Genomic DNA, 57,671 nt, shown 5'->3' with positions numbered 1-57,671 from the left:
GGAAGACATGGCAACATTCGACGGACATATCGTTGAAGCGTTGATGAAAATGCCAGAAGTTAACGCCATGTATCCGGAGCTTAAGCTGCATGCCATCGGGTGGGTTAAGCATAAATGTAAGCCTGGTGCCAAATGGCCCGAAATTCAGGCAGAGATGCGCATCTGGAAAAAACGTCGCGAAGGTGAACGCAAGGAAACCGGAAAATACACGTCTGTTGTTGATCTCGCCCGCGCCAGAACCAATCAACAGCACACTGAAAATTCAACAGGAAAAATCAGCCCGGTCATTGCTGCCATTCATCGCGAATACAAGCAGACATGGAAAACACTGGATGACGAACTGGCCTACGCTCTCTGGCCTGGTGATGTGGATGCCGGAAACATTGACGGCAGCATCCATCGCTGGGCAAAAAATGAAGTTATCGACAACGACCGCGAAGACTGGAAGCGTATCTCGGCATCAATGCGCAAACAGCCTGATGCCCTTCGCTACGACCGCCAGACTATTTTTGGCCTTGTCCGTGAACGTCCGATCGACATTCACAAAGACCCTGTGGCACTGAACAAATACATTACTGAATACCTGACTACAAAGGGCGTGTTTGAAGATGAAGGAACAAATCAGAGCGCAACTGATACTCTCTCGTCGCCAGTACCAGAAACTGATGCAGTGGAAACGGCAATTCCGGACAACGAAAAAACCGAATGCAAAGTGGAAGTCGAACCATCTGTAGAGCGTGAGGGGCCGTTCTACTTCCTCTTCACCGACAAGGATGGCGAAAAATACGGTCGCGCAAACAAACTTTCTGGTCTGGATAAGGCACTGGCTGCCGGGGCTACTGAAATCACGAAAGAAGAATATTTCGCCCGCAAAAACAGTACATACTCAGGTTCACAACAAAATACTGGTGCATCTGACACGACCGCACAACCAGAGCCGGTAAAAGTTACCGCTGACGAAGTAAACAAAATTATGCAGGCAGCCAATATCAGCCAGCCTGACGCCGATAAGTTGCTTGCTGCCTCTCGCGGAGAATTTGTTGCAGGGATTAGCGACCCGAATGATCCGAAATGGGTTAAGGGGATCCAGACCCGCGATTCTGTAAACCAGAACCAGCATGAATCGGAACGGAACTACCAAAAAGCGGAACAAAACAGCCCAAATGCGTTACAAAACGAGCCAGAAACGAAACAGCCTGAACCAGTGGCGCAACAGGAAGTGGAAAAAGTCTGCACCGCCTGCGGTCAGACCGGCGGCGGCAACTGCCCTGATTGTGGCGCAGTGATGGGCGACGCAACATACCAGGAAACATTCGATGAAGAGTATCAGGTTGAAGTTCAGGAAGATGATCCGGAGAAAATGGAAGGCGCTGAACATCCACACAAGGAGAACACTGGCGGCAATCAGCATCACGATAGCGATAATGAAACTGGCGAGACGGCAGATCACTCAATTAAGGTGAACGGTCATCAAGAAATCACATCCACCAGCAGGACGTGTGACCATCTAATGATCGACCTTGAAACCATGGGAAAAAATCCTGATGCCCCGATCATCTCAATAGGTGCAATATTTTTCGATCCGCAAACCGGAGATATGGGACCGGAATTTAGTAAGACTATCGATCTGGAAACTGCTGGCGGAGTCATTGATCGGGACACCATTAAATGGTGGCTTAAGCAATCACGCGAAGCGCAATCTGCCATTATGACCGATGAAATCCCGTTAGATGATGCACTGTTACAATTGCGGGAATTTATCGACGAAAACTCCGGTGAATTTTTTGTTCAGGTCTGGGGAAATGGAGCCAACTTCGACAACACGATTTTGCGCCGTTCATACGAACGGCAGGGGATCCCCTGCCCGTGGCGTTACTACAACGATCGCGATGTACGCACAATCGTTGAGCTGGGGAAAGCCATAGACTTCGATGCCAGAACGGCTATTCCATTCGAAGGTGAGCGCCATAATGCACTTGATGACGCCCGTTACCAGGCAAAATACGTTTCAGTTATCTGGCAAAAACTGATCCCGAGTCAGGCTGATTTTTAATGTTCAACCGTCGCCAGTTGTCGTTGATATTCTGCAACTGGCGCGTTCCGGAGTGATAGCCATGAGCGAACAGTACCTGATAACGCTCGACGAGTGGAAACCAAAACGGTTCAGTCTCCCAATAACAAACACTACCCTGGTGAAATACGGAAAACTAGGATACATCGTTCCAAGACCACAAAAAATTCGTGGGCGTTGGCTGATAGATCGCCGAGCAGTATTTGTTGGGCCTGGTGAAACGGGAATTGCGCCGGAAATTCATACTGGCGATGATGATGCACTGAAGGAGATTTTAACTCATGTCACCGAGGCCACGAAAAAACAGCACTGACGTAGCCGGTCTTTACGAAAAGTTTGATCGCAGAACTGGCAGAGTTTACTACCAGTATAAAAATCCTGTGACTGGAAAATTTCACGGACTCGGAACAGACAAAGGTAAGGCAGAAAAAATCGCTTCCACAGCCAATCAGCGGATAGCTGCAGCAGAAGCTGAATATTTCATGCGCAAAATTGATGAAAGTCCATCAGCAACAAAACGTCGGGGTATCAGATTAAAGGCATGGGTTGATCGATATCTGAAAATACAGGACACGCGACTGAAAAATGGAGATATTGCAGCTACAACCCACAAAGAAAAAGTGCGAATGGCTGCATACCTGGTTTCCCGCCTGGGAAACCACCCATTGAAAGAACTGGAGGTAAGAGACTTTGCATTAATACTGGACGAGTGGATGGATAAAGACATGGTCAGCACAGCAAGAGTAAATCGCGGATTATGGGTTGATATTTATAAAGAAGCACAGCATGCAGGGGAAGTTCCTCCTGGATGGAATCCTCCGGAGGCTACCCGTAAACCGATCCCTAAAGTGACCAGATCCAGACTCACCCTGGAAGACTGGCAAAAAATTTACAACGCAACGCCTGAAAAACACTTTATCCGTAACGCAATGCTTCTTGCGATTGTTACTGGTCAGCGCCGTGATGACATTTGCCACATGCGTTTTTCAGATGTGTGGAACGAACACTTGCATATCACCCAGGGAAAAACCAGAATGCGTCTGGCGTTACCGCTTACACTACGCTGTGATGCCATTGGGATAACGTTAAAAGAAGTTATTGATGGGTGCCGAGACAGAATATTAAGTCCATATCTAATCCATAGTCGGCACCAGAAACAACCAAAGCCGATGAGTAAAGACAACCTGAGCGACTACTTTGCCAAAGCACGGGATCTGGCTGGGATAACTCCACCAGCAGGAAAAACTCCGCCAACATTTCATGAACAACGCTCCCTGTCAGAACGACTGTACCGCGCGCAGGGTATTGATACAAAAACATTACTGGGACATAAAGTCCAAGCAACCACCGATCGTTATAACGATACTCGTGGTCAGGAATGGGTTAAATTGGTTGTTTGACGAAATAAATGCAGCTGAAAAATGTTGATATTGCTTTGCTAGTGTAAAAACCCCGGCATCAACCGGGGTTCGGAGACTAATCTTGATCAGGTTCCTGCTTAGAATAATGTTTTCCAACAATAAATGCCGTAACCAATGCAACAAGATCTATTGAAACGAGAGTTCCGGCAAGAACTGTCTCCCCCATGACGCCAAAGACAGTGGCAGCTAAGATGATCAATATTGCCAACCAAAAAGCCTTTGTTTGACCATCTCTGGCAATATCAATGCTATCAGCCACTGTTTTATGGCGATGAGCCTGCTCTTTTTCGGTCAACTCAACAAGTCGATTTGCAAGCCCAGGCACCAGTTGATCATACTTTTTAAGCATTGAAGGTGGCGGAACAGGCCCCTGAAAATGCTGGCAAACAATAGCCCGCACCTGCGGACTATCCAAAACCCTGTTTAAGACCTCTGGATTTTCGATTACTCGAGAAACCAGTTCATTATCCTTTTGTTCTTCACAAGTGAGTTTGGTGTTCTCACTTTCTTTTTGATCTGGCATTGTTCAGCTTTTCAACGTTAACGGATACCATTGCTTTTTGGAAATCGCCTCTGATAGCCGCAGCATCCTGACGCAAAGCGGAAACTGGATTCGCTGGCATGCCATTTGCTGAAACGACCGTCGGGCTCAGGGCTATAACCGAGCCAATGGCTTGTAACAAAGCCACACTTTTACGCTTCATAGTCACTCCTGAGTTCAATGGGATTCAAAACGGATTCAAAGTGAATCTTGATAGCTAATTCTAATACCACATTATGTGGTTTTTCAACACGAAGAAATCACATCAAAAATCTCATTCGGAAAGCGATATGGGTAAACAAACTGGAATACTTTTCTGTCCTAGTAAGCTCACCCATGTATAAAAATGCTGTAAAATGCGTGGTCCTGTTTTGGGGAAAAGTTTTGGAGAGATTTTGGAGAAAGGAAAAAATTGAATAAATTCAAAATCCTGAAAGTGTCCCGCCTTATGAATAAGAAGGTGGAACTCGAATGATCGGTCGACTGCTTCGCGGCGGTTTTATGACCGCTATCTACGCGTACCTGTATATCCCAATCATTATTTTGATTGTGAACTCTTTCAACAGCTCGCGCTTTGGCATCAACTGGCAGGGTTTTACCACCAAATGGTATAGCCTGCTGATGAACAACGACAGTCTGTTGCAGGCAGCTCAGCATTCACTGACGATGGCGGTGTTTTCGGCGACGTTTGCTACGCTTATCGGTTCACTGACGGCAGTTGCGTTGTACCGTTATCGCTTTCGTGGTAAGCCGTTCGTTAGCGGAATGCTGTTTGTGGTGATGATGTCGCCAGATATTGTGATGGCGATTTCTCTGCTGGTGCTGTTTATGCTGCTGGGTATTCAGCTTGGCTTCTGGTCGCTGCTGTTCTCGCATATCACCTTCTGCCTGCCGTTTGTGGTGGTGACGGTGTATTCGCGCCTGAAAGGTTTTGACGTGCGAATGCTGGAAGCGGCGAAAGATCTCGGTGCCAGCGAATTTACCATTCTGCGAAAAATCATTCTGCCACTGGCAATGCCAGCGGTAGCGGCGGGCTGGGTGTTAAGCTTTACCCTGTCGATGGACGACGTGGTGGTTTCTTCGTTTGTCACCGGGCCGAGTTATGAAATTCTGCCGTTAAAAATTTATTCGATGGTCAAAGTCGGCGTATCGCCGGAAGTTAACGCGCTGGCAACCATATTACTGGTGCTGTCGCTGGTGATGGTAATTGCCAGCCAGCTTATTGCTCGTGATAAAACGAAAGGTAACACAGGGGACGTTAAATGAAAAAATGGTCACGCCACCTGCTCGCGGCGGGTGCTCTGGCACTGGGCATGAGCGCCGCTCACGCCGATGACAACAACACGCTGTATTTCTACAACTGGACCGAGTACGTGCCGCCAGGACTGCTTGAACAGTTCACCAAAGAAACCGGTATTAAGGTTATCTATTCGACTTACGAGTCGAACGAAACCATGTACGCGAAGCTGAAAACGTACAAAGACGGTGCCTATGACCTGGTGGTTCCTTCAACCTATTACGTCGATAAAATGCGTAAAGAAGGGATGATCCAGAAGATCGACAAGTCGAAGTTAAGCAATTTCAGCAACCTCGATCCAGACATGCTCAACAAGCCGTTTGACCCGAATAACGACTATTCCATTCCGTATATCTGGGGTGCGACGGCGATTGGCGTTAACGGTGATGCGGTGGATCCGAAATCTGTCACCAGCTGGGCCGATCTGTGGAAACCTGAGTACAAAGGCAGCCTGCTGCTGACCGACGATGCCCGTGAAGTGTTCCAGATGGCGCTGCGCAAACTGGGCTACTCCGGTAACACCACCGATCCGAAAGAGATTGAAGCTGCGTATAACGAGCTGAAAAAACTGATGCCAAACGTAGCGGCGTTTAACTCCGATAACCCAGCTAACCCGTACATGGAAGGCGAAGTTAACCTCGGCATGATCTGGAACGGTTCCGCTTTCGTTGCACGCCAGGCGGGTACGCCAATTGACGTGGTATGGCCGAAAGAAGGCGGCATTTTCTGGATGGACAGCCTGGCGATCCCGGCAAATGCCAAAAACAAAGAGGGCGCGCTGAAATTGATCAACTTCCTGCTGCGCCCGGATGTGGCAAAACAGGTTGCTGAAACTATCGGTTATCCAACGCCAAACCTCGCCGCGCGTAAGCTGTTAAGCCCGGAAATAGCGGACGACAAGACGCTCTACCCGGATGCTGAAACCATTAAAAATGGCGAATGGCAGAATGACGTTGGCGCAGCCAGCAGCATTTATGAAGAGTATTATCAGAAGCTGAAAGCAGGACGTTAATTCAGCAAGCGGGCGGTGGTATTACCGCCCGTTTTTTCATTTAGCAAGGATGTGGCTAATGTTGCTGTTATGGACGAGTAAACGCTAAAAGAGGCAGTAAATATGCCAGATGCGGCGTCAACGACTTCTCTGGTCTACGACACCCGCAAATTCAATTCATTGCGCCCCATCGCAGGCCTGATAAGCGTAGCGCATCAGGCAATGCTTCCTGCTTTATAAGCCCTTCAGCAACTTTTCAACAAACTCTGGCACCACCTGGCTTGCCGGGCCGTAATATTTCTCGGCAAATTCATTACCGACCTGACTCGGTTCAAGATTGAGTTCCACAGTGTGCGCACCATGCAGTTTCGCTTCGTGAACAAATCCAGCCGCCGGATAAACATGCCCGGAAGTACCAATGGCAATGAAAATATCGGCCATCGACAACGCCATATAAATTTCATCCATGCCGAGTGGCATTTCGCCAAACCAAACGACGTGCGGGCGCAAGGGTGCCGGGAACTGGCAACAATGGCATTTATCTTCTGGCGTAACGTCTCCGGTCCAGTCGAGAATCTGACCACTTTGCGAACAGCGAACTTTCAGCAATTCCCCATGCATATGAATCACATTGGTATTACCTGCGCGTTCGTGCAGATTGTCGATATTCTGCGTCACCAGCAAAAAGCGATCGCCGAGAGCATCTTGCAGTTTAGCCAGCGCAAGATGCGCGGCGTTAGGCTGAATTTCTGGCTGCTGCAGCTGTCGACGGCGGGCGTTATAAAACGCTTGTACCAGTTCAGGATCGCGATCGAAACCTTCCGGCGTTGCCACATCTTCAACCCGATGTTCTTCCCACAGGCCATCTGCGGCGCGAAAGGTACGAATACCTGATTCCGCAGAAATACCTGCCCCAGTCAGTACGAGTACTCTTGGTTTTTCCATTGCTTCCGGCACCACTTTATCTCTGAAAAAAATACGCTGACGCAAACGCTCGCGCAGGCGGCGTTTATTTTTACGAAAACGACTTAACCGATGACCCCGACGCGACAGCATAGCAACCTCTGTTGTTTAATCGGTTAGATGTAGGAAAGCCGCACCACGCATTCCTCCCGCATCACCGTGGCGCGCGCGTTCAATGCGCGGAACACGAGCTACAGGTAAGAGATGACGAGGCAGCCTGTCCGCCAGTTGCGTTGTGATTGCCGGGAAATTCGATAAGCCACCACCAATGACGACCAGGTCAGGGTCAACAATGGTCAGGATATTTCCCAGACAAACCGCTAATAAATCCAGATAACGCTCAACGTGCGCCCTTGCCTGCTCATCGCCTTGATCATAAAGCGCAATAATTTCGGGAGCCTGCAACGGTTGATGATAATAGTGTTGATACAGCCACGCAAAACCGCGACCAGACAGATAATTTTCAATGCAGCCATGCTGACCACAGCCGCAGCGGCGTAATGGGAAATCCAGCCCCATCATGGTTAACGCATCAACCGGCAGACGCATATGGCCAAACTCGCCGGTAATATAGCTTTTACCGGTAATTGGTTTACCGTTGAAAATCAGCCCGCCGCCAACGCCGGTGCCGAGAATCAACCCCATCACCAGTGGATATTGAGTAAATTCATCATCCCAGGCTTCTGAAAGGGCAAAACAGTTGGCATCGTTATCAAGGCGGACATCGCGATCAAGACGTACGCTCAGGTCGGCACGCAGCGATTTACCGCTGGCAGCGGGGACATTGGCGGCATACAGCGTACCATCTTCTGTTTCCGGCATTCCCGGAATACCGATGCCTACAGAACCTTTACAGCCAAAACGCTTATCGGCTTCAGCCACCAGCTCGCACACTGCATCTAAAAATGCGTCATAGCTGTCACGCGGTGTCGGCACCCGCTTTTCCCACTGCAACTGCCGACCGCTATCAAACACGCCAAGCGCAATTTTTGTTCCACCAATATCAAACCCGTAATACATTGCCGCTCCTTGTTTTAATGTACTGCCTTTACTGGCCGCTAAGGACTCGCGCAGGGTCAATATTACTGGCGCGCCGCGCCGGATACCAACTTGCCAAAAGACTCAGCAACAATGCTGTGACCAGTACGTAGAAGACGTCCAGCCAGTGCAATTCCGATGGCAGGAAGTCAATAAAATAGATATCGCTGGAGAGGAACTGATGACCGATCAACTTTTCAATCCACTCAATAATCGGGGTAAGTTGCAGTGAAACAACTACGCCGATAATCACCCCACACAGGCTGCCGAACAGCCCTGCCAGCAATCCATACCAGACAAAGATGGCGCGAATTAAGCCATCTTTCGCCCCCAGCGTTCTTAATACTGCGATATCGCCACTCTTGTCTTTCACCGCCATCACTAAGGTGGAGACGATGTTGAAACAGGCCACGCCAATCACCAGTACCATCGCCAGATACATAATGGCGCGGATCATCTGGATATCGCGATACATATAGCCGTAAGTACCAATCCAGCTTTTAATATAAACATAGCTGTTGGTCACTTCACCCGCATCGCGTACCAGCTTATTGGCGTTGAAAACATCCGTCATTTTAAGGGCAATACCTGACACGCTGGAACCCATATCAAGATATTGCTGGGCATCCGCCAGCGGGATCATGGCAAAACTGTGATCGAGTTGGCCACTCAACTGCAAAATACCGGCAACGTGCAAACGCACACGTTTTGGCTGCATCAGTTTATGCTCGGGATTCGAATTTGGGATCATAATCGACACCCAATCGCCCTGCTTCACTTTCAGCGCATCCGCCACGCCTTTGCCGATGATAATTTGCTGTTCGCCTGCTTTAAAATTGCTCCACGCATCGTCCTGGACAAACGAGGGTAATGCGCTCAAACGCTGTTCCTGTTGCGGGTTAACGCCCTTGACCTGAATTGCGCGCAGATTGGCACCACTTTCCACCAGCCCGGTGAAATTGATATACGGCGCGGCAGCGGCAATACCCGGCACTTTTTGCACGTTATCCAGGGCTTCTTGCCAGTTAGTCCACGGCTGATCCACCGCCTCAATTTCGCCATGCGGCACCACCGCCAGAATGCGGTTGTTCAGTTCGCGTTCAAAGCCGTTCATCGCGCTTAAGCCGACGATCAATACCGCCACGCCGAGGGCAATGCCAATGGTAGAAATGACGGAGATCAGCGACACCATACCGCCGCGTCGCCGTCCGCGACTAAAACGCAGGCCAATCAATAACGATAAAGGCATCGCCATTACTCCGCCCCCATCAGGCTCAGTTCCGCCGTCAAACGACCATCACGCATTTCTAACTGGCGGCTCATGCGTTTCGCCAGTTGCAGGTCGTGAGTAACCACCAGGAAGGCAGTGCCCTGCAAGCGATTCAATTCCCCAAGCAACTGGAAGATGCTGTCGGCGTTACGTGCGTCAAGGTTACCGGTAGGTTCATCCGCCAGTACCAGACGCGGGTTATTGACCAGCGCACGGGCAATCGCCACACGCTGGCGCTCACCGCCAGAAAGTTCAGATGGGCGGTGATTCGCACGATGCTCCAGCCCCACCGCTTTTAACATCTCCAGCGCACGGCTGTTGATTTCAGCGGGCTTTTTCTTGCCAATCAGCAGTGGCATAGCCACGTTTTCCAGGGCGGTAAAATCCGGCAGCAGGTGGTGAAACTGATAAATAAAGCCCAGCTTCTGGTTGCGCAGCTCTGCTTTCGCCGCCGAAGACAGTTTGCTCATCGGTTGACCGTTAAAGATCACATCGCCGGAGGTTGGCGTATCCAGCCCGCCCAGCAGGTGCAGCAAGGTACTTTTACCAGAACCAGAGCTACCGACGATCGCCATCATTTCACCTTCGCCGACGCTGAAACTGACATTGTGCAGTACATCGGTTTGCACACTGCCTTCCTGATAGCGTTTGCACAGGTTGTCGCATTGCAACAGGATCTTATTCATAACGTAAAGCCTCAGCGGGTTGAGTGGCGGCAGCGCGCCATGAAGGGTAAAGCGTAGACAGCAGCGCGATAGCCATCGCCACCAGCGCAATAACAATGACCTGTAAAGGTTCGATAGCGACTGGCAGTGCCGCGCCATCAAGCAGGACGCCGATTATCGGCATCAGATTATTCAACTGGCTGGCAAGCAGTGCACCAAGCGCCGCTCCGAGGATCGCACCGATAATCCCGGCGCTGGCCCCTTGCACCATAAAGACCATCATGATTTGTCGCGGAGTTAAGCCTTGCGTTTGCAGGATCGCTACTTCGCCCTGCTTCTCCATCACCATCAGCCCTAGCGAGGTAATAATGTTAAACGCCGCTACGGCAACAATCAGGCTCAGCAGCAAGCCCATCATATTTTTTTCCATGCGTACGGCCTGGAACAGCTCGCCTTTACGATCACGCCAGTCCTGCCATTTGCTGCCTTCAGGCAGTTTTTGCTGGCTTAAAGAATCAACTTTCAGCGGCTCATCCAGCCACAAACGCCAGCCGGTAATATTGCCTGCCGGATAACGCATCAGACGCGAGGCATCCTCAATATTCACCAGCATTTCATAGCCATCGACTTCACTGTTGGCGGCGAAAGTGCCAATCACATTGAACAGGCGCTGGCTTGGAATACGCCCCATCGGCGTGAACTGGCTGGCAGACGGCACCATCACGCGGATTTGATCACCGCGATTGACACCTAACTGTGAGGCAAGTTGTTCGCCGAGAATGACATTATATTTCCCCGGTTCGAGATCAGCTTGTTTCACATTGACCAGATACGGCGTTAGTGGATCTTTTTGCGCCGGATCGATACCCAGCATCACCCCGACCGCCACGCTGCGTGCACTTTGCAGTACCACATCACCGGTAGTAATAGGTGCGACGCGATTAACACCGTCCAGTTTGACTGCCGTTTCCGGGAGTTGCTGCGGGTTAAGAGAGCCATGCTCAGAAGAGAGAATTGCCTGTGGCATCAGGCCAAGGATGTTGTTTTGCAGCTCGCGCTCAAAGCCGTTCATCACTGACAATACTGTGACCAGCGCCATCACCCCGAGGGTAATGCCGATGGTAGAAAGCCAGGAGACGAAGCGACCGAAGCGATCCGCTGCACGCCCACGCATGTAACGCAGGCCAATAAATAGAGCGACAGGTTGGTACATGAAATCCGTCTGGTTGCTGTTAGCAAAGACACGAGTATATAAGCGAAAGCAAGATGGGTAAACGTCTGAACTGTAAGTGATCGTCAGGGCTAATCTGAAAAGTCCCCGTAAATCAATCGGCTAAATTGCCATGTTTTATCATCAATCTTGCCGCCTGATCTTAATCTGAAAAATCATCCAATACAGACAGATACCCATTACACCTCGGGTCATAACCCGCAGGATCAACCGCATGTAAATTAAAAAAGAGCGTGTTGTCCTGATGAAACAAAAAGAGCTATGGATTAACCAGATCAAAGGGTTATGTATTTGTCTGGTGGTGATTTATCACTCGGTCATTACCTTTTATCCGCATCTGACCACTTTTCAGCATCCGTTATCGGAAGTCCTGAGCAAATGCTGGATCTATTTCAATCTTTACCTTGCCCCCTTTCGTATGCCGGTTTTTTTCTTTATTTCCGGCTATTTGATTCGCCGCTATATCGACAGCGTACCCTGGGGAAATTGTCTCGATAAACGGATCTGGAACATCTTCTGGGTGCTGGCGCTTTGGGGCGTAGTGCAGTGGCTGGCGATAAGTGCACTAAATCAGTGGCTGGCACCTGAGCGCAATTTAAGTAATGCCTCCAATGCCGCTTATGCCGATTCTACCGGTGAGTTCCTGCACGGGATGATCACCGCCAGCACCAGCTTGTGGTATCTGTATGCTTTAATTGTCTATTTCGTGATATGTAAAATTTTTAACCGCCTGGCCCTGCCGTTATTTGTTCTGTTTGTACTGATGAGTGTGGCGGTTAATTTCGTACCCACACCGTGGTGGGGAATGAACAGTGTGATCCGCAATTTGCCTTATTACAGCCTTGGCGCATGGTTTGGCGCAACATTAATGACCTGTGTTAAAGCGGTGCCGTTGCGCCGCCATCTGCTGATGGCTTCTTTGCTGGCTGTTCTGGCGGTCGGTGCCTGGTTGTTTACTATCTCGCTGCTGTTGTCGCTGGTATCGATTGTGGTGATCATGAAACTGTTTTATCAGTACGAGCAACGTTTCGGTATGCGCCCCACCAGCCTGCTGAATGTGATTGGCTCCAACACCATTGCTATCTACACCACCCATCGCATTCTGGTTGAAATATTCAGCTTAAGCCTGATTCCACAAATGAACGCGGCACGCTGGTCGCCGCAAGTCGAACTGACGCTCCTGCTGGTTTACCCCTTTGTCAGTTTGTTGATTTGTACTGTTGCGGGCTTGCTGGTAAGAAAACTTTCACAGCGCGCATTCAGCGATCTGTTGTTCTCCCCGCCTTCTCTGCCCGCTGCCGTCAGTTACTCCCGCTAAGCCATCGCCCCAGCCGGGGCGATTCAATTTGCTAAACCATGTCGATTACGGATAATGAACAGCATTGCTTATCAGAGATATGCCCCCATATGTTGAGGCATATCCTAACGAGAATCTGACAACCGTTATGCCTGAACAATATCGTTATACGCTGCCCGTCAAAGCGGGTGAGCAGCGTCTGCTGGGCGAGTTAACTGGCGCTGCCTGCGCGACGCTGGTAGCGGAAATTGCCGAACGTCACGCCGGTCCGGTGGTACTTATTGCACCAGATATGCAAAATGCTCTGCGTTTGCATGATGAAATCAGCCAGTTTACCGATCAGATGGTGATGAATCTGGCGGACTGGGAAACCCTTCCCTACGACAGTTTTTCACCTCATCAGGACATTATCTCCTCACGCCTTTCCACTCTTTACCAGCTACCGACGATGCAGCGTGGCGTACTGATTGTTCCGGTGAATACGCTTATGCAGCGCGTTTGCCCGCACAGTTTCCTCCACGGCCACGCGCTGATGATGAAAAAAGGTCAGCGGTTATCTCGTGATGCCTTGCGTACGCAACTGGACAGTGCCGGTTATCGCCATGTTGACCAGGTTATGGAGCACGGCGAATACGCCACGCGCGGCGCGTTGCTGGATCTTTTCCCGATGGGCAGCGACTTGCCTTATCGTCTTGATTTTTTTGATGATGAAATTGACAGTCTGCGGGTGTTTGACGTCGATAGCCAGCGCACGCTGGAGGAAGTAGAAGCGATCAATCTGTTGCCCGCGCACGAATTTCCGACCGATAAAGCGGCGATTGAACTGTTCCGCAGCCAGTGGCGCGATACCTTCGAAGTGAAGCGCGACCCGGAACATATTTATCAGCAAGTGAGTAAAGGCACATTACCTGCCGGGATCGAGTACTGGCAGCCGCTATTCTTCAGCGAACCGCTGCCGCCACTGTTCAGTTATTTCCCTGCCAATACGCTGTTGGTGAATACTGGCGATCTGGAAAACAGTGCCGAACGTTTCCAGGCTGACACGCTGGCGCGTTTTGAAAATCGCGGCGTCGATCCGATGCGTCCACTGTTGCCACCACAATCGCTCTGGCTGCGGGTAGACGAGCTCTTTTCAGAGCTAAAAAACTGGCCGCGTGTGCAGCTAAAAACTGAACATTTACCGACAAAAGCAGCGAATGCCAATTTAGGTTTCCAGAAGCTGCCAGACCTGGCCGTTCAGGCACAACAAAAAGCGCCGCTGGATGCGCTGCGTAAGTTCCTCGAGTCTTTCGACGGTCCGGTGGTGTTCTCGGTAGAAAGTGAAGGTCGCCGTGAAGCGCTGGGTGAACTGCTCGCGCGAATTAAAATTGCTCCTCAACGCATTATGCGTCTTGATGAAGCCAACGACCGTGGGCGTTATCTGATGATTGGCGCTGCCGAACATGGTTTTGTCGATACGGTACGTAATCTGGCGCTGATTTGCGAAAGCGATCTGCTCGGTGAACGCGTTGCCCGTCGTCGTCAGGATTCTCGCCGCGCCATCAACCCCGATACACTGATCCGTAACCTTGCGGAGCTGCATATTGGTCAGCCGGTGGTCCATCTGGAGCACGGCGTCGGGCGCTATGCAGGAATGACCACGCTGGAAGCCGGCGGCATTACCGGCGAGTATTTGATGCTCACCTATGCCAACGACGCCAAACTGTATGTTCCGGTGTCGTCACTGCATCTGATTAGCCGGTACGCAGGTGGCGCGGAAGAAAATGCCCCGCTGCATAAACTTGGCGGCGATGCGTGGTCACGCGCGCGGCAGAAAGCGGCGGAAAAAGTGCGTGATGTGGCGGCAGAATTGCTGGATATCTACGCGCAACGCGCCGCCAAAGAGGGCTTCGCGTTTAAACACGATCGTGAACAATATCAATTGTTCTGCGACAGCTTCCCGTTTGAAACCACGCCGGATCAGGCGCAAGCCATTAATGCAGTGCTTAGCGATATGTGTCAGCCGCTGGCGATGGATCGTCTGGTGTGCGGCGATGTTGGCTTTGGTAAAACAGAAGTTGCGATGCGCGCCGCTTTCCTGGCGGTAGATAACCACAAGCAGGTGGCGGTGCTGGTGCCTACCACCCTTCTCGCGCAGCAGCATTACGACAACTTCCGCGACCGTTTCGCCAACTGGCCGGTACGCATCGAAATGATCTCCCGTTTCCGCAGCGCCAAAGAGCAGACGCAAATCCTTGCGGAAGTGGCGGAAGGGAAAATCGATATTCTGATCGGTACGCACAAACTGCTGCAAAATGACGTCAAGTTTAAAGATTTAGGTCTGCTGATTGTCGATGAAGAACACCGCTTCGGGGTGCGTCATAAAGAGCGCATTAAAGCGATGCGGGCGAACGTGGATATTCTGACACTTACCGCAACGCCGATCCCACGTACGCTGAATATGGCGATGAGCGGAATGCGCGATCTGTCGATTATTGCCACGCCGCCAGCCCGTCGTCTGGCAGTTAAAACCTTTGTTCGTGAGTACGATAGTCTGGTGGTACGGGAGGCGATCCTGCGCGAAATTCTGCGCGGGGGGCAGGTTTATTATCTCTACAATGATGTGGAAAACATTCAGAAAGCCGCCGAACGAATGGCAGAACTGGTACCAGAAGCGCGGATCGCCATCGGTCACGGGCAGATGCGCGAGCGCGAACTGGAACGGGTGATGAATGATTTCCATCATCAACGTTTCAACGTGCTGGTTTGTACCACCATTATCGAAACCGGGATCGATATCCCGACTGCCAACACCATTATCATCGAGCGAGCGGATCACTTCGGTCTGGCGCAGCTGCATCAGTTGCGCGGTCGAGTCGGACGTTCGCATCATCAGGCATATGCATGGCTGCTGACGCCGCATCCAAAAGCGATGACCACCGATGCGCAAAAACGTCTTGAAGCGATTGCCTCGCTGGAAGATCTCGGTGCAGGTTTTGCGCTGGCAACGCACGATCTGGAGATCCGCGGCGCAGGTGAACTGCTTGGCGAAGAACAAAGCGGCTCAATGGAAACCATCGGTTTCTCGCTGTATATGGAGTTGCTGGAAAACGCCGTCGATGCGCTGAAAGCCGGACGCGAGCCATCGCTGGAAGATCTCACCAGTCAGCAAACAGAAGTCGAGCTGCGGATGCCGTCGCTATTGCCAGATGATTTCATTCCTGACGTGAATACGCGTTTGTCGTTCTATAAACGTATTGCCAGCGCCAAAACGGAAAACGAACTGGAAGAGATCAAAGTTGAGCTTATCGATCGCTTCGGCCTGCTGCCGGATCCGGCGCGTACCCTGCTGGATATTGCCCGTCTGCGCCAGCAAGCGCAGAAACTGGGGATCAGGAAGCTGGAAGGTAATGAGAAAGGTGGGGTGATCGAATTTGCCGAGAAGAATCACGTTAATCCGGCCTGGTTGATTGGTTTGCTGCAAAAACAGCCACAGCATTACCGCCTTGATGGTCCGACGCGCCTGAAGTTTATTCAGGATTTGAGCGAGCGGAAAACGCGTATCGAATGGATTCGCCAGTTTATGCGTGAACTGGAAGAGAACGCGATCGCTTAATGGTAAATCGGGGGCGTTTCTGCGCCCCCATATCCAACATTTACAAATTATTTGCACTTCCCTGCACTATCCGACACTGTCACCATCCATAATTCATACTTATCTTTTTATTATAATAACCTTATATTTATTATGGATTTTTGGTGATGATCAAAACGCGTTTTTCTCGCTGGCTAACGTTTTTTACGTTCGCCGCTGCCGTGGCGCTGGCGCTACCGGTAAAAGCCAACACCTGGCCGCTGCCGCCAGCGGGCAGTCGTCTGGTTGGCGAAAACAAATTTCATGTGGTGGAAAATGACGGTGGTTCTCTGGAAGCCATCGCCAAAAAATATAATGTCGGCTTTCTCGCTCTGTTACAGGCTAACCCCGGCGTTGATCCTTACGTGCCGCGCGCGGGTAGCGTGTTAACGATCCCGTTGCAAACCCTACTTCCAGATGCGCCGCGCGAAGGCATTGTGATCAATATTGCGGAACTGCGTCTCTATTACTACCCGCCGGGTAAAAATTCGGTAACCGTGTATCCCATCGGCATTGGTCAGTTGGGTGGTGACACGCTGACACCGACAATGGTGACCACCGTTTCTGACAAGCGTGCAAACCCAACCTGGACGCCAACGGCAAACATTCGCGCGCGGTATAAGGCACAGGGAATTGAGTTGCCTGCGGTAGTTCCGGCTGGACCGGATAACCCAATGGGCCATCATGCGATTCGTCTGGCGGCCTATGGCGGTGTTTATTTGCTTCACGGTACGAACGCCGATTTCGGCATTGGCATGCGGGTAAGTTCTGGCTGTATTCGTCTGCGGGATGACGATATCAAAACACTCTTTAGCCAGGTCACCCCAGGTACCAAAGTGAATATCATCAACACCCCGATTAAAGTCTCTGCCGAACCAAACGGTGCGCGTCTGGTTGAAGTACATCAGCCACTGTCAGAGAAGATTGATGACGATCCGCAACTGTTGCCAATTACACTGAATAGCGCAATGCAATCATTTAAAGATGCAGCGCAAACTGACGCTGAAGTGATGCAGCATGTGATGGATGTCCGTTCCGGGATGCCGGTGGATGTCCGCCGTCATCAAGTGAGCCCACAAACTTTGTAAATCCTGGATAAAAAAATCCCCGCGACACGGCATGTCGCGGGGAAAAAAATCAGCAGTAGCAGGCATTAATGAGGGTTAATGCTTATTTATAAATTACTGCTGTTCCATGGAGGGTATTCGGACCGGTTACAGAAGTAATACGGAAAGATTTTGCGCCCATCTCATCCGCTTTTTGCGCCAGCTGCTCTTCCAGCGATCCCAGATTTGTCCCCGCGTTAGCACTGATAGTACCGACTTTTTGTTGGCCTTCTGGCGTTGACTGAACTTCGACAGCCGCAAAGCTGGCAAATGACATTGAGCTTAAAATCGCCGCAGCGATGAGGGTTTTTACGTTTTTCATAATAGTGGCCTTATGCAGATGAATGACGTCGCAAGCAATTACTTAACGATCGATAACTAAATGATAGATGTGATCTGGATCACATACAAGATATTTTTTATAACAATCATTAATTAATTTAAAAATCTTTAAATTTCAGTTAAATAGAAAGCAATTATTTTTATGGTTTGTGGACTGGTGAACGGAGGTGATTATTTTTATAATAACCTTTCATTCACAGTCACCAGGTACAACGGCATCATGGCAACTGACTCAACACAATGTGTAAAAAAAAGCCGTGGCCGCCCAAAAGTGTTCGACAGGGATGCCGCGCTTGATAAGGCCATGAAATTGTTCTGGCAGCACGGTTATGAAGCGACTTCTCTTGCGGACCTCGTCGAAGCGACCGGAGCCAAAGCGCCCACGCTATACGCGGAATTTACCAACAAAGAGGGGTTATTCCGCGCCGTACTCGACCGCTATATCGATCGTTTTGCCGCTAAGCATGAAGCACAGCTGTTTTGTGAAGAGAAAAGCGTGGAGTCTGCGCTGGCTGACTATTTTGCTGCCATCGCCAACTGCTTTACCAGCAAAGACACCCCGGCTGGCTGCTTTATGATCAACAACTGCACCACCCTCTCCCCGGATTCCGGAGATATCGCCAATACGCTGAAATCACGCCATGCGATGCAAGAGCGCACTTTGCAGCAGTTTTTATGTCAACGACAAGCGCGCGGGGAAATCCCGACCCACTGTGATGTGACGCATCTGGCTGAATTCCTCAATTGTATTATTCAGGGGATGTCGATCAGCGCACGCGAAGGTGCATCGCTGGAAAAACTGATGCAGATTGCCCGAACGACTTTGCGTTTATGGCCCGAACTGGTGAAATAAGGCGCAAAAAAAAGCCCCTCAGCCTGAGCGAATGGGGGGCTAAATTGCAGAATACAGCCTTGTTATACTTTGTTATTCAAAATCAGTTGCCCGTTGCCATCTAACGGGATCTGCGTACCCGGATCGCGGTCCATGCGGATTTTGCCCTGCTGATCGCCAATCTTATAGGTCACATCATAACCGAGCATTTTTTCTGACTTGTCATACACCGTTTTACAACGCTGTTGCGTAGTCGTGTAAGTATCGCTTTCCTGGAGAGAGCCCTGGATCTGGTTACCGGCATAGCCACCTCCCAGCGCCCCCACAACAGTGGCGACATCTTTACCGCGACCACCGCCAAACTGATGCCCTATCACGCCGCCAGCAACAGCGCCGAGCACCGACCCGGTAATGCGATTTTCATCCTGCACCGGTCGACGATGGGTCACTGTGACGTTGCGACACTCCTGACGCGGTGTTTTAACCGTTTCCTTGATTGGGGTTGCAGAAACAACCTGAGCGTATTGCGGGCCACGTTCAAACACGTTCAGACTGGCCACTGCCGCTACGCCCAACGCAGCTGCGACACCAATCCCCATACCCGCCAACATTGATTTATTCACGGGAACACCTCCTTCTTTGCTGTTATGCCAATCATGCAAGTGAAGGAGAAAAGCAGCTATCAGACAGAAGATGAAAAGCGCGGGAATGGCTGGAAATACTTAGGGATTCGGAGGAGTCTGAAGGAATGCCTGATGCGACGCTTAACGCGTCTTATCAGGCCTACCGCTCGTACCATTTGTCCAGGGCGGATAAGGCGTTTACGCCGCATCCGCCAGTACAAGCCGATTAATGCAACTTCAAACGTGGACGGATAACGCGGTTAATACTCCCCACCAGCATCATTAATCCGGTTTTAAAGTAACCATGCAGCGCAATCTGATGCATTCTGTATAGCGAGATGTATACAAAGCGCGCAATTCGTCCTTCAATCATCATTGAGCCGCGCGTCAGGTTACCCATCAGGCTACCAACGGTGGAGAAATTCGACAACGATACCAGCGAACCGTGATCTTTATACTGATAATTTTTCAGCGGCTTACCGTTCATCTGCGCCAGAATGTTGTTCATTGCGCAGGTTGCCATCTGGTGTGCGGCCTGCGCACGCGGCGGAACAAAGCCCCCTTCCGGACGCGGGCATGACGCGCAGTCGCCAATAGCGTATATGTCTGGATCGCGAGTGGTTTGCAGCGTCGGTTCCACCACCAGCTGGTTGATACGGTTGGTTTCAAGACCACCGATATCTTTCAGGAAGTCTGGCGCTTTGATCCCGGCTGCCCACACCATCAGATCAGCCTCAATATATTCACCATCTTTAGTGTGCAGGCCGCCTTCATCAGCACTGGTGACCATGGTTTGCGTCAGCACGCGAACGCCAAGTTTCGTTAACTCATTATGGGCCGCAGCAGAAATACGTGGCGGCAACGCAGGCAAAATACGTTCGCCCGCTTCTACCAGCGTTACGTTCAGGGCTTCGTTGGTCAGACCTTTATAACCGTAGCTGTGCAGTTGCTTGACCGCGTTGTGCAATTCTGCGGAGAGTTCTACACCCGTCGCGCCGCCGCCGACAATCGCAATGTTCACTTTACCATTCGCGCCCAGGTTGGCGGAGTATTTCAGGAACAGATTCAGCATCTCCTGGTGGAAACGACGCGCCTGATGCGGGTTATCGAGGAAAATGCAGTTCTCTTTGACTCCTGGCGTATTGAAATCGTTAGAGGTGCTGCCCAACGCCATTACCAGGGTGTCATAGGCGATTTTACGTTCCGGAACCAGCAGTTCACCTTTCTCGTCGCGCAGTTCTGCAATAGTGATTGTTTTCGCTTCACGATCAATATCAATGACGGAACCCAGCTGGAACTGGAAACCATGATTGCGCGCATGGGCCAGATAGCTCAACGCATCGACGCCTTCATCAAGCGAGCCAGTCGCCACTTCGTGCAGCAGCGGTTTCCACAAGTGGCTGTGGTTACGATCGACCAGCGTAATTTTGGCTTTTTTCTTGCGTCCCAGCTTATGTCCCAGCTGTGTCGCCATTTCCAGCCCACCAGCACCGCCGCCGACAATCACAATTTTTTTCAATGGCGTAGTCAACGTGACCCCCTTAAATTTATTAACCAATTGTTAACTAATGGTTATTAGCATAGCTCTTAATTAACAACAGGTTACAGCAATGAAAATGTTCTTCGTTATTGAGAATAACATGAATGGTGCATTGGTCATACCAAAATTGATGTTAATCAAGTTTTGTTGCTGAAAAGATAGGCTGATTTACCGGATGAGATCAAAAAATACAGCTTATTGTTTATTATTTAAACGAATTCAGGAGGGTGAGACGTATATGGAGGGCGTTTGGTAGGCCTGATAAGACGCGAGCGGCGTCGCATCAGGCACATTGCCAGTGTCGGATGCGGCGTGAACGCCTTATCCGACCTACAGAATTTACAGAATCTGGAACGCATCAGGTATCAGCAAGGTTACCTGATGCGACGAGGGCATTTAACCGAGGGTTTTGAACGCTTTAATGCGCTGCAAATGCGGGGAGATATTCTTGAATTTGTGCGTCTGCTCTTCGTCCCAGACAATCTCGTAATAATGATGCAACTCTTCAGATGTCCGCTGGCTGTTAAGCGCTTCATCGTTACGCGACAAAATCACCAGACAACGATCGCGATTCTTCTCGCGGAAGTTGGTCACACACTTAGTGGCAATATCGGCATACTCTTCCGGGCGATCAATCTTGCCTTCCATGTTCTCATAAGGGAACAAATTAGGATTGAAGATCACCTGGCGGATATCGCAAAGAAAACCAATTCGCTCCGCCCAGTATCCGCCCAGACCAACGCCGCATATCAGCGGACGCTCATCGACGTTTAGTTGCAGCATTTTGTCCACTTCTTTGAGCAGATGCTGCATATCATGTTTCGGATGCCGCGTACTGTAGCTTATCAAGCGTACATCCGGGTCAATAAACTGCAATTGTAAGACTTTCTCGTGGTTACCCGGACTGTTAGAGTCAAAACCGTGTAAATAGATAATCATCGCTTCCTCACATAAGCCAGGGTTAGTAACCTGCTTTCTCTTCCTGCCAGCGTTCATGTAACTGATTCAGACGGGCGCTGATCTCTTTCCAGCGAGCCGAGTCCATCAGTTCCTGTCGCGAAAATGAACCTTTATGATACAAACGTGTAACACGTTCTGCCTTGATCGGTGACAGATTATCTAACACGCTGACGGCCCCTTTACGATTATTGCAGACCAGGATCATATCGCAACCCGCATCCAGTGATGCCTGACCGCGTTCGGCATAACTGCCCATAATCGCGGCACCTTCCATCGATAAATCGTCGGAGAAAATCACGCCGTCAAAACCCAGTTCCTGGCGTAAAACGGTTTTCAGCCAGTGGGGAGAACCACTCGCCGGACGCGGATCGACATCACTGTAGATCACATGCGCAGGCATAATGGCGTCGAGTTTATTTTCACGGATTAATGCGCTGAATACCGACATATCCTTGGCACGAATTTCCGCTTGTGGACGAGGGTCACACGGTGTTTCTTTGTGTGAGTCTGCCGTTACTGCACCGTGTCCTGGGAAGTGTTTCCCGGTAGTTTTCATTCCGGCTTCATGCATACCATCAATAAACCGGCTGGCAATTGCCAGGGCTTTTTCGGGATCGGCATGATAAGAACGCTCACCAATCGCTGCGCTGATATGCCCGACGTCCAGCACTGGCGCAAAGCTGATATCAATATCCATAGCAATCATTTCGCTGGCCATCAACCAACCTGCCTCTTGCGCCAGTTTTCCGCCTTCTTCCATTCCCAACAGCGCAGCAAATGATTGTGCCGCTGGCAAGCGGGTAAAACCTTCACGAAAACGCTGCACGCGTCCACCTTCCTGATCAACCGCCACCACCAGATGATTGCGCGAAGCTGCGCGGATCTGGCGCACCAGTTCACGTAACTGGGCAGGATCATGATAGTTACGCGTAAAGAGAATCAGCCCTCCCACCAGCGGATGCGCCAGTATTTCACGCTCTTCCGCGTCCAGCTCGTAACCTTCGACATCCAACATTACTGGACCCACACTGCTCTCCTTATTGTTTTATTAATAGCTGCCGCCAGGTGTCATCGGCCAGCCTGATAAATTGTTGATCGCCGGTTTGTCGCCAGCGGTACTCAAACCACCCTGCTTTGAGCATCAGCAACCAGGGAAACCATCGTCTGACCTGACGCCATAATTGCACCGGATAAATCTTCGCGCGAGTGGCATAGTCATTGACCAATTGCCGGTGCTGGTCAGTATTTTCCACCCACACCGCCGCCAGTTCCAGCGCGATATCACCATCTCCGGCATACTCCCAGTCGATGAGTTTTAACCCTGACGCGCTATGCACTAAATTTCCGGCGTGGACATCCATATGCAATGGACTTAAGCGTAAAGGCCGTGGTTCCCGCGCTTTGCGCAGACGTTTTAACCTTCGCAGCCAACCCACTGTCCGCCGCGCCGGATCGCTTTGCTGCCAGTACAGTTCCAGTAACGGCAACAGCGTTATTCGCCAGCCAAAACGCGGTTGTTGATGTAGATAATACAGCAAGCCTGCCAGTTCGTTGGTATCCGGCAAATACGTTTTTACCTCGCCGGGCAGATAGTCGACCACCATCCAGTCACGGAGATATAAATGCAGCTTCGGTGCAATGCATGCGGGTAGTTGTGATAAAGCCCGATACTGGCGCAAGAACGCGAACCGCGGCGCATCAGGATCGTGCGGCTGACGCACAACAAAACGCTGGCCCTGATGTTCAATGAGAAAACTCCCGCCACTAAGCCCACTATTAAACGTCGTGACGGGATGAAATTGCGGGAAAAAGCGCGACAGCAATTCGTCGCGCGTGATGGGATTATTGCTGCGAAACGGCACCTTTACCTGACCAGATAATTTCACCCGTCTGCACCAGCATCAGCTGCATTTGTAGGGTCGGAGCGTTAACGTTGCCAGAGGCGCTGGAGTACAGCACGTAATGAGCGCCGACATTGCGGGCAATGCCTATGGCTTTACTACGGGTACCTAAACTGTCCTGCGGCGACAAACCTAACTGTTGCTTCGCCATCGACAGCTGCTGGGCGGAAACCAGGGTAAATTTACCGTTATTAGCCAGTGCATTGCGCAGCGTTTCGGTCGCTTCTGCGGCATTCAGCGAACCGTTAGTACGGTTGTTAACACTATCAACCAGCAGGACGCTACCCGCAGTCACACCGTCAGCCCCAAGCATTTTACTGACCATCGGCTGCATTGCGCCATTCCAGTCATAATGGCGAATATGCGGTGCAGGCGGTGCGGTTTGATCTTCATGCTCAATTGGCCCTGGCTGCTGCGGGATCGTCGGCACCGAGGGCACTGTGGGGACAGGCTGTTGTGGCTCGGCTGGTTGTTCCGGCGCTGGTTTCACTTCTTCTACCGGTGCAGGTTCACGTTGCCCCACACACCCGGCGAGAAACATCGCCAGCGCGGTAATCAAGGCGTAGCGACTCATTTTTGTCATCAAGATTCACCCCTTACAAATATAGATAAAGTCTGACTTTGTGCGCCCCCAGAAAATTGGCGCTGCCGTACAGCGTTACCGCCGAATGTGCGGGAATGGTAACGCTGCGTGGCCTTTCCAGAGGATGCATCTCCAGCCCTCTGGCGTCATACCAGTAAAAACGATAATGAACGGTAACGGGTTCTTGCCTTTCGTTATAAAGCGTTGAGGATGCTGAAGGTTGAATATCAGACGTCGAAAGGACGGGCTTTTCTGCACTGATGCCCGCAGCCAATAAAGATGACTCCATCACCAGCGATTGCTCATCATTCACCGGAATTTCCGGATGTGAACGACAGCCCACCAGCACTAACAACGCCAGAGACACCAGCCCAAAGCATCCTTTTCTCATCGTTACAGACCTTTATGCGCCAGCATTGGTCCCAGCGGACGGCCACCCAACAAGTGCATATGGATGTGATACACCTCTTGTCCGCCATGGCGATTGGTGTTCATGATCAGACGATAGCCATCTTCGGCAATACCTTCTTGCTCAGCAATTTTTGCCGCTACGGTGATCATGCGTCCCAGCGCCTGCTCGTGCTCAGCAGACACGTCGTTCACAGTTGGAATAAGGATATTTGGAATGATCAGAATATGCGTTGGCGCTTGCGGCGAAATATCGCGAAACGCCGTTACCAGATCATCCTGGTAGACGATATCGGAGGGGATCTCACGACGAATAATTTTGCTGAATATAGTTTCTTCTGCCACGACATTTTCCTTTTTCAAATAGCCATGCGTTGCGCCATGCTACGCCGCGCCACACTGCGAGTATAGAGTATGGTCGAGTTAAACCTGCTCTTTCAACCTTAACTCACGATTTCTTAAGCAAAAAATCGTTTTGCTGCCGTATATATCGTCATTATTCCCATTTCTGCCTGCGAATTCGCTGAAAAGACATTCTCTGTTTGGTTTACACGCCAAATATGAATGCGTATATTTCTCATTTGCATTTACATGCAAAATTATTCGCACACTATATATAACCGCTCATCATCCTCCTCCTGCATGAGCCTGACGACAACATAAACCAAGAGATTTCAAATGCTTTCAACACAATTTAACAGGGATAATCAACATCAAACCACCTCCAAACCGTCACTACTTGCCGCCTGCATAGCACTGGCACTCTTACCTTCCGCCGCTTTTGCTGCACCAGCCACTGAAGAAACGGTGATTGTTGAGGGTTCCGCCACTACTCCAGTTGATGACGAAAATGATTACAGCGTAACGTCTACCTCTGCGGGTACCAAAATGCAGATGACTCAACGTGATATTCCTCAGTCGGTCACTATTGTTAGTCAGCAGCGGATGGAAGATCAGCAGTTACAAACGCTGGGCGAAGTGATGGAAAACACGCTGGGGATCAGCAAAAGTCAGGCGGATTCCGATCGTGCTCTTTATTATTCCCGCGGATTCCAGATCGATAACTATATGGTTGATGGTATCCCCACCTATTTTGAATCGCGCTGGAATCTGGGCGACGCACTTTCTGATATGGCACTGTTTGAACGCGTAGAAGTAGTGCGTGGCGCGACAGGACTCATGACCGGTACGGGTAATCCATCTGCGGCAATTAATATGGTTCGAAAACACGCGACCAGTCGTGAATTTAAAGGCGATGTCTCGGCAGAATACGGTAGCTGGAACAAAGAACGGTATGTGGCGGATTTACAAAGTCCACTCACCGAAGATGGTAAAATCCGCGCGCGAATTGTCGGCGGCTACCAGAATAACGACTCATGGCTGGACCGCTACAACAGTGAAAAGACCTTCTTCTCCGGCATTGTTGATGCTGATTTAGGCGATCTTACGACGCTTTCAGCCGGTTACGAATATCAGCGCATTGATGTTAATAGCCCAACGTGGGGCGGTTTACCGCGCTGGAATACTGATGGCAGCAGCAACAGTTACGATCGCGCACGCAGTACCGCACCTGACTGGGCGTACAACGATAAAGAGATCAACAAGGTCTTTATGACCCTGAAGCAGCGGTTTGCTGATACCTGGCAAGCGACACTGAATGCCACCCACTCCGAAGTCGAATTTGACAGCAAAATGATGTATGTCGATGCCTATGTAAACAAAGCGGATGGTATGCTGGTTGGGCCATACAATAATTATGGACCTGGCTTTGATTATGTCGGCGGCACCGGTTGGAACAGCGGCAAACGTAAAGTTGATGCGCTGGATTTGTTCGCTGACGGTAGTTATGAATTGTTTGGTCGTCAGCACAATCTCATGTTTGGTGGCAGTTACAGCAAACAAAACAATCGTTACTTCAGTTCATGGGCCAACATCTTCCCGGATGAAATTGGCAGTTTCTACAACTTTAATGGCAATTTCCCACAAACCGACTGGTCACCACAGAATCTGGCGCAGGACGATACCACACATATGAAATCGTTATATGCTGCCACTCGTGTCACCCTTGCCGATCCGCTGCATCTGATCCTCGGCGCACGTTATACCAACTGGCGGGTTGATACGCTGACTTATAGCATGGAGAAAAACCACACCACGCCTTATGCTGGACTGGTGTTTGACATCAATGATAACTGGTCGACCTACGCCAGCTATACCTCTATTTTCCAGCCGCAAAATGACCGTGACAGTTCAGGCAAATATCTGGCTCCAATCACCGGTAACAACTACGAGCTGGGTCTGAAATCGGACTGGATGAATAGCCGTCTGACCACCACGTTAGCCATCTTCCGTATTGAGCAGGATAATGTCGCTCAGTCCACCGGTACACCTATCCCCGGCAGCAACGGCGAAACCGCCTATAAAGCGGTGGATGGGACAGTCAGTAAAGGTGTGGAATTTGAACTCAACGGCGCAATTACCGACAACTGGCAGCTGACGTTTGGCGCAACGCGCTATATTGCAGAAGATAACGAAGGAAACGCCGTTAATCCTAATCTGCCACGCACCACGGTTAAAATGTTCACCAGCTATCGGTTGCCTGTCATGCCAGAGTTGACGGTCGGCGGTGGTGTTAACTGGCAAAATCGCGTGTATACCGACACCGTGACACCGTATGGCACCTTCCGCGCCGAGCAAGGTAGCTACGCGCTGGTGGATCTCTTCACCCGCTACCAGGTGACGAAAAACTTCTCGTTACAGGGGAACGTCAATAACCTGTTCGACAAAACCTACGATACCAACGTGGAAGGTTCTATCGTCTACGGCGCACCGCGTAATTTCAGCATTACCGGCACGTATCAATTCTGAATAACACCTGTAAAAAAGGCAGCCATCTGGCTGCCTTAGTCTCCCCAACGTCTTACGGATTAGTGGTTACGGATGTACTCATCCATCTCGGTTTTCAGGTTATCGGATTTAGTACCGAAAATCGCCTGAACACCAGAACCAGCTACCACTACGCCCGCTGCGCCCAGTTTCTTCAGGCCAGCCTGATCCACTTTAGACACATCAGCAACGCTGACGCGCAGACGGGTAATACATGCGTCGAGGTTAGTGATGTTTTCTTTACCACCAAACGCAGCAACCAGAGCCGGTGCCATTTCGCTGGTACCTGTCGCTTTTGCATCTTCAGTCGCATCTTCACGACCCGGCGTTTTCAGATCCAGTGCTTTAATCAGCACGCGGAAGATGGTGTAGTAAACAATTGCATAACCGATACCGACGATCGGGAACAGCCACAGTTTGCTGCTGTTACCAGACAGAACGATGAAGTCGATCAGACCGTGCGAGAACGACGTACCGTCACGCATCCCCAGAAGAATACAGATTGGGAATGCCAGGCCTGCCAGAATCGCGTGGATAATGTACAGGATCGGCGCAACGAACATGAAGGAGAACTCGATCGGCTCGGTGATACCGGTCAGGAACGAGGTCAGCGCCGCGGAGATCATGATACCGCCCACTTTCGCGCGGTTTTCCGGTTTAGCAGAGTGCCAGATAGCAATTGCGGCAGCTGGCAGACCGTACATTTTGAACAGGAAGCCGCCAGACAGTTTACCCGCAGTCGGGTCACCCGCCATATAACGCGGAATGTCGCCGTGGAAAACCTGACCTGCAGCGTTGGTGTATTCACCAATCTGCATCTGGAAAGGTACGTTCCAGATGTGGTGCAGACCAAACGGTACCAGGCAACGTTCGATGAAACCGTAAATGCCAAACGCAACTACCGGGTTCTGGTAAGCAGCCCACTGAGAGAAGGTCTGGATTGCAGAACCAATAGGCGGCCAAATGAAGGACAGCACAACGCCAGTAAAGATGGCAGCCAGGCCTGAAATGATCGGCACAAAGCGTTTACCGGCAAAGAAGCCAAGATACTCAGGCAGCTTAATACGGTAGAAACGGTTAAACATGTACGCTGCGATCGCACCGGAGATGATCCCCCCGAGTACGCCAGTATCCGCCAGGTGTTTAGAGGCGATTTCTTCAGCAGGTAAATGCAGTACCAGTGGCGCAACCACGGCCATGGTTTTAACCATGATGCCATAGGCAACAACTGCGGCCAGCGCGGATACGCCATCGTTATTGGTAAAGCCGAGGGCGACACCGATCGCAAAAATCAGTGGCATGTTTGCAAAGACGGAACCGCCTGCTTCTGCCATAACATGCGATACAACGGCGGGCAGCCAGCTGAAATTCGCGGAACCGACGCCCAGCAGAATACCTGCGATAGGCAGTACGGATACCGGCAGCATCAGCGATTTACCGACCTTTTGCAGGTTAGCAAATGCATTCTTAAACATAATTGAGAGTGCTCCTGAGTATGGGTGCTTTTTTACGTTCTCACGCGTGGCAAGGGGGGAGAGCCTCGCCGTGTACAGGGCATCTAAGCGCCCTTTATTTATTACACAGAGTAAAATAATTCAGTGCCGATTTGTTTGACGGCTATCACGTTTCAACTTCAGATCATTGGAGAAGTTGCACATTTTGACAAAACATATGTCACAATATTTCAAACGTGGTTATTCACCGCCCAATTTTCGGCGGTGAACTTTACTCGTTTTAGCCATTAATTACGAGCTTTAAAAAAACTCATTCAACGGATGGATTGAAGGCGGGAAGCGTCGATGTGAAACAGACGGGCGAAGTTATCGGTGGTTACCTGCGCCAGTTCTTCAACGGCAACACCTTTCAACACAGCCATGTATTCTGCAACGTCACGAACCATCGCAGGTTGATTCTCTTTTCCTCGATGCGGAACCGGTGCAAGGTAAGGTGAGTCAGTTTCTACCAGTAACCGATCAAGGGGGACATAACGCGCGGCATCGCGCAGTTGCTCCGCATTACGGAAGGTCACAATGCCGGAAAAGGAGATGTAAAATCCGAGATCCAGTAATTTACCCGCCGTTTCTCTGTCCTCTGTAAAACAGTGTAGTACGCCACCGCAATCCGTCACTTTTTCTTCGCGCAGAATTGCCAGCGTATCGGCGCGGGCGTCACGGGTGTGGACGATAACCGGCTTGTTCAGTTCACGACCAATCTGGATATGATGGATGAAGGACTCTTGCTGCCGTACTTTAGTTTCCGGCGTGTAATAATAATCCAACCCGGTTTCACCCAGCGCAACAACGCCCTCTTCTGCCGCCAGACGGCGTAAATCTTCTACATCGTAGGGATCATTCTGGTTGAGTGGATGCACGCCACAAGAAAATACGACGTTGTCACGTTCGCCTACCAGATCCCGCATGTGTAAATAACCCGGTAATGTTGTGGCGACTGCCAGACAAAATTTCACATCGCGTGCGGCGGCTTTCGCCAGAACGTCATCCACGTCCTTATGCAAAGATTCATAATCCAGACCATCGAGATGGCAGTGTGAGTCGACTAAAAACATGATGTCTCTCTTAAAGATGAGGAACCGGTAGCACAACGCCCGGTTGCAGGTAATGCTCAATACGCAGTAAAAGATCGGTGATGAGAAGCTCGCGGTTAATACCTGTGACAGACATTAACTGTTCACGAATGTGGCAAACATCCCCCAGTATAGCCTGCAGACGCGAGGGAGAAAGATGGTTTGCCAGTTCGACGACCAGGCCCGGCACATCAACATTGGTAACCTGCGCAGCGCCATGATGGCGTTTTAGCGCATCCATCAGCAACGTTGCCAACCAGTGTAAACGCGCCGGAGCTTGTTCATGATTAAGGGCCGCTAGCAGCGAATACCAGTCGCCCGATTGCACGCTATATGCCAGCGCCTGACACAATGTTTCACGAGCCTGCCAGATATCTCCCTGAAACAACGCCAGTGCCGCACCAGGCGAACCAGCGCTTAAGCGCAATGCGGCAAGTAATGCATCCTGTGACATTGTCACTTCGCGTGAAAGCCAGGTCACGGCGTACTGTTCCGGCGGCGGCGCAAGGTAATGTAACCGACAACGACTACGTAATGTTGCCAGTAAACGTTCAGGCTCGCGGGTAGCAAGGAAAAACCAGGTTTCTGCTGGCGGCTCTTCAAGCGTTTTCAGCAATGCGTTAGCCGCGGCGTCAGTCAGTAAGGCAGCATCGGTTACCCAGACAACTTTCGCACCACCTAAGCGTGCGTGCTCATTTAACTTTTCGGTGACTTCACGTACCGCATCAATGCCCAGCGCATTTTTCCCTTTTTCGGGAGCCAGGGTGTAATAATCGGGATGCGTGCCAGCCTGCATCAACTGACATCCACGACAGTGACCGCAACTTTTGTGGCCCTGCGGTTGTTGGCAGAGTAAATAACGGCTCAGGGCGTAGATTAAAGCATCCTCGCCCATACCCGGTAACGCCTGAATGAGTAGTGCATGGTGACCTCTTCCGGCCTGATAGCTGGCTACCAGTTTTTCGAAATCAGGTCGTAACCATGGATACCATCTCATGCGTCCAACTCCTTCACCCAATTGGTCACGGTAGTGCGGATTGCATCCATCACGGACTCCAGCGGCTGGGTGGCATCAATGGTATGAATGCTTTTATCTTGTGCTGCCAGTTCCTGATAGCGGGCGCGGGTGCGATTAAAGAAATCGAAAGACTCTTGCTCAATACGATCCAGCTCGCCGCGCGCACGCGCGCGTTTTAAGCCAACTTCCGGAGTAACATCGAGATAGAGCGTTAAGTCGGGGCGAAAATCCCCGAGAACAGCATCACGCAGTGTTGCCAGCATATGTTGGTCAATACCACGTCCGCCGCCCTGATACGCCTGAGTGGAGAGATCGTGGCGGTCGCCAATCACCCAGGTGCCGTTAGCCAGCGCAGGTTTGATGACCGTTTCTACCAGTTGAACACGCGCGGCATAAAACATCAGAACTTCGGCTTTATCGGTAATGACTTCATCGCCTACCGATTTGATATCCAGCACCAGGCTTCTTAACTTTTCGGCAAGTTGCGTACCGCCAGGTTCCCGAGTGAAAACCATGTCGCGGATACCCAGTTGCTCGAGCGTCTCAACCACCACGTTACGCGCGGTAGTTTTGCCTGCGCCTTCCAGCCCCTCAATGACGATATACTTACTGCGCATTTTTTTCCTTAAGCACTTTCAGATAATCCTGCACAGACTTGTTATGACTGGCAAGATTGGTATTAAACGTGTGACCACCTTTACCATCGGCCACAAAATAGAGATACGGCGTTTTTGCCGGATGCGCAGCAGCCTTCAGCGAATCCGCCCCCGGCGTCGCTATCGCACCTGGCGGCAAACCGGTAATGGTATAGGTGTTATACGCTGTTGGCGTTTCCAGGTCTGCACGAGAAAGTTTGCCATTATAACGCTCTCCCATCCCGTAAATCACGGTCGGGTCGGTCTGCAGGCGCATACCAATGCGTAAACGGTTGATAAATACCGAGGCAACCTGATCGCGTTCGCTGGAAACGGCGGTTTCTTTTTCGATAATTGATGCCATCGTCACCAACTGGTTTTTATCTTTATAAGGCAGACCGTCCGCACGCCCTTCCCAGGCGCTATCGACCGCTTTCACCATTTTCTTGTGCGCTCGCTTGAGTAACGCGACATCGGTGGTATTGGCGGTATACATCCAGGTGTCTGGCCAGAACCAACCTTCAATCCACTCCGGGTTTTCCAGTTCAAGTGCCTGCGCTACGGTGGCGTACTTATCGTCGCTCAGCGTGTGTTTGATATACGGGGCCTCACGCAATTGCTTGAGGTAATCGCTCAAACGCATCCCTTCTACCAGTCGCAGAGGGAACTGTGCTTCTTTACCGCTTTCCAGCAATTTCAGCATCTCACGTACGGTCATCTGCGGTGTAAAGCGGTAAGTCCCGGCTTTAAAGTGAGAAAGATCCGGTTCGATACGCAGCAGCCATTGAAAAACCCGTGGGCGATTGATGATCTTATCGGCGTAAAGCTGTTCACCGAGCGCCAGACGTCCGGTCCCTGGCTTCAGGGTAAATATCGTCTCTTCTTTGATAAGCAATTTGCTGTCGGCAAGATGGCGAACCTTCCAGACGCCCACACCAGCGGCGATACCCAGTACCACCAGCAATAACAAGATAATCAATAACACTTTTTTCATGACTAATTCGGGCGCTCACAAAGTGGGGCTAAATATTCATATAACGTTGCTGACGAAAAGGAGACATCGCCACAGGCACGTACGGGCATCACTGGCATTAACGCATTACAAATAACCATCTCATCTGCCTGCAACGCCTCTTCCAGAGTGGCTTGCACTTCGACAAGCTGATAAGAGGATTGTGCCAGTAAACGGATACAGAATTGTCGCATAATGCCGTTAACACCTGCCTGCTCCAGTCGCGGCGTATAAACTACATTGCCCTTCCGCCAGAACAAATTAGCCGCACAGCATTCCGTAACCCACCCTTCGCTGTCAAGGACCAACGCCTCATCGGCATTTGTCTGCTCAAGATGAGAGCGAATCAATACTTGTTCAAGCCGATTAAGATGTTTAATACCTGCAAGATGAGGATTGCGCCCCAGCCGCACCGGGCTTAGCGCCAACATCATCCCCTCGTTACGCAAACGATCGTAATGTGCAGGATAAGCCGTAACGGAGAGAATCCGCGTTGCCGGTCCGCTGTTCAATGTGCTGTACCCTCGCCCGCCACTACCGCGACTGATCACGACCTTCAGCACACCATTCTGCTGTTCTGCTGCCAGCGTTTTCATCTCTTGTTCAAGCTGAGGCCAGAAGTCACAGGAAATCATCAACCGCTGGCAAGCATCCTGTAGTCGCTGGATATGTGCCGATAACAAACTGACTTTACCGTCGATAACTCTGGCGGTGGTGAAACAACCATCGCCAAACTGCGTAGCCCGATCGCTTGCTGCCAGCGATTCCTGTTTATGACCGTTAATTAAGAACATACCAACTCCTTACCAGAGAATTGTTAGTGTGGCAGCATGTTCACTACGGTACAAGTCGGAATAAAAGCTAAGAAAAAAGGCCCGCAAGCGGACCTTTTATAAGGGTGGGAAATGACAACTTAGATCTTTTTAAAGATCAAAGAACCATTAGTACCACCGAAGCCGAAGGAGTTACACAGCGTGTATTCCATTCCGCTAACCTGACGCGCTTCGTGCGGTACGAAATCCAGATCGCAACCTTCATCCGGGTTATCCAGGTTGATGGTTGGCGGAACAGCCTGATCGCGCAGTGCCAGGATGGAGTAGATAGACTCTACTGCACCCGCCGCACCTAACAGGTGACCGGTCATAGATTTCGTGGAGCTCACCAACACACGGCTGGCAGCTTCACCGAAGATGCTTTTAACAGCCTGCGCTTCAGCTTTATCGCCAGCCGGTGTAGAAGTACCGTGCGCGTTAACGTAGCCAATCTGACTCGCTTCAATGCCTGCATCACGCAGAGCATTTGCCATTGCCAGAGCTGCGCCTGCGCCGTTTTCTGGCGGTGACGTCATATGGTAAGCATCGCTGCTCATACCAAAGCCAACGAGTTCAGCGTAAATTTTCGCCCCGCGTTTTTTCGCGTGTTCGTACTCTTCCAGTACCAGCATACCGGCACCATCGCCCAGTACGAAACCATCGCGCTCTTTATCCCACGGGCGGCTCGCCGCTTGCGGGTTATCATTGCGGGTAGATAATGCACGTGCCGCGCCAAAACCACCAACGCCCAGCGGCGTACTGGCTTTCTCTGCGCCACCTGCAACCATCACGTCAGCATCGCCATACGCGATAATACGCGCAGCATGACCGATGTTGTGCACGCCAGAAGTACAGGCGGTCGCGATAGAGATGCTTGGGCCACGCAGGCCATACATGATAGTCAGATGACCTGCCACCATGTTCACAATCGTTGACGGAACGAAGAATGGGCTGATCTTACGTGGGCCACCATTCATCAGAGATGTGTGGTTTTCTTCAATCAGTCCGAGGCCGCCAATCCCGGAGCCAATTGCGGCACCAATACGGGTTGCGTTCTCTTCCGTTATTTCAAGGCCAGAATCCTGCATGGCCTGAACGCCAGCGACAATTCCATATTGAATGAAGGCATCCATCTTGCGCTGTTCTTTGCGCGAGATAATGTCCTCACAGTTAAAATCCTTTACTAAGCCAGCAAATTTCGTTGCATAGGCGCTAGTATCGAAATGGTCGATTAGGCTGATGCCACTCTGACCGGCAAGCAGAGCTTTCCAGGTAGACTCTACGGTATTGCCGACAGGAGACAACATGCCCAGTCCGGTCACAACTACACGACGCTTAGACACGTTTGTCCTCCAGGGAGGGAAAAAATGATTCTAGTGGGACAAAAAGATAAAACTCAGGCGGTCGAACGACCGCCTGGAGATGTTCACTTACGCCTGGTGGCCGTTGATGTAATCAATGGCAGCCTGAACGGTGGTGATTTTCTCAGCTTCTTCGTCCGGAATCTCAGTATCAAACTCTTCTTCCAGAGCCATTACCAGCTCAACGGTGTCAAGAGAATCCGCGCCCAGGTCTTCAACGAAAGAAGCATTGTTGGTAACTTCTTCCTGCTTAACGCCCAGCTGTTCGCCGATAATTTTCTTAACGCGTTCTTCGATAGTGCTCATACTCTTAAATTTCCTATCAAAACTCGCTTTCGCGATGGTTTTCGTAGTGTATAAAATGTTGAAAAATTTGCAACTAAATCCCGGCAGGTCTTACCACGATTTTACGTTATTTTGAGGCCTTACCCCCCAATAACGCAAATCATTTTGCACTAATTATTACTCATAACCACGCAGACTGCGCGCAACATGAGCATTTTGTGCAAATCGCGGTCAGACCATGTACATCCCGCCGTTCACATGCAAAGTTTCACCCGTGATGTAAGCTGCTTCGTCGGATGCCAGGAATGCAACCGCGTTGGCGATTTCCTGTGCACCGCCGAGGCGACCCGCAGGAACCTGCGCCAGGATACCCGCACGCTGGTCATCGCTCAGCGCACGTGTCATGTCCGTTTCAATAAAGCCCGGAGCAACAACGTTTACAGTAATACCGCGTGACGCAACTTCGCGCGCCAGTGATTTACTGAAGCCGATCAAGCCCGCTTTCGCCGCAGCGTAGTTGGCCTGACCGCCATTTCCCATGGTACCAACCACAGAACCGATAGTGATAATACGACCATGACGCTTTTTCATCATAGCGCGCATTACCGCTTTTGACAGACGGAAAACAGATGAAAGGTTGGTTTCGATAATATCGTTCCACTCTTCATCTTTCATTCGCATTAACAGGTTATCACGAGTGATACCGGCATTATTGACCAGGATATCCACTTCACCAAATTCTGCGCGAATTTTTTCCAGAACAGATTCGATAGATGCTAGATCGGTCACATTCAACATCAGACCTTTACCATTAGCACCTAAATAATCGCTGATCGCCTGAGCGCCGTTTTCACTGGTCGCAGTGCCAATAACTTTCGCGCCACGGGCAGCGAGCGTTTCAGCAATTGCGCGGCCAATTCCGCGGCTTGCACCGGTTACCAGTGCGATTTTTCCTTCAAAATTCATGATTTTCCTCTTTTATAGCTCGAGCGCCGCTGCCATCGCTGAAGGTTCGTTCAGCGCCGAGGCGGTCAGGGTGTCGACAATGCGTTTCGTCAGGCCAGTAAGCACTTTGCCCGGGCCGACTTCATAAAGATGTTCTACGCCTTGCGCTGCCATGTATTCAACAGACTTCGTCCACTGAACCGGGTTGTACAACTGACGTACCAGTGCGTCGCGGATGGCATCACCATTGGTTTCGCATTTCACATCAACGTTATTCACAACAGGTACTGTTGGTGCGTTAAAGGTGATTTTTGCTAATTCTACTGCCAGTTTGTCGGCTGCCGGTTTCATCAGCGCACAGTGAGACGGTACGCTCACTGGCAACGGCAGCGCGCGTTTTGCGCCTGCAGCTTTACAGGCAGCGCCAGCACGCTCAACGGCTTCTTTATGTCCCGCAATTACCACCTGGCCTGGAGAGTTGAAGTTTACCGGAGAAACCACCTGACCTTCTGCAGCTTCTTCACACGCTTTCGCAATAGAGGCATCATCCAGACCGATGATTGCCGCCATAGCGCCCGTTCCTTCCGGTACGGCTTCTTGCATGAACTTGCCGCGCATCTCAACCAGACGCACCGCATCAGCGAAATCAATCACACCAGCGCAAACCAGCGCAGAGTATTCCCCGAGGCTGTGACCGGCCATCATCGCTGGTGCTTTACCGCCCTGCTGCTGCCATACGCGGTACAGCGCAACTGATGCAGTCAACAGCGCTGGCTGAGTTTGCCAGGTTTTATTAAGTTCTTCGGCTGGCCCCTGCTGAGTCAGCGCCCACAGGTCATAACCCAGTGCCGCAGAAGCTTCAGCAAACGTTTCTTCGACAATGGGATAGCTCGCCGCCATATCAGCCAGCATTCCAACGGTTTGAGAACCCTGTCCAGGGAACACAAATGCAAATTGCGTCATCTTTTAATCCTTATCCTAGAAACGAACCAGCGCGGAACCCCAGGTGAATCCACCGCCAAAGGCTTCAAGCAGAACCAACTGCCCCGGCTTAATGCGCCCATCACGTACAGCTTCATCCAGCGCGCACGGGACAGAGGCCGCAGAGGTATTACCGTGGCGATCCAGCGTCACCACGACATTGTCCATCGACATGCCGAGTTTTTTCGCCGTTGCACTGATAATACGCAGGTTAGCCTGATGCGGCACCAGCCAGTCCAGTTGAGAACGGTCAAGATTATTCGCCGCCAGCGTCTCATCAACGATGTGCGCCAGTTCCGTTACCGCAACCTTGAAGACTTCGTTGCCCGCCATCGTCAGATGAATTGAATTCTCTGGATTCACACGGTCAGCATTAGGCAGCGTCAGCAATTCACCATAGCTACCATCGGCGTGCAGATGGGTAGAGATGATTCCCGGCTCTTCAGAGGCAGCCAACACCGCAGCGCCCGCGCCATCGCCAAAAATAATAATAGTCCCGCGATCTGTTGGATCACAGGTGCGCGCCAGTACATCGGAACCGACGACCAGAGCATACTTCACCGCCCCAGATTTCACGTATTGATCGGCTACGCTTAACGCGTAGGTGAAACCTGCGCAGGCTGCTGCAACGTCAAATGCCGGGCAACCTTTAATACCCAACATGCTTTGAATCTGACATGCTGCGCTCGGGAAAGCGTGCGTAGCAGAAGTCGTTGCCACAACGATCAGGCCAATCTGGTCTTTATCAATGCCCGCCATCTCAATTGCGCGTGTCGCCGCTTCAAAGCCCATGGTTGAAACGGTTTCGTTTGGCGCGGCAATGTGGCGTTCGCGGATACCGGTACGAGTGACAATCCACTCGTCAGAGGTGTCCACCATTTTTTCCAAATCGGCGTTTGTCCGCACTTGTTCGGGCAGATAGCTGCCAGTACCAATAATCTTCGTATACATGTACGCTCAGTCACTTTTCGGTTATATACCGTCACTTGCAAACTGCGAGTTCGCTGGCAGCGTCCTGCTACCGCAGAGTTCCGCTTTTGCCACCGTCCAGCAGCTCAAAACCAGCTGGGTATACAGATTCCAGGCGAGCGGCAATTCGCTGAGGAACTTGTCGCTGCACCGCCTGCACTGCCTGTTCAATCGCGACCGCAAAAGCTCGCTGATTGGCTGCACCATGACTTTTTATCACCGTGCCGCGCAATCCTAACAGACAGGCGCCGTTATACTGGTCGGGGTTGAGGTGACTGAATCGCCTCGTCAGGCTCTTTTGTAGCCAACGCTTTAATAACAGTAGCCACCACGACCGTTTTTTCCCTTCACCCTGAGATTTCAGCAGAGAAAGGAACATCCTGACAACACCTTCCATCGTCTTTAATGTGACATTTCCTGTAAAGCCGTCACAAACCAGCACATCTGTCTTGCCAGTTAACAACTCATTGGCTTCAAGATAGCCGATATAATTGATAGAAGGGATTGTTTTAAGCACTGCTGAGGCATCCCGAATACTGTCGAGACCCTTTACTTCTTCTTCACCAATATTGAGCAACGCCACGCGAGGATTGGGAATTTCCACCACCTCTTCAGCCAGAACTGAGCCCATAATGGCAAATTGCACCAACATTGTACTGTCACAATCGACGTTGGCCCCTAAATCGAGGACCACCGTTTTGCCCTTTTGCTGATGCGGTAATACCGTCACCAGCGCCGGACGCTCAATCCCCTCCAGGGGCTTGAGTAATAATTTTGCCAGCCCCATCAGCGCCCCGGTATTACCGGCACTGACACAGGCTTGTGCTCGACCTTCTTTCACCAGCTCCAGGGCCACGCGCATTGAACTCCCACGACTGGCGCGGATAGCTTGCGAAGGCCGGGCATCACTGGCGATAACTGACTGCGCAGGAATAATCTGCAGACGCGAACGTTGTTCAAAGTCAGCTTTAGCAAGTAATGGCGTGATGGCGTCGGGATTGCCGACTAAAAGAAGAGTGAGTTGCGAATTAGAATTCAGTGCCTGCAATGCTGCAGGCACTGTCACGGAAGGGCCAAAATCCCCTCCCATGACATCTAACGCCAGGGTTAGACGTGTCAAGGTATCGTCGCCGCCCGGTTTGGTCTTTCCCCAGTTGCCTGGGGAAAATCCTCACTAAGCTTCATCACGCAGACGCGTGATTACTTAGCGATGACCTTGCGGCCGCGGTAGTAACCGTCGGCAGTGATGTGGTGACGCAGGTGTTTTTCACCAGAAGTTTTGTCTACAGACAGGCTGGTGACTGCGGTCAGCGCGTCATGGGAACGACGCATGCCACGTTTGGAACGGGTTGGTTTATTCTGTTGTACGGCCATGGACCTTACTCCTCAATTACGGTTTATCCCCGATCCAACGGGGAGCACCAATTACTTACGCTTTAAGCTGGCTAATACGGCAAATGGGTTTGGCTTTTGCGCTTCTTCAGGCAGTTCACCAAAGACCATGTCCGCTTCGGACACTTCACAGTGTTCAGAATCATGCACCGGAACTACCGGCAAGGCGAGGATGATTTCATCTTCAACCATTGCAAGCAGATCGATTTCACCGAATTCGTTAACCTCAATCGGTTCATACGCTTCCGGCAGTGCTTCAGCCTGTTCGTCTGAACGCACAGGACTAAAACAATACGTTGTGTAGACCTGATGAGTAAACGGCTTCCCGCAACGCTGACACTCGAGCGTTACCGTCACCTTCGCATCGCCGTTTAACACTGCGAGACGTTGGTTATCGATAGCGAACGACATGGAGCATTCCACATCACTGTCCACACTGACTACGGATTCGGCGACGCGCTCAACCTGATCAGGGGTATAGATACCCTGGTAATCAAGGCGTTTTTGAGCCGTACGAACCGGATCGAGAGTCAGGGGTAATTTTACCTTTTGCATAGGGCGCGCATATTAACTTTGTAACGTCATAGAGTCAAAGAAAAAGGCAGCCTGTGGTTGCCTTTTGCCAATAATTCGCACACATTGCGGGTTACTGCTTTATTTTCGTTCAGTGCTGATAACGAACATCAACCTGCAAAACGAAGCGCATAGTTTAAAATGGCTATCATCAATACGCTATATCTGATGGAAAAAAATATGCCTAAACTTATTTTAGCCTCCACCTCGCCCTGGCGCCGCGCGCTACTGGAAAAACTGCAAATCTCTTTTGAATGTGCAGCACCAGAGGTCGACGAAACCCCACGCAGTGACGAATCACCGCGACAGTTGGTGCTTCGACTGGCGCAGGAAAAAGCGCAATCTCTGGCGTCACGTTATCCGGATCATTTAATTATTGGTTCAGACCAGGTATGTGTTCTTGATGGCGAAATCACCGGTAAACCGTTAACGGAAGAAAATGCCCGTCTGCAATTACGCAAAGCCAGCGGCAATATCGTCACCTTCTATACTGGACTGGCGTTGTTTAATTCGGCGAATGGGCATCTGCAAACAGAAGTGGAGCCTTTTGACGTCCATTTCCGTCACCTGAGCGAGGCGGAGATTGATAATTACGTGCGTAAGGAGCATCCCCTGCACTGCGCGGGTAGCTTTAAGAGTGAAGGATTTGGCATTACGCTGTTTGAGCGTTTAGAAGGGCGTGACCCTAACACGCTGGTTGGTTTACCGCTAATCGCGCTGTGTCAGATGTTACGTCGGGAAGGGAAAAATCCGCTAATGGGATAGTTTTTTGCGCCGGATGCGGTTATGTCGCATCCGGCAATCGGTGCTGGCTGCCTGATGCGGCGTAAACGCCTTATCAGGCCTACCGCCCATTATCAGGCTTATATGCACGTATTAGCGCGCGTTACGCAGTTTCTGCAAACAACGCTTCAACCCCTCATCCATCGGTGCTTCGATACGCATCACCTCCCCGGTCCCCGGATGGGTAAATTTCAACGCGGCGGCGTGCAGGAACAGACGATTTAATCCCGTGCCAGCTTCAGTGAGCTGTCTGTCAAATTCACGGTCACCGTAGCGATCGTCAAAGGCAATCGGATGACCCGCATACTGTGTATGCACACGGATCTGATGAGTACGCCCTGTTACCGGGCTACAACGCACCAGGGTGGCAAAAGCATAGCGTTCTTCCACTTTAAAGCGTGTTTCCGACGGTTTGCCTTCCTGACTCACACGCACGATACGTTCGCCGCTTTGCAGAATATTTTTCAGCAACGGCGCTTGAACGCTCTTCACATGCGACTGCCACTGACCGCGCACCAGCGCCAGGTAATCTTTTTGCATCCCTTTTTCACGTAATTGCTCATGCAGAGAACGCAACGCCGAGCGTTTTTTCGCTACCAGCAACACACCTGAAGTGTCCCGGTCGAGACGATGTACCAGTTCAAGGAACCGCGCTTCCGGGCGCAACGCCCGTAAACCTTCGATAACGCCGAAGCTTAAACCACTGCCGCCATGTACTGCCGTACCGGAAGGTTTATTCAGCACCAGGATATGCTCATCTTCATATAAGATGACGTCCGCCAGCGCCGCCACCTTTTGCAGATGTGGCGAAACCGCCTCCTCTTCACGTTCAGCAACGCGAACCGGTGGAATACGCACCTCATCACCTGCTTCGAGTTTATATTCAGGCTTAATGCGTTTTTTGTTCACCCGCACTTCGCCTTTACGCAAAATACGGTAAATCATACTTTTAGGTACGCCTTTCAATTGGGTACGCAAAAAGTTGTCAATACGTTGCCCCGCTTCGTCCGCGGTGATAGCAACAATTTTTACGGATGGAGTCTCTGTTTTCATGGTGGGCGATTCTAATTAGCCAACAGGATTCGCGCCACTCATTTTTCTATGCTTATATTTAGTTTTGCACCTTATTACTTCACTACGTCATCACTTTATTGATGGTTATTAAACCAATCACCATTAAGAAGTGAAAAAACTGTGAGTAAGCGGGTGATAAATGGTAAAAGTCATCTTGCTATAACAAGGCTTGCAGTGGAATAATGAGAACGTTTCCGTGTCCATCCTTGTTAAAACAAGAAATTTTACGGAATAACCCATTTTGCCCGACCGATCATCCACGCAGCAATGGCGTAAGACGTATTGATCTTTCAGGCAGTTAGCGGGCTGCGGGTTGCAGTCCTTACCGGTAGATGGAAATATTTCTGGAGAGTAATACCCAGTCTGTTTCTTTGATAATTGCGCTGTTTTTCCGCATGAAAAACGGGCAACCGACACTCTGCGCCTCTTTGAGCTGACGATAACCGTGAGGTTGGCGACGCGACTAGACACGAGGCCATCGGTTCACACCCGGAAAGGCGTTACTTTGCCCGCAGCTTAGTCGTCAATGTAAGAATAATGAGTAAGTTACGATGAAAAGAATGTTAATCAACGCAACTCAGCAGGAAGAGTTGCGCGTTGCCCTTGTAGATGGGCAGCGTCTGTATGACCTGGATATCGAAAGTCCAGGGCACGAACAGAAAAAGGCAAACATCTACAAAGGTAAAATCACCCGCATTGAACCGAGTCTGGAAGCTGCTTTTGTTGATTACGGCGCTGAACGTCACGGTTTCCTCCCACTTAAAGAAATTGCCCGCGAATATTTCCCTGCTAACTACAGTGCTCATGGCCGTCCCAACATTAAAGATGTGTTGCGTGAAGGTCAGGAAGTTATTGTTCAGATTGATAAAGAAGAGCGCGGTAACAAAGGCGCAGCACTGACCACCTTTATCAGCCTGGCAGGTAGCTATCTGGTTCTGATGCCAAACAACCCGCGCGCGGGTGGTATTTCTCGCCGTATTGAAGGCGACGACCGTACCGAATTAAAAGAAGCACTGGCAAGCCTTGAACTGCCGGAAGGCATGGGGCTTATCGTGCGCACCGCTGGCGTCGGCAAATCTGCAGAGGCGCTGCAATGGGATTTAAGCTTCCGCCTGAAACACTGGGAAGCTATTAAAAAAGCCGCTGAAAGCCGCCCTGCCCCGTTCCTGATCCATCAGGAGAGCAACGTAATCGTTCGCGCATTCCGCGATTACTTACGTCAGGACATCGGCGAAATCCTTATCGATAACCCAAAAGTGCTCGAACTGGCGCGTCAGCATATCGCTGCATTAGGTCGCCCGGATTTCAGCAGCAAAATCAAGCTGTACACTGGTGAAATTCCGCTGTTCAGCCACTACCAGATCGAGTCGCAGATCGAATCCGCCTTCCAGCGTGAAGTCCGTCTGCCGTCTGGTGGTTCTATTGTTATCGACAGCACTGAAGCGTTAACTGCCATCGATATCAACTCCGCACGCGCGACCCGCGGCGGCGATATCGAAGAAACCGCGTTTAACACCAACCTCGAAGCTGCCGATGAGATTGCTCGTCAGCTGCGCCTGCGTGACCTCGGCGGCCTGATTGTTATCGACTTCATTGACATGACGCCAGTCCGCCACCAGCGTGCGGTAGAAAACCGTCTGCGTGAAGCGGTGCGTCAGGACCGTGCACGTATTCAAATCAGCCATATTTCTCGCTTTGGTCTGCTGGAAATGTCCCGTCAGCGGCTGAGTCCATCGCTGGGTGAATCCAGCCATCACGTCTGCCCGCGCTGCTCCGGTACCGGCACCGTGCGTGACAACGAATCCCTGTCGCTCTCTATTCTGCGTCTGATTGAAGAAGAAGCGCTGAAAGAGAACACCCAGGAAGTCCATGCCATTGTTCCTGTGCCAATCGCTTCTTACCTGCTGAACGAAAAACGCTCTGCGGTAAATGCCATTGAAACTCGTCAGGACGGCGTGCGCTGTGTGATTGTGCCAAACGATCAGATGGAAACCCCGCACTACCATGTGCTGCGCGTACGCAAAGGGGAAGAAACCCCAACCTTAAGCTACATGCTGCCGAAACTGCATGAAGAAGCGATGGCGCTGCCGTCTGAAGAAGAGTTCGCTGAACGTAAGCGTCCGGAACAACCTGCGCTGGCAACGTTTGCCATGCCGGATGTGCCGCCAGCGCCAACGCCAGCTGAACCTGCCGCGCCTGTCGCAGCCCCAGCACCTAAAGCTGCATCAACAACACCAGCAGCTCCTGCACAACCAGGGCTGTTAAGCCGCTTCTTCGGCGCACTGAAAGCGCTGTTCAGCGGTGGTGAAGAAACCAAACCGACCGAGCAACCGGCACCGAAAACTGAAACGAAACCGGAACGTCAACAGGACCGCCGTAAGCCACGTCAGAACAACCGTCGTGACCGAAATGAACGCCGCGACACACGTAGCGAACGTAATGAAGGCAGCGATAATCGCGAAGAAAACCGCCGTAATCGTCGCCAGGCACAGCAGCAGACTGCCGAGACGCGTGAGAGCCGTCAGCAGGCTGAGGTAACGGAAAAAGCGCGTACCACCGACGAGCAGCAAGCGCCGCGTCGTGAACGTAGCCGCCGCCGTAATGATGATAAACGTCAGGCGCAACAAGAAGCGAAAGCGCTAAATGTTGAAGAGCAATCTGTTCAGGAAACCGAACAGGAAGAACGTGTACGTCCGGTTCAGCCGCGTCGTAAACAGCGCCAGCTGAATCAGAAAGTGCGTTACGAGCAAAGCGTAGCCGAAGAAACGGTAGCCGCACCAGTGGTTGAAGAAACTGCCGCTGCCGAAACCATCGTTCAGGAAGTGCCTGCTCCGCGTACAGAACTGGCGAAAGTCCCGCTGCCAGTCGTAGCGCAAACTGCGCCGGAACAGCAGGAAGAGAACAATGCTGATAACCGTGATAACGGTGGCATGCCGCGTCGCTCTCGCCGCTCGCCTCGTCACCTGCGCGTAAGTGGTCAGCGTCGTCGTCGCTATCGTGACGAGCGTTACCCGACCCAGTCGCCAATGCCGTTAACCGTAGCGTGCGCGTCTCCGGAACTGGCCTCTGGCAAAGTCTGGATCCGCTATCCGATTGTACGTCCGCAAGATGTACAGGTTGAAGAGCAGCGCGAACAGGAAGAAGTACAAGTGCAACCGATGGTGACTGAGGTCCCTGTCGCCGCCGCTGTCGAACCGGTTGTTAGCGCACCGATTGTTGAAGAAGTGGCTGAAGTCGTAGAAGCCCCCGTTCAGGTTACCGAACCGCAACCGGAAGTGGTTGAAACGACGCATCCTGAAGTGATTGCCGCCGCGGTAACTGAACAGCCGCAGGTGATTACCGAGTCTGATGTTGCCGTAGCCCAGGAAGTTGCAGAACACGCAGAACCGGTGGTTGAACCGCAGGAAGAGACGGCTGATATTGAAGAAGTTGCCGAAACTGCTGAGGTTGTGGTTGCTGAGCCTGAAGTTGTTGCTCAACCTGCCGCGCCAGTCGTCGCTGAAGTCGCAGCAGAAGTTGAAACGGTAGCTGCGGTTGAACCTGAGGTCACCGTTGAGCATAACCACGCTACCGCGCCAATGACGCGCGCTCCGGCACCGGAATATGTTCCGGAGGCACCGCGTCACAGTGACTGGCAGCGCCCTACTTTTGCCTTCGAAGGTAAAGGTGCTGCAGGTGGTCATACGGCAACGCATCATGCATCTGCCGCGCCTGCGCGTCCGCAACCTGTTGAGTAATAATTAGCTCAAGTAATCAAGCCCTGGTAACTGCCAGGGCTTTTTTATTTCATCTTTAAATCAACATATTAAAATTCATCGAATGGCATCCTTGCTAACCAACAATACAAAATAGGCAAAAAAATGCCCGCCCCGGCGATCCCAGAGCGGGCAGACAAAACATACCCAGTTTCATGATATGTTTTAAAGCGAGCTTATTTGTTGAGCTGGAAGAGCGACAATCCCTGCATATCGGTAAATGCTTTATACGATGCCTGCAATGCCGTTTGCTGCATGATGTAAGATGAAATAGTTGCATTCCAGTCCACATCAACCAGATCGCTCATCTGCTGCGTTTGCCCTAAAGCGCGATCGCTACCTAATGAATCCAGCGACTCCAGTTCGTTCAGCTGCGTGCCTAATTCCGCGCGAACGGTCAGCACATTGTTCAGCGAGTTTTTCAGTCCGCGGTTGGTTTTATCCAGTGCCGCAGCGGTGGTTTCTTTATCCGCTTCGCTTTCCGCGACCGGCGTTTTCAGGGCTGCGATGGCGCTATCCAGCATGGCAAAAAGATTGGTTTCAGAAGCGCTACCGTCTGGTTCCGCTACCGCGTTGCTGGTAATACTGTCGAAAATTTTGTCACCCGTGTGCCCTATCACCATCGAACGCGAAGCATCGACCTGTTGTTTAATACTTTCTGCTCCGCCAACATATTCGCCGTCTGCCTCACTAAACGGCGCAGTTTCTGTTTTATAACCGGCAAAAATGTAGCGCCCGTTACCATCCGTAGTGTTCGCCAGATTCAGCAACTGGTCACGAATACCCTGGATATCGGTTGCCAACGACGCCCGGTCATCATCACTCAAGGTGCCATTGCTGGCGTAGACAATTTTTTCCTGAGCATTCTGGATAGCAGTGGTGACCTGGCTAAGCACACTCTCTTCCAGTGACACTTTTTGAGTGGCGAAAGTACGCGCCAGCGTGTACTGACTGTTTTGCGCCTGTGCCTGGGAGAGAACAACAGCTTGTGATGCAGCAATGGGATCATCTGAAGGGTTAACGACTCGCTTACCCGTCGACATCTGTTCGCCGTACTTCATCCATTCGGCCTGAGAATTGGTGATGCCACGCATGTTTTGCTGGTACATCATCTGGGTACTGAAACGCATTTTATCTCCCCTTAACGAATGTTAATCAGCGCATCAAAAATCGCGTTTGCCGTCTGCAGAACCTGTGCATTCGCCAGATAATACTGCTGAAAACGTTGCAGATTTCCGTACTCCTCATCGAGATTGACACCGGAAATCGACTGCTGCTGATTGGAAAGCTGCGTTACCACATTACCTTGCGTGGTGCTACTGGTTTTCAACGTCGCGGTTTTATTACCGATATCACTCACTAACGATGCATAAGCGTCGTTAAAGGATTTCGCACCGCCCACCGTTTTACTGTTGCTTTGCAGATCCAGCAGGGCCTGACCGTTGCGGTTGTCGCTATCACCCGCATCTTCTTCGCTCGCCATGGCGATTTTCGCTTCGTCAGTGATTAATACATCCATGTTGACGATGGCGTCACTTACCGGTTTCAGCGTGAAGCTGTCGTTAACGGCAGGCGTTCCTGTAAACGTCAACTCCAGACCATCAAATGCCACTTTACCGTTGGCATCCGGCGTCACCGTAAAAGTGGTATTGCTGGCAAGGCGGGTGACCTGCCACTGATTATTATCGAACGAGATTTTGTAATCTGTCGCCAGTACCGCGGAGGCATCAGTTACCGTGGCACCGATCGCAACGTCACCGTTGTTTTTAGTGTTTTGCAGAACCGCGGGCTTACCGATAGCAAAGAAATCTTCACCGGCATCGCCGTTAGCATCAAATCCGGCTTTGTGTTGGGTGTTGAAAGCCTCGGCAAATGCCAGCGCCAGTTGTCCGAGCGTATTACGCGTCTGGTCCAGATCCTGAGAACGGAATGTCAGAATGCCGCCCAGTGACCCGGTATTCAGCAATTTCTCCGGGATCTCAAGATTGCCCGCAGTCCCATCAACATAAGCGACAGTCGTACGAGAAGGGTCGGCGCTGGAAGGAACTGCCGCTAGCTGCCGCGCCGTACTACCCTGAACCAGTGAGTAACCATTGGCCATCGTGATGTTATAAGTGCCGCCATCCTGAACGCTGACTTCTACACCAACAATCTGGTTTAATTCGCTCACCAGTTGATCGCGTTGATCCAACAGATTGTTAGGTGACGCCCCTGCTCCCACGCCTGTCAGACGGGAGATTTGATCGTTCAGGCTGGCGATTTGTTTAGCGTAATTGTTGATCTGATCAACGCTGGCACCTATCGCGATATTGACCTGTTTGTCCTGGTCGCGCAGATATTGATCGGTGGTTTTAAACTGATTCACCAACCCTTCTGATTTCCCAATCAGCGCCTGGCGTGCTGCCGGGTCTTCCGCGTTACTTACCAGCGTTTGCAGGCTTGTGAAGAAATCCTGCATCTGTGTTGCCAGCGAAGAGGTACTGGTGGAGAGCATATTGTCGATTTTCGACATCTGCTCATAGCGGGCAGTCAGGCCGCTACTTTGCGTCTGCGCAGCACGTAACTGGTTGGTAATAAACGCATCATACTCACGCTGCACACCAGAAACGTAGACGCCATTGCCAACCCAGCCGCCAGCGCCCAACGTGCTATTGGCCTGCGCCATAATAGTGGTTTGGCGGGTATATCCGGCAACGTTATAGCTGGAGATATTATTACTTGCCGTATTTAACGCCGCCTGGGCCGCGTTCAGTCCGCTCATGGCGTTATTGATCAAGCTGGACATGGAGGTTCCTTATAAGCCTTCAATTACAGAGTATTATCGGCAGCGACCCGCCGGACTTGAGTTATTCAGAACAGATTATCAATGTTCATGCTGTAGGTTTTGCTCACCTTGTCGCTTATCGATTTCATCTGCTGAATCATGCTGGTGAGTTTGCGGGCATAGTGAGGATCGGTGGCATAGCCCGCGTCCTGTAGGGCCTGCGCCCCCTGCTCAGCACTCGCGGCGGTCGTCACGGCGGCGTAGCGCGGGTTACGCGTTAACAGCCCAACGTAATCCGACAATGCTTCCAGATACGAGCTGTAGACCCGAAACTTCGCTTTTACTTTCTTCGCTTCGCCATTTTCATATTCAGTCGTGGTGATTTCAGTGACTGGCCCTTTCCAGTTGCCAGAGGCTTTGACGCCAAACAGGTTATAGCTCGGCTCGCCGTTTTCACGGCGGATTTGCCGTTGTCCCCAGCCAGATTCCAGCGCCGCCTGAGCGAGGATCAAATGATGTGGCACACCGCTTTGCTGGCTTGCCAGTTGGGCGGGCAACGAGAGTTGCGCGAGGAATGCTTTACTGTCACCCGGCAGCGAATCATCGTAGTTACGTGGTACGGCCTTTTGCACCAGCTGCGAAAGCGTCTGATTTTGATAACGCACCACGGTTTCGAGCGGGAATTTCATCGGTGCTGCTGGCGTGGACTCATCTGGCAACGGTTGTTCTGGCGTCATCTGTTTAACAATCATCTCTGCCAGCCCCAGGCCTTTGCCCGCCGTCATCTGTTGGGCAATCTGCTGGTCATACATACTGGTGTAGAGGCGAGTGTGCTCGCTGCTGAACAGGCCATCTTTTGGCAAAGCGTCGCGCATGCTTTTCAGCATCATCTGCACGAACATCCCTTCCACCTGGCGGGCCACCGGACGGATATTTGCCGCCGGATCTTCGCCCGCTTTCGCCTTAAGTTCGTTGAGCGATTGTGCATCCCAGGCCGCACTTGCCAGTAGTTTGCTGTCGCTGATCATCAGATGATTTCCAGTTTTGCCCGCAGACATCCCGCACTTTGCATTGATTGCAAAATAGACATCAGATCCATCGGCGTAGCACCCAGCGCATTGAGCGCGCGCACCACGTTATTGAGGCTGGCACTGGAGCGTACGCTTTGCAGCGAACCGCCGCTCTGGCGTAAGTCGATCTGTGTTTGTGGAGTAACCACAGTCTGCCCGCCACCAAACGGTGTATCTGGCTGGCTGACATTGGCCTGCCGATTTACCGTAACCGAGAGATTACCCTGCGCTACCGCGCAGCTGTCGAGGGTCACTTCGCGATTCATCACCACCGAACCAGTGCGCGAGTTAATCACTACTTTAGCGTCCTGCGGGGTAACATTAACCTGCATATTCTGGATATCGGCAAGGAAACGGACCTGGGAACTGTTGCCACTCGGTACGCGCACCTGAATAGTCCGCGCATCTAACGCGGTGGCGCTGCCATATCCACGCACGCGGTTGATGGTGTCAGCGATTTGCTGCGCCATACTGAAATCTTCGTCGTTAAGTTGCAAATTAAGGGTATTCCCGACGCCAAACTGGCTGGGCAATTCACGTTCAATAACCGCACCATTGGTGATCCGTCCACCGTTCAGTTGGTTCACCTGAACACTGCTACCGCCAGCGGAGGCCCCTGCGCCGCCAACCAGAATATTGCCCTGTGCCAGCGCATACACCTGACTGTCAACGCCCTTAAGCGGTGTCATCAATAACGTACCGCCACGCAGACTTTTGGCATTTCCCATGGAAGAAACCACCACGTCAATGGTTTGCCCCTGACGTCCAAACGGTGGAAGTGACGCCGTCACCATTACCGCAGCGACGTTTTTTAGCTGCATATTAGTGCCCGTCGGAACGGTAATTCCCAGCTGTGAGAGCATGTTATTAAGCGTTTGTGTGGTAAACGGCGTCTGAGTTGTCTGGTCACCGGTGCCATCCAGCCCCACCACCAGGCCATAGCCAATCAGTGAGTTTTGCCTTACCCCCTGAACACTGGTGAGATCGCGAATACGCTCAGCCTGAGCTGCCGTGATAACCAGTAGAAGAATTAATGCAGAGAGAAATTTAATCACCACAGCCTCACTTACATTGGCGACAGGTTAAGGAAGAAACGCTGCAACCAGCCCATATTTTGCGCTTCGTTAATGTAGCCATTGCCTACGTATTCAATGCGCGCATCCGCCACCTGAGTAGACGGTACGGTATTACTGCCGCTGATGGTGCGAGGATTAACTACACCAGAGAAGCGAATAAATTCGGTACCCTGATTAATGGCGATCTGTTTTTCACCCACCACATGCAGGTTGCCGTTGACCAGTACCTGGTCAACCGTCACCGTCAACGTGCCGCTAAAGGTATTGCTGGCATTGGCCCCGCCTTTTCCGTTGAACGTGTTACCACCGGAGGCTTCGACATCGGCACGAGCGTTTCCAAACAGCCCCTGCAAATAGCGCGGCACAGTATCAAAGCCAAAATTAGTTTTACCGTCACGGCTGGCATTCGCAGAGGAGCTTTTGCTGGCGCTGACGTTCTCCTGCAACACGATGGTCAGCGTATCGCCAATATTGCGTGGTCGACGATCTTCAAACAGCGGTTGATAGCCATAGTTAATCGGCTGAGCAGACTGGAAAATAGAACCGTTGGCGACGGGCGTCGGACCGGGAACCGGTTGTGCACTGGTCGCCCCCTGTACCAGCGGCGTGGAGGGTATCCAGGCGCAGCCGGTTAGTGAAAGCACCAACAAGCTGGAAATGGCATAAGTATGCGCAGCGTTTTTTTGCATGGCTATCATCTTCAAAAATCAGTAAACCGGTGAATCTGCCACCGGTTATGCCTTAGAGTTGCGTCAGTTTTTGCAGCATCTGATCGGTGGTGGATACCGCTTTACTGTTGATTTCGTAAGCGCGTTGCACCTGAATCATATTGACCAGTTCTTCCGCCACATTGACGTTAGACGTTTCAACATATCCTTGATAAAGCAGTCCCGCGCCGTTCAGGCCCGGCGTGCTTTCGTTCGGTGCACCGGAGGATTGCGTTTCGGTGTAGAGATTTTCGCCAATACTCTCCAGTCCGGTATCATTCATAAAGGTGGTGAGATTGAGCTGCCCAACCTGAACCGGAGCTGCCTGGCCTTGTTGGGTTACGCTGACCACGCCATCACGACCGATGGTGATACTTAACGCATTCGCCGGAATGGTGATCGCTGGCTGCACCTGAAAACCACCAGCCGTCACCAGCTGCCCGTTCTGATCCACCTGGAAAGAGCCGTCGCGGGTATAGGCTGATGAGCCATCTGGCAACATCACCTGAAAAAAGCCCTGCCCTTTAATCGCGACGTCTTTACTGTTGTTGGTCTGCGACAGGTTGCCCTGGCTGTGTAAGCGTTCAGTGGCGACCGGACGTACCCCCGTGCCGATTTGCAACCCGGATGGCAAGGTGGTTTGTTCGGAAGACTGTGCCCCCGGCTGGCGGATGGTTTGATAAAGCAGATCTTCAAAAACGGCCCGCTGGCGCTTAAAACCGTTGGTACTGACGTTTGCCAGGTTGTTGGCAATGACGTCCATATTGGTTTGCTGGGCGTCAAGGCCCGTTTTGGCGATCCATAATGAACTGATCATAAAATGTCCTGTGGTGGATTATTGACAAAATGCATATGTCTTCATGCCGGATGCGGCGTAAACGCCTTATCCGGCCTACAAGGGATAGAAAAATCAATAAATTGCGATGTACCCCGTAGACCGATAAGTTTGCACACTGGGCAACTTACATTTGTCATGTATCCGTTCAATTAACTCATCGACAGCAGTTGGTTGGCACGGCCTGCGTTATCATCAACGCTGCTGATCACCTTCATCTGCATTTCAAAACGCCGCGCGCTGGCAATCATGTCGCTCATTGCCGCAACGGCATTGACGTTACTGCCTTCCAGAACCCCCGACATCACACGTAAGGTTGGATCTGCCTGCAGTACCGGCCCACGCGTAGCCTGGCTTTCTGCGCTTAAACGAAACATGCCGTCGTCACCGCGCTGCACTTCGCTGCCCGTGGCTTTCACCAGCTTCAGACGCCCCACTGGCGCGACAGTATTTGCCGGATCGCCAGAATTCAGCGCCGAGATTGTGCCATCGGCAGCAACAGTGATTTCCGCCCCTTCCGGCACAGCAATTGGCCCCGCCTCGCCGATCACCGGATGCCCCTGAATTGTCAGTTGCCCGGTGGGATCAACCTGAATGCTGCCATTACGCGTATATCCTTCGCTGCCGTCAGCGGTCTGCACGGCCAGCCAGCCGTCCTGCTGCAACGCGACGTCCAGCGGGCGCGAGGTGTAATCCATCTTACCGGGCGTCATGTCAGCACCCGGTGTTGACGCCGTAACCAGCGTGCGCGTGGGTAGTGAAAGCCCTTCCACCGGCACTGCACGCAAGGCGTTTAACTGTGCGCGAAAACCGGGCGTAGAGGCATTGGCCAGATTACTGGCGGTCACCGCCTGTTGATTCAGCGTCTGGCTGGCTGCCCCCATCGCGGTATAAATTGCGTGATCCATTGAGCTATCCCGTCAGCGATTAGCGTAAGTTAACCAGCGTGTTGAGGATCTGGTCCTGAGTTTTGATGGTCTGGGCGTTAGACTGATAGTTACGCTGGGCAACGATCATATTGACCAGTTCTTTGCTGAGATCGACGTTGGACGCTTCCAGCGCACCGTTGGTCAGGGTGCCAAAGTTGCCCGTCCCGGCAGTCCCCAACAGCGCCACGCCAGAAGATTGCGTCGCAGACCAGACATTGTCACCTTCAGATGCCAAACCTTCGTTGTTGGCAAAGTTCGCCAGTACAATCTGCCCCAGCAGTTGGGTTTGTTCGTTGGAATAGTTGCCGACAACCGTACCGTCATCATTGATTTGATAACTCACCAGATCGCCCGGTTTATAGCCGTTCTGGGTGGTTGCCACAATGTTGTTAGCACCGGTATTTTGCTGCATGGAGTTGAGGAAGCTCAGGCTAAACGTGGCGGGATCTGCGCCGTTAATTGCGCCGGTGGTAATATCCTTTGTTGGATCTGAGGTCAGAACGCCATTGGCATTAAACAACAGCGTCGTTGCAGGGTTAGCTGTGCCTTTTGGATCACTGCTATCCAGGGTGTAAACATCCCAGTTATTATCCCCGGTCTTCACAAAATAAACGCTCATATCATGAGCATTACCCTGACTATCGAAAACAGTCACCGAACCTTTTTTGTTATAGCTATCCGCATTGCTGGCATCGAATCCTTTAACAGAGGGAAGCGGATCACTGGAATTCAGGTTGATCTGCATCGACGCCGTGGTGGTAGTTTTCGCTGCCATCAGGGTATTCGGGATCGAAATATTGGTCGGATTCGCCCCTTGTTGAATAGTCGGCGGCGTACCGGTTGCCGGGTAACCCGTCAGCTGTAAACCTTGCATATTCACCAGGTTACGGTTTTCATCCAGCTTAAATTGTCCGTTACGGCTGTAGAACACCGAACCGTTGCTGTCTACCAGACGGAAAAAACCGTTCTGGCTGATAGCAACGTCCAGACCACGCCCGGTGTTGGTGGTCGTGCCATCGGTAAAGTCCTGAGTGATACCGGCAACTTTTACCCCCAGTCCCACTTTCGAACCGGCAAACATATCGGCAAAAGAGGCCGTGCCTGATTTAAAGCCGTAGGTGGCGGAGTTGGCGATATTGTTGCCAATAACATCGAGGTTGGTGGCGGCAGCGTTTAATCCGCTAACCGCTTGAGAAAAGGCCATGACTGACTCCTGAAATTTGAGGGCTTTAAATTATCTGCCGTACTTCGTCGAGGGTGGTGGTGCCGTAAGTGCCGAGATCCAGCGTATTACCGTTGTTGCCGCGGATCACCCCCTGCACCAGAGCAAACTGCAGCGGCTGGGCAACCAGTTGTGTACCACCGCTACTGGCGCTAATCGCTACATTGTAAGAACCGTTCGGCGCAGTGCTGCCGTCAGTCAACGTACCGTCCCAGGTGAAACTGTGGACTCCGGCAGTCAGTTCACCGATATCAATGGTACGGACAACCGCGCCGTTTTTATCGGTGATGGTGGCCGTAACTTTGTCTGCCGCCTGCTGCAACTCAACACCAAACGGTGTGGTCGTGGTCACAGCCCCTTCTTCACTGCCGGTTCCGGCAAGAACTGTGGTGCCGGGGATCATCACACCGTGACCGATCAGGTTACTGGCCTGTAACGACTGGCTGTTATCAATCTGTCCGGAAATAGATCCGAGCGTGGTATTGAGTTTTTCAATCCCGCTGACCGTGCTGATTTGCGCCAATTGCGACGTCAGCTCGTTGTTTTCCATTGGATTGGTCGGGTCCTGGTTTTTCAGCTGCGCCACCAGCAAAGTCAGAAAACTGCTTTGTAAATCTGCGGCGTTGCTACCCGTGAGCGAGCTACTGCTGGTGGTGCTAACGCCGGTATTTGTCGGATCGGTGGTGGTTACCGCAATGGACATAGCTTTCTCCTTTATTGACCGAGCGTAAGGGTTTTCAGCATCATGCTTTTCACCGTGTTGAGCACTTCAACATTGGCCTGATAGCTGCGTGACGCCGACATGGTGTTAACCATCTCCCCGACAACATCAACGTTTGGCATTTTCACGTAGCCCTTTGCATCCGCCAGCGGATTACCCGGTTCATAAACCAGTTTGTCCGGAGCCTGACTTTCTATAACATCGGCAACCTTTACGCCGCCTGTCGCAGCACCTGGCGCAGCGTTAACCTGAAATACCACCTGTTTTGCCCGATATGGCTGTCCATCGGGACCGGTCACGCTATCAGCATTCGCCAGATTACTGGCCGCCACGTTCAGGCGCTGGGACTGGGCAGTTAACGCCGACCCGGCGATATCAAAAATATTCAGCAGTGCCATCCGTTAATTTCCGCTCTGTAAAACGTTCATCATGCCTTTGATTTGCCCGCTCAACGCGCTAAGGCTCATCTGGTATTGCAGGCTATTATCGGCAAACTGGGTGCGTTCGCGATCCATATCGACGGTATTACCATCCAGCGAAGGCTGGTCCGGAATACGGTATTGCAGTTCTGCGGTAGGAGGCGTCAGCGCCTGCGCCGGAATGTGTTGCGTTGAGGTCATCGTCAGCGCAACCATGCTGGTTTCATCCCGTCCACGCTGCATGACCTTTTTAAGTTCACTGGCAAAATCGATATCGCGTGCCTGATAACCAGGGGTATCGGCATTGGCGATGTTTGCTGCCAGCACTTCCTGACGCTGGGCGCGCAGATTGAGCGCCTCTTGTTGAAAACGTAAGGCGGCGTCGAGCTTATCGAGCATATCTCCTCCGCAAGTATCAAAATTCTGCCATCAGCTTAAATGCCTTTACGCGCGCGTTATCGGCGGAATAAACGCAAAATGGGTCGCTATTTATGCCGTTGATGGTCATTGCGTACAGGTACAATTCACGTTGTAGAAATGGCTGGGAGCGAAAATGCTGACAATAAAACGTAGCGTGGCGATCATTGCGATACTGTTCAGTCCGTTAAGTGCGGCGAGCAATCTCACATCGCAGTTACAAACCTTTTTTAGCGCCCAGCTCGCGGGAGTAAGTGATGAGGTTCGTGTTTCTATTCGTACATCGCCCCATCTACTTCCGCCGTGCGAGCAACCACTGCTTTCGATAAGCAATAATTCCCGCCTGTGGGGAAATGTGAATGTGCTGGCACGCTGCGGTAACGACAAACGATATTTGCAAGTCAATGTACAGGCCACAGGAAATTATGTGGTTGCCGCGATGCCCATTGTGCGGGGAGGAAAGCTGGAAGCTGGCAATGTAAAACTGAAACGCGGACGACTGGACACCTTGCCGCCGCGTACTGTGTTGGATATCAATCAACTTATTGATGCCGTTAGCCTGCGCGATCTATCACCCGAACAACCTATCCAATTAACCCAGTTGCGCCAGGCCTGGCGTGTAAAAGCGGGACAACGCGTCAACGTGATCGCCAGTGGTGATGGGTTTAGCGCCAACGCTGAAGGTCAGGCGCTGAACAATGCTGCCGTCGCACAGAATGCGCGGGTGCGCATGGTATCGGGACAGGTGGTCAGCGGCGTTGTTGATGCAGATGGGAATATTCTTATAAACCTGTAAGCTATTAAAGATTACCCGTCCCTTGCCGATAAATAAGCAACACATGATAAAAGCGCCCTCAATGAGGAATAAACCATGAGTATTGACCGCACTTCACCTCTGAAGCCCGTAAGCACCGTTCAACCGCGTGAAACCACTGACGCGCCGGTAACGAATACCCGGGCGGCAAAAACAACCGCCGCCACCAGCACCAGTGTGACGTTAAGCGACGCGCAAGCAAAACTAATGCAACCCGGCAGCAGTGATATCAATCTTGAACGTGTCGAAGCGTTAAAACTGGCGATTCGTAACGGTGAACTAAAAATGGACACCGGCAAAATTGCCGATGCGCTAATCAACGAAGCGCAGCAAGACTTGCAGAGTAACTGATCGTATGACGCGTCTTGCAGAGATCCTCGACCAGATGTCCGCAGTGCTTAACGATCTCAAAACGGTAATGGATCAAGAGCAGCAACATCTCTCAATGGGGCAGATCAACGGCAGCCAGTTGCAATGGATTACAGAACAAAAAAGCTCACTGCTGGCGACGTTGGATTACCTCGAACAGTTACGCAGAAAAGAACCCAATGCAGAAAATAGCGTTGATATTAGTCAACGTTGGCAGGAAATTACGGTGCAAACTCAGCAACTACGTCAAATGAATCAACATAATGGCTGGTTACTGGAAGGACAGATTGAGCGCAATCAACAGGCGCTGGAAATGTTAAAACCGCATCAGGAACCGACGCTGTACGGGGCGAACGGTCAGACATCAATACCCCATCGCGGCAGTAAAAAGATTTCGATCTGAAGATTATCTCCGGCCTGCAGTGCAGGCCGGAATGCATTGTTATACCGTCCGACGGGCAAACTCTTTAACTTTGAAGCCCAACACCGCCAGTGCAGCGAAGTACGCGGCAATTCCCGCCAGCACGACCGCCATTAAACGCAGTAAACGCCAGGGCATAGTACCCAGTG

The 57,671-nt window shown here is 51.4% G+C and carries 58 protein-coding genes (2 of these 58 running past the window's edge); 15 read left to right on the top strand and 43 right to left on the bottom strand.

The features are described from left to right. The 3 genes from QUE74_RS07400 to QUE74_RS07390 form a co-directional block, all read left to right on the top strand. Positions 1-2,053 carry the 3' portion of a 3'-5' exonuclease gene (locus QUE74_RS07400; RefSeq protein WP_286331914.1) on the top strand. 419 nt of this gene lie to the left of the window's left edge, so the window shows 2,053 of its 2,472 coding nt (coding positions 420-2,472); its start codon lies off the left edge, out of view; it ends in the stop codon at positions 2,051-2,053. Between the two features lie 61 nt (positions 2,054-2,114). Further along, on the top strand, positions 2,115-2,384 hold the full coding sequence (locus tag QUE74_RS07395) for an excisionase (protein WP_000003742.1): 270 nt from the start codon (positions 2,115-2,117) through the stop codon (positions 2,382-2,384). Continuing rightward, complete coding sequence (locus tag QUE74_RS07390; RefSeq protein ID WP_016241177.1) at positions 2,353-3,471, top strand: phage integrase Arm DNA-binding domain-containing protein; 1,119 nt, start codon at positions 2,353-2,355, stop codon at positions 3,469-3,471. The genes QUE74_RS07395 and QUE74_RS07390 overlap by 32 nt, the downstream gene beginning before the upstream one ends. Before the next feature lie 76 nt (positions 3,472-3,547). Here the strand turns inward: QUE74_RS07390 and QUE74_RS07385 are convergent, their stop codons facing one another. After that, positions 3,548-4,015, bottom strand: coding sequence for a DUF2335 domain-containing protein (locus tag QUE74_RS07385; protein ID WP_001113310.1), 468 nt, complete (start codon positions 4,013-4,015; stop codon positions 3,548-3,550). After that, positions 3,993-4,196, bottom strand: a complete 204-nt coding sequence (locus tag QUE74_RS07380; protein ID WP_000824186.1) for a hypothetical protein — start codon at positions 4,194-4,196, stop codon at positions 3,993-3,995. Before QUE74_RS07380 ends, QUE74_RS07385 begins: the two co-directional genes overlap by 23 nt. A 308-nt stretch (positions 4,197-4,504) precedes the next feature. Between QUE74_RS07380 and potC the strand changes: the two genes are divergently transcribed. Beyond that, on the top strand, positions 4,505-5,299 hold the full coding sequence (gene potC, locus QUE74_RS07375; RefSeq protein WP_000580316.1) for a spermidine/putrescine ABC transporter permease PotC: 795 nt from the start codon (positions 4,505-4,507) through the stop codon (positions 5,297-5,299). Beyond that, positions 5,296-6,342 carry a spermidine/putrescine ABC transporter substrate-binding protein PotD gene (gene potD / locus QUE74_RS07370; protein ID WP_000759306.1) on the top strand — a complete coding sequence of 349 codons (1,047 nt, stop codon included), beginning with the start codon at positions 5,296-5,298 and terminating at the stop codon, positions 6,340-6,342. The genes potC and potD overlap by 4 nt, the downstream gene beginning before the upstream one ends. Before the next feature lie 213 nt (positions 6,343-6,555). Here the strand turns inward: potD and cobB are convergent, their stop codons facing one another. From cobB to lolC, 5 genes are read right to left on the bottom strand one after another with little or no spacing between them, the layout of a single operon-like run. Then, positions 6,556-7,377: a Sir2 family NAD+-dependent deacetylase gene (gene cobB, locus QUE74_RS07365; protein WP_000952729.1), complete on the bottom strand. Its 822-nt coding sequence runs from the start codon at positions 7,375-7,377 to the stop codon at positions 6,556-6,558. Positions 7,378-7,392: 15 nt separating this feature from the next. Continuing rightward, complete coding sequence (gene nagK, locus QUE74_RS07360) at positions 7,393-8,304, bottom strand: N-acetylglucosamine kinase (RefSeq protein WP_000291250.1); 912 nt, start codon at positions 8,302-8,304, stop codon at positions 7,393-7,395. A gap of 28 nt (positions 8,305-8,332) precedes the next feature. Then, the gene (lolE, locus tag QUE74_RS07355) at positions 8,333-9,577 is read right to left on the bottom strand and encodes a lipoprotein-releasing ABC transporter permease subunit LolE (RefSeq protein WP_001251354.1); all 1,245 of its coding nucleotides are present in this window, start codon (positions 9,575-9,577) and stop codon (positions 8,333-8,335) included. Beyond that, positions 9,577-10,278: a lipoprotein-releasing ABC transporter ATP-binding protein LolD gene (lolD, locus tag QUE74_RS07350; RefSeq protein ID WP_001033695.1), complete on the bottom strand. Its 702-nt coding sequence runs from the start codon at positions 10,276-10,278 to the stop codon at positions 9,577-9,579. The genes lolE and lolD overlap by 1 nt, the downstream gene beginning before the upstream one ends. After that, on the bottom strand, positions 10,271-11,470 hold the full coding sequence (gene lolC, locus QUE74_RS07345; protein ID WP_000284708.1) for a lipoprotein-releasing ABC transporter permease subunit LolC: 1,200 nt from the start codon (positions 11,468-11,470) through the stop codon (positions 10,271-10,273). The genes lolD and lolC overlap by 8 nt, the downstream gene beginning before the upstream one ends. Positions 11,471-11,732: 262 nt before the next feature. Here lolC and QUE74_RS07340 point away from each other — a divergent pair, with 262 nt between their 5' ends. The 3 genes from QUE74_RS07340 (at position 11,733) to ldtC (ending at position 17,486) form a co-directional block, all read left to right on the top strand. Continuing rightward, complete coding sequence (locus tag QUE74_RS07340; protein ID WP_000810234.1) at positions 11,733-12,806, top strand: acyltransferase family protein; 1,074 nt, start codon at positions 11,733-11,735, stop codon at positions 12,804-12,806. Between the two features lie 127 nt (positions 12,807-12,933). Beyond that, entirely contained in the window at positions 12,934-16,380 is a 3,447-nt protein-coding gene (gene mfd / locus QUE74_RS07335) for a transcription-repair coupling factor (RefSeq protein ID WP_001354916.1), read from the top strand. 143 nt (positions 16,381-16,523) lie between these two features. Next, positions 16,524-17,486 carry a L,D-transpeptidase LdtC gene (ldtC, locus tag QUE74_RS07330; RefSeq protein ID WP_010360119.1) on the top strand — a complete coding sequence of 321 codons (963 nt, stop codon included), beginning with the start codon at positions 16,524-16,526 and terminating at the stop codon, positions 17,484-17,486. 82 nt (positions 17,487-17,568) lie between these two features. Here the strand turns inward: ldtC and bhsA are convergent, their stop codons facing one another. After that, positions 17,569-17,826 carry a multiple stress resistance protein BhsA gene (bhsA, locus tag QUE74_RS07325; protein ID WP_000800153.1) on the bottom strand — a complete coding sequence of 86 codons (258 nt, stop codon included), beginning with the start codon at positions 17,824-17,826 and terminating at the stop codon, positions 17,569-17,571. 240 nt (positions 17,827-18,066) lie between these two features. Here bhsA and comR point away from each other — a divergent pair, with 240 nt between their 5' ends. Further along, positions 18,067-18,699: a TetR family copper-responsive transcriptional repressor ComR gene (gene comR / locus QUE74_RS07320; protein WP_001356845.1), complete on the top strand. Its 633-nt coding sequence runs from the start codon at positions 18,067-18,069 to the stop codon at positions 18,697-18,699. 62 nt (positions 18,700-18,761) lie between these two features. On the opposite strand, the gene QUE74_RS07315 is transcribed toward comR, so the two are convergent. The 8 genes from QUE74_RS07315 to hinT form a co-directional block, all read right to left on the bottom strand. Then, the gene (locus QUE74_RS07315; RefSeq protein WP_001043462.1) at positions 18,762-19,301 is read right to left on the bottom strand and encodes a glycine zipper 2TM domain-containing protein; all 540 of its coding nucleotides are present in this window, start codon (positions 19,299-19,301) and stop codon (positions 18,762-18,764) included. A 226-nt stretch (positions 19,302-19,527) separates the two neighbouring features. Then, the gene (ndh, locus tag QUE74_RS07310) at positions 19,528-20,832 is read right to left on the bottom strand and encodes an NADH-quinone dehydrogenase (protein ID WP_000211045.1); all 1,305 of its coding nucleotides are present in this window, start codon (positions 20,830-20,832) and stop codon (positions 19,528-19,530) included. A 405-nt stretch (positions 20,833-21,237) separates the two neighbouring features. Beyond that, the gene (gene ycfP, locus QUE74_RS07305; protein ID WP_000587933.1) at positions 21,238-21,780 is read right to left on the bottom strand and encodes an alpha/beta hydrolase YcfP; all 543 of its coding nucleotides are present in this window, start codon (positions 21,778-21,780) and stop codon (positions 21,238-21,240) included. A 22-nt stretch (positions 21,781-21,802) separates the two neighbouring features. Continuing rightward, positions 21,803-22,828, bottom strand: a complete 1,026-nt coding sequence (gene nagZ / locus QUE74_RS07300; protein ID WP_000529281.1) for a beta-N-acetylhexosaminidase — start codon at positions 22,826-22,828, stop codon at positions 21,803-21,805. Between the two features lie 10 nt (positions 22,829-22,838). After that, on the bottom strand, positions 22,839-23,663 hold the full coding sequence (gene thiK, locus QUE74_RS07295) for a thiamine kinase (RefSeq protein WP_001116585.1): 825 nt from the start codon (positions 23,661-23,663) through the stop codon (positions 22,839-22,841). Next, a complete protein-coding gene (gene lpoB, locus QUE74_RS07290; protein WP_000164439.1) occupies positions 23,644-24,285 on the bottom strand; it encodes a penicillin-binding protein activator LpoB in 642 nt (213 codons plus the stop codon). The genes thiK and lpoB overlap by 20 nt, the downstream gene beginning before the upstream one ends. Before the next feature lie 13 nt (positions 24,286-24,298). Continuing rightward, positions 24,299-24,676 (bottom strand): YcfL family putative periplasmic lipoprotein, encoded by a 378-nt coding sequence (locus tag QUE74_RS07285; protein ID WP_001225291.1) that lies wholly within the window; start codon positions 24,674-24,676, stop codon positions 24,299-24,301. 2 nt (positions 24,677-24,678) lie between these two features. Further along, positions 24,679-25,038, bottom strand: a complete 360-nt coding sequence (gene hinT / locus QUE74_RS07280; protein ID WP_000807125.1) for a purine nucleoside phosphoramidase — start codon at positions 25,036-25,038, stop codon at positions 24,679-24,681. Between the two features lie 333 nt (positions 25,039-25,371). Between hinT and fhuE the strand changes: the two genes are divergently transcribed. Continuing rightward, positions 25,372-27,561, top strand: a complete 2,190-nt coding sequence (fhuE, locus tag QUE74_RS07275; RefSeq protein WP_000953425.1) for a ferric-rhodotorulic acid/ferric-coprogen receptor FhuE — start codon at positions 25,372-25,374, stop codon at positions 27,559-27,561. Between the two features lie 59 nt (positions 27,562-27,620). Here fhuE and ptsG read toward each other — a convergent pair whose 3' ends face one another. From ptsG to yceD, 14 genes are all read right to left on the bottom strand, one after another. Continuing rightward, complete coding sequence (gene ptsG / locus QUE74_RS07270) at positions 27,621-29,054, bottom strand: PTS glucose transporter subunit IIBC (protein ID WP_000475719.1); 1,434 nt, start codon at positions 29,052-29,054, stop codon at positions 27,621-27,623. A gap of 293 nt (positions 29,055-29,347) precedes the next feature. Then, positions 29,348-30,145 (bottom strand): metal-dependent hydrolase, encoded by a 798-nt coding sequence (locus tag QUE74_RS07265; protein WP_000480245.1) that lies wholly within the window; start codon positions 30,143-30,145, stop codon positions 29,348-29,350. 10 nt (positions 30,146-30,155) lie between these two features. Further along, a complete protein-coding gene (gene holB / locus QUE74_RS07260; RefSeq protein ID WP_001267966.1) occupies positions 30,156-31,160 on the bottom strand; it encodes a DNA polymerase III subunit delta' in 1,005 nt (334 codons plus the stop codon). Continuing rightward, positions 31,157-31,798 carry a dTMP kinase gene (gene tmk, locus QUE74_RS07255; RefSeq protein ID WP_001257011.1) on the bottom strand — a complete coding sequence of 214 codons (642 nt, stop codon included), beginning with the start codon at positions 31,796-31,798 and terminating at the stop codon, positions 31,157-31,159. Before tmk ends, holB begins: the two co-directional genes overlap by 4 nt. Further along, positions 31,788-32,810: a cell division protein YceG gene (yceG, locus tag QUE74_RS07250; RefSeq protein WP_000756841.1), complete on the bottom strand. Its 1,023-nt coding sequence runs from the start codon at positions 32,808-32,810 to the stop codon at positions 31,788-31,790. Before yceG ends, tmk begins: the two co-directional genes overlap by 11 nt. Positions 32,811-32,812: 2 nt before the next feature. Continuing rightward, positions 32,813-33,622 (bottom strand): aminodeoxychorismate lyase, encoded by an 810-nt coding sequence (gene pabC, locus QUE74_RS07245; RefSeq protein WP_000478667.1) that lies wholly within the window; start codon positions 33,620-33,622, stop codon positions 32,813-32,815. 119 nt (positions 33,623-33,741) lie between these two features. Further along, complete coding sequence (fabF, locus tag QUE74_RS07240) at positions 33,742-34,983, bottom strand: beta-ketoacyl-ACP synthase II (protein WP_000044678.1); 1,242 nt, start codon at positions 34,981-34,983, stop codon at positions 33,742-33,744. An 87-nt stretch (positions 34,984-35,070) separates the two neighbouring features. Next, positions 35,071-35,307 (bottom strand): acyl carrier protein, encoded by a 237-nt coding sequence (gene acpP / locus QUE74_RS07235; protein WP_000103754.1) that lies wholly within the window; start codon positions 35,305-35,307, stop codon positions 35,071-35,073. A 210-nt stretch (positions 35,308-35,517) separates the two neighbouring features. After that, positions 35,518-36,252 (bottom strand): 3-oxoacyl-ACP reductase FabG, encoded by a 735-nt coding sequence (fabG, locus tag QUE74_RS07230; RefSeq protein WP_001008530.1) that lies wholly within the window; start codon positions 36,250-36,252, stop codon positions 35,518-35,520. 12 nt (positions 36,253-36,264) lie between these two features. Then, positions 36,265-37,194: an ACP S-malonyltransferase gene (gene fabD / locus QUE74_RS07225; RefSeq protein WP_000191372.1), complete on the bottom strand. Its 930-nt coding sequence runs from the start codon at positions 37,192-37,194 to the stop codon at positions 36,265-36,267. 15 nt (positions 37,195-37,209) lie between these two features. Next, the gene (fabH, locus tag QUE74_RS07220; RefSeq protein WP_000288127.1) at positions 37,210-38,163 is read right to left on the bottom strand and encodes a beta-ketoacyl-ACP synthase III; all 954 of its coding nucleotides are present in this window, start codon (positions 38,161-38,163) and stop codon (positions 37,210-37,212) included. Positions 38,164-38,230: 67 nt separating this feature from the next. After that, positions 38,231-39,301 (bottom strand): phosphate acyltransferase PlsX, encoded by a 1,071-nt coding sequence (plsX, locus tag QUE74_RS07215; RefSeq protein ID WP_000197578.1) that lies wholly within the window; start codon positions 39,299-39,301, stop codon positions 38,231-38,233. A gap of 80 nt (positions 39,302-39,381) precedes the next feature. Then, complete coding sequence (gene rpmF / locus QUE74_RS07210) at positions 39,382-39,555, bottom strand: 50S ribosomal protein L32 (protein ID WP_000290727.1); 174 nt, start codon at positions 39,553-39,555, stop codon at positions 39,382-39,384. 51 nt (positions 39,556-39,606) lie between these two features. Continuing rightward, positions 39,607-40,128, bottom strand: a complete 522-nt coding sequence (gene yceD, locus QUE74_RS07205; protein ID WP_001174481.1) for a 23S rRNA accumulation protein YceD — start codon at positions 40,126-40,128, stop codon at positions 39,607-39,609. A gap of 198 nt (positions 40,129-40,326) precedes the next feature. Between yceD and yceF the strand changes: the two genes are divergently transcribed. Continuing rightward, positions 40,327-40,911 (top strand): 7-methyl-GTP pyrophosphatase, encoded by a 585-nt coding sequence (gene yceF / locus QUE74_RS07200; RefSeq protein ID WP_001125202.1) that lies wholly within the window; start codon positions 40,327-40,329, stop codon positions 40,909-40,911. A gap of 111 nt (positions 40,912-41,022) precedes the next feature. Here the strand turns inward: yceF and rluC are convergent, their stop codons facing one another. Continuing rightward, complete coding sequence (gene rluC / locus QUE74_RS07195) at positions 41,023-41,982, bottom strand: 23S rRNA pseudouridine(955/2504/2580) synthase RluC (protein WP_000846356.1); 960 nt, start codon at positions 41,980-41,982, stop codon at positions 41,023-41,025. Between the two features lie 572 nt (positions 41,983-42,554). Here rluC and rne point away from each other — a divergent pair. Further along, complete coding sequence (rne, locus tag QUE74_RS07190; protein ID WP_000827354.1) at positions 42,555-45,740, top strand: ribonuclease E; 3,186 nt, start codon at positions 42,555-42,557, stop codon at positions 45,738-45,740. A gap of 194 nt (positions 45,741-45,934) precedes the next feature. On the opposite strand, the gene flgL is transcribed toward rne, so the two are convergent. The 11 genes from flgL to flgB form a co-directional block, all read right to left on the bottom strand. Beyond that, positions 45,935-46,888 carry a flagellar hook-associated protein FlgL gene (gene flgL / locus QUE74_RS07185; RefSeq protein ID WP_001212756.1) on the bottom strand — a complete coding sequence of 318 codons (954 nt, stop codon included), beginning with the start codon at positions 46,886-46,888 and terminating at the stop codon, positions 45,935-45,937. A gap of 11 nt (positions 46,889-46,899) precedes the next feature. Next, positions 46,900-48,543 carry a flagellar hook-associated protein FlgK gene (flgK, locus tag QUE74_RS07180; RefSeq protein WP_000096492.1) on the bottom strand — a complete coding sequence of 548 codons (1,644 nt, stop codon included), beginning with the start codon at positions 48,541-48,543 and terminating at the stop codon, positions 46,900-46,902. Positions 48,544-48,608: 65 nt separating this feature from the next. Then, positions 48,609-49,550: a flagellar assembly peptidoglycan hydrolase FlgJ gene (flgJ, locus tag QUE74_RS07175; RefSeq protein ID WP_001354913.1), complete on the bottom strand. Its 942-nt coding sequence runs from the start codon at positions 49,548-49,550 to the stop codon at positions 48,609-48,611. Next, complete coding sequence (gene flgI, locus QUE74_RS07170) at positions 49,550-50,647, bottom strand: flagellar basal body P-ring protein FlgI (RefSeq protein ID WP_000589300.1); 1,098 nt, start codon at positions 50,645-50,647, stop codon at positions 49,550-49,552. The genes flgJ and flgI overlap by 1 nt, the downstream gene beginning before the upstream one ends. Before the next feature lie 11 nt (positions 50,648-50,658). Then, a complete protein-coding gene (flgH, locus tag QUE74_RS07165; protein ID WP_001295442.1) occupies positions 50,659-51,357 on the bottom strand; it encodes a flagellar basal body L-ring protein FlgH in 699 nt (232 codons plus the stop codon). Positions 51,358-51,409: 52 nt separating this feature from the next. Next, entirely contained in the window at positions 51,410-52,192 is a 783-nt protein-coding gene (gene flgG, locus QUE74_RS07160) for a flagellar basal-body rod protein FlgG (RefSeq protein ID WP_000625837.1), read from the bottom strand. A gap of 170 nt (positions 52,193-52,362) precedes the next feature. Beyond that, complete coding sequence (gene flgF / locus QUE74_RS07155) at positions 52,363-53,118, bottom strand: flagellar basal-body rod protein FlgF (protein ID WP_000349322.1); 756 nt, start codon at positions 53,116-53,118, stop codon at positions 52,363-52,365. A gap of 19 nt (positions 53,119-53,137) precedes the next feature. Next, positions 53,138-54,343: a flagellar hook protein FlgE gene (gene flgE / locus QUE74_RS07150; RefSeq protein WP_000885847.1), complete on the bottom strand. Its 1,206-nt coding sequence runs from the start codon at positions 54,341-54,343 to the stop codon at positions 53,138-53,140. 25 nt (positions 54,344-54,368) lie between these two features. Further along, positions 54,369-55,064, bottom strand: coding sequence for a flagellar hook assembly protein FlgD (gene flgD, locus QUE74_RS07145; RefSeq protein WP_000020488.1), 696 nt, complete (start codon positions 55,062-55,064; stop codon positions 54,369-54,371). Between the two features lie 11 nt (positions 55,065-55,075). Beyond that, entirely contained in the window at positions 55,076-55,480 is a 405-nt protein-coding gene (gene flgC / locus QUE74_RS07140) for a flagellar basal body rod protein FlgC (protein WP_001196460.1), read from the bottom strand. 3 nt (positions 55,481-55,483) lie between these two features. Beyond that, positions 55,484-55,900: a flagellar basal body rod protein FlgB gene (gene flgB / locus QUE74_RS07135; protein WP_000884705.1), complete on the bottom strand. Its 417-nt coding sequence runs from the start codon at positions 55,898-55,900 to the stop codon at positions 55,484-55,486. 154 nt (positions 55,901-56,054) lie between these two features. On the opposite strand from flgB, the gene flgA reads away from it, so the two are divergent. From flgA to flgN, 3 genes are all read left to right on the top strand, one after another. Beyond that, complete coding sequence (gene flgA / locus QUE74_RS07130; RefSeq protein ID WP_000955710.1) at positions 56,055-56,714, top strand: flagellar basal body P-ring formation chaperone FlgA; 660 nt, start codon at positions 56,055-56,057, stop codon at positions 56,712-56,714. 75 nt (positions 56,715-56,789) lie between these two features. After that, on the top strand, positions 56,790-57,083 hold the full coding sequence (flgM, locus tag QUE74_RS07125) for a flagellar biosynthesis anti-sigma factor FlgM (protein ID WP_000020882.1): 294 nt from the start codon (positions 56,790-56,792) through the stop codon (positions 57,081-57,083). A 4-nt stretch (positions 57,084-57,087) separates the two neighbouring features. Next, entirely contained in the window at positions 57,088-57,504 is a 417-nt protein-coding gene (gene flgN / locus QUE74_RS07120; RefSeq protein ID WP_000197347.1) for a flagella biosynthesis chaperone FlgN, read from the top strand. A gap of 39 nt (positions 57,505-57,543) precedes the next feature. On the opposite strand, the gene murJ is transcribed toward flgN, so the two are convergent. Continuing rightward, positions 57,544-57,671: the end of a murein biosynthesis integral membrane protein MurJ gene (gene murJ, locus QUE74_RS07115; RefSeq protein WP_001050688.1), read on the bottom strand. The gene runs 1,408 nt beyond the window's last position; 128 of the gene's 1,536 nt are visible here — the last part of the coding sequence; its start codon lies off the right edge, out of view — the gene reads right to left on this strand; the stop codon is at positions 57,544-57,546.

This window comes from Escherichia sp. 10290 (assembly GCF_030295155.1).
In the GTDB taxonomy this organism is placed as follows: Bacteria; Pseudomonadota; Gammaproteobacteria; order Enterobacterales; family Enterobacteriaceae; genus Escherichia; species Escherichia coli_F.
Note: the sequence above shows the minus strand (reverse complement) of the source record. Positions and strands in the feature narration are given on the sequence as shown.

Bases quoted from the DNA above. Each gene is read 5' to 3' on its own strand.
- QUE74_RS07395 (WP_000003742.1), top strand. From the start codon at position 2,115: ATGAGCGAACAGTACCTGATAACGCTCGACGAGTGGAAACCAAAACGG.
- QUE74_RS07390 (WP_016241177.1), top strand. From the start codon at position 2,353: ATGTCACCGAGGCCACGAAAAAACAGCACTGACGTAGCCGGTCTTTAC.
- QUE74_RS07385 (WP_001113310.1), bottom strand. From the start codon at position 4,015: ATGCCAGATCAAAAAGAAAGTGAGAACACCAAACTCACTTGTGAAGAA.
- QUE74_RS07380 (WP_000824186.1), bottom strand. From the start codon at position 4,196: ATGAAGCGTAAAAGTGTGGCTTTGTTACAAGCCATTGGCTCGGTTATA.
- potC (WP_000580316.1), top strand. From the start codon at position 4,505: ATGATCGGTCGACTGCTTCGCGGCGGTTTTATGACCGCTATCTACGCG.
- potD (WP_000759306.1), top strand. From the start codon at position 5,296: ATGAAAAAATGGTCACGCCACCTGCTCGCGGCGGGTGCTCTGGCACTG.
- cobB (WP_000952729.1), bottom strand. From the start codon at position 7,377: ATGCTGTCGCGTCGGGGTCATCGGTTAAGTCGTTTTCGTAAAAATAAA.
- nagK (WP_000291250.1), bottom strand. From the start codon at position 8,304: ATGTATTACGGGTTTGATATTGGTGGAACAAAAATTGCGCTTGGCGTG.
- lolE (WP_001251354.1), bottom strand. From the start codon at position 9,577: ATGGCGATGCCTTTATCGTTATTGATTGGCCTGCGTTTTAGTCGCGGA.
- lolD (WP_001033695.1), bottom strand. From the start codon at position 10,278: ATGAATAAGATCCTGTTGCAATGCGACAACCTGTGCAAACGCTATCAG.
- lolC (WP_000284708.1), bottom strand. From the start codon at position 11,470: ATGTACCAACCTGTCGCTCTATTTATTGGCCTGCGTTACATGCGTGGG.
- QUE74_RS07340 (WP_000810234.1), top strand. From the start codon at position 11,733: ATGAAACAAAAAGAGCTATGGATTAACCAGATCAAAGGGTTATGTATT.
- mfd (WP_001354916.1), top strand. From the start codon at position 12,934: ATGCCTGAACAATATCGTTATACGCTGCCCGTCAAAGCGGGTGAGCAG.
- bhsA (WP_000800153.1), bottom strand. From the start codon at position 17,826: ATGAAAAACGTAAAAACCCTCATCGCTGCGGCGATTTTAAGCTCAATG.
- comR (WP_001356845.1), top strand. From the start codon at position 18,067: ATGGCAACTGACTCAACACAATGTGTAAAAAAAAGCCGTGGCCGCCCA.
- ycfP (WP_000587933.1), bottom strand. From the start codon at position 21,780: ATGATTATCTATTTACACGGTTTTGACTCTAACAGTCCGGGTAACCAC.
- lpoB (WP_000164439.1), bottom strand. From the start codon at position 24,285: ATGACAAAAATGAGTCGCTACGCCTTGATTACCGCGCTGGCGATGTTT.
- QUE74_RS07285 (WP_001225291.1), bottom strand. From the start codon at position 24,676: ATGAGAAAAGGATGCTTTGGGCTGGTGTCTCTGGCGTTGTTAGTGCTG.
- fhuE (WP_000953425.1), top strand. From the start codon at position 25,372: ATGCTTTCAACACAATTTAACAGGGATAATCAACATCAAACCACCTCC.
- ptsG (WP_000475719.1), bottom strand. From the start codon at position 29,054: ATGTTTAAGAATGCATTTGCTAACCTGCAAAAGGTCGGTAAATCGCTG.
- QUE74_RS07265 (WP_000480245.1), bottom strand. From the start codon at position 30,145: ATGTTTTTAGTCGACTCACACTGCCATCTCGATGGTCTGGATTATGAA.
- holB (WP_001267966.1), bottom strand. From the start codon at position 31,160: ATGAGATGGTATCCATGGTTACGACCTGATTTCGAAAAACTGGTAGCC.
- tmk (WP_001257011.1), bottom strand. From the start codon at position 31,798: ATGCGCAGTAAGTATATCGTCATTGAGGGGCTGGAAGGCGCAGGCAAA.
- yceG (WP_000756841.1), bottom strand. From the start codon at position 32,810: ATGAAAAAAGTGTTATTGATTATCTTGTTATTGCTGGTGGTACTGGGT.
- pabC (WP_000478667.1), bottom strand. From the start codon at position 33,622: ATGTTCTTAATTAACGGTCATAAACAGGAATCGCTGGCAGCAAGCGAT.
- acpP (WP_000103754.1), bottom strand. From the start codon at position 35,307: ATGAGCACTATCGAAGAACGCGTTAAGAAAATTATCGGCGAACAGCTG.
- fabG (WP_001008530.1), bottom strand. From the start codon at position 36,252: ATGAATTTTGAAGGAAAAATCGCACTGGTAACCGGTGCAAGCCGCGGA.
- fabD (WP_000191372.1), bottom strand. From the start codon at position 37,194: ATGACGCAATTTGCATTTGTGTTCCCTGGACAGGGTTCTCAAACCGTT.
- fabH (WP_000288127.1), bottom strand. From the start codon at position 38,163: ATGTATACGAAGATTATTGGTACTGGCAGCTATCTGCCCGAACAAGTG.
- rpmF (WP_000290727.1), bottom strand. From the start codon at position 39,555: ATGGCCGTACAACAGAATAAACCAACCCGTTCCAAACGTGGCATGCGT.
- yceD (WP_001174481.1), bottom strand. From the start codon at position 40,128: ATGCAAAAGGTAAAATTACCCCTGACTCTCGATCCGGTTCGTACGGCT.
- yceF (WP_001125202.1), top strand. From the start codon at position 40,327: ATGCCTAAACTTATTTTAGCCTCCACCTCGCCCTGGCGCCGCGCGCTA.
- rluC (WP_000846356.1), bottom strand. From the start codon at position 41,982: ATGAAAACAGAGACTCCATCCGTAAAAATTGTTGCTATCACCGCGGAC.
- rne (WP_000827354.1), top strand. From the start codon at position 42,555: ATGAAAAGAATGTTAATCAACGCAACTCAGCAGGAAGAGTTGCGCGTT.
- flgL (WP_001212756.1), bottom strand. From the start codon at position 46,888: ATGCGTTTCAGTACCCAGATGATGTACCAGCAAAACATGCGTGGCATC.
- flgK (WP_000096492.1), bottom strand. From the start codon at position 48,543: ATGTCCAGCTTGATCAATAACGCCATGAGCGGACTGAACGCGGCCCAG.
- flgJ (WP_001354913.1), bottom strand. From the start codon at position 49,550: ATGATCAGCGACAGCAAACTACTGGCAAGTGCGGCCTGGGATGCACAA.
- flgH (WP_001295442.1), bottom strand. From the start codon at position 51,357: ATGCAAAAAAACGCTGCGCATACTTATGCCATTTCCAGCTTGTTGGTG.
- flgG (WP_000625837.1), bottom strand. From the start codon at position 52,192: ATGATCAGTTCATTATGGATCGCCAAAACGGGCCTTGACGCCCAGCAA.
- flgF (WP_000349322.1), bottom strand. From the start codon at position 53,118: ATGGATCACGCAATTTATACCGCGATGGGGGCAGCCAGCCAGACGCTG.
- flgE (WP_000885847.1), bottom strand. From the start codon at position 54,343: ATGGCCTTTTCTCAAGCGGTTAGCGGATTAAACGCTGCCGCCACCAAC.
- flgD (WP_000020488.1), bottom strand. From the start codon at position 55,064: ATGTCCATTGCGGTAACCACCACCGATCCGACAAATACCGGCGTTAGC.
- flgC (WP_001196460.1), bottom strand. From the start codon at position 55,480: ATGGCACTGCTGAATATTTTTGATATCGCCGGGTCGGCGTTAACTGCC.
- flgB (WP_000884705.1), bottom strand. From the start codon at position 55,900: ATGCTCGATAAGCTCGACGCCGCCTTACGTTTTCAACAAGAGGCGCTC.
- flgA (WP_000955710.1), top strand. From the start codon at position 56,055: ATGCTGACAATAAAACGTAGCGTGGCGATCATTGCGATACTGTTCAGT.
- flgM (WP_000020882.1), top strand. From the start codon at position 56,790: ATGAGTATTGACCGCACTTCACCTCTGAAGCCCGTAAGCACCGTTCAA.
- flgN (WP_000197347.1), top strand. From the start codon at position 57,088: ATGACGCGTCTTGCAGAGATCCTCGACCAGATGTCCGCAGTGCTTAAC.